We start from the raw sequence: 56,146 nt of genomic DNA, 5'->3' as shown, positions 1-56,146 counted from the left end.
ACCAGCGGACCGTACTGGAAGACGTAGGCTCCCGCGTCGTCCTGTGTGTACTCGCCGATCAAGTCGCCGACCGTGGTGTCGCCGTCACCGGCGACGGTGAGCAGGTCCGGGAACGCCGCCTCCACCAGCGACGTTTTGCCCGTGCCCGGAGGGCCGTAGAGCAGCACCGGCACGTCGGCGTCGCGCAAGCGATTCAACGCCTCGACGTCGGGCAGATCGGCCAGCTCCCGGGGGTGGTAGAGCTGGCCCCCCGCGCGGCGGATCGGGCCGGTCTGCCTGGGCGTGGATGCTGCGGGAAAGGTCGTGCGGGCCTTGGCCGCCTGGGCGCGGGGAGAGTGGGTGCCCGGTGGGCTGATCACAGCGGTCTGCGCGGCTGCGGCGGTTTTCGCGTTCGCGCGGAACTCCGGTTGTCCACTTCCGCCTTGGTCGGCCTCACCGCGTCGCACCAGGGTGAGGGCGGCGTTGCGGACGGCGCCGTGGGAGTGGCCCAGCTGCCTGGCCATGTCCCCGATGGTGAGCGTGTCCGCCGGCCGGTCGGCCAGCAGCCGGGCCACCTTGGCCCGTAGTTCGCCGCCCTTGGTGCGCGCTGGACTGGTAGGCGTTCCGGGTGTGGTCAAAACGAGGCGGCCCCTTCAACAGGTGCGGGTGCGGGTTGGGTTGGCGATGCGCTGGAGAGGCTGGCCGCTCTCGAAGCGGATCACGGACTGTGCCGACATCGGCGACCGGGCCAACCGGGGCGTACCGTCGGCGCTCACCGGCCGACCGAGGGCTCGGTCCAGGTGCAGGGGATGGCCGGCGACGAGCAGCTCGCCGGCTGCCGAGCAGGCCCGTGCGTCCGCTCCGTACCGGGTTCCGTCGCTCGGCAGGCGCAGCCTGGCGTCTCTTCGAAGCCGGACTGGAGCAGGATCCGCCGGGCGGCGGCGTTGTAGCCGGTGGTGGTGATCTCGCCGGTGATGGCATGCCGGATCGGCATGAACGGCTCTGCTGGTGCTTCGGGCAAGGCGGATCTCCTATCGGTGGTGGCGGGAAAGTGGTGGGGTGTTGGGCGAAGGCGAGGCGGGCCCGGAGCTTCCAGCACATCAACGGCGCGTGGCTGGACCACGAACGATGGGCAATGACTGCCGACATGCTCCAGGGCGGGCCTCACCGCCCCGCAGCTACCTGACTCGCCTTTCCGCACGTTCTGATAGCCGGATGCACCAACAGGGTGGCGCCGTCGTCGAGGTGGCGGGCCACGGGCCGGCCGACGATGGCCACGGCGCGCAGGATGCCGGTCTCGTCGGCGGCGCCGACGGCGAAGATCTGCCCTGCAGGCGCTGGGTGGTGGCGGTGCCAGGTGCGCACGAAGTCCTTCGCCTGGCGTGAGCGGACCGGCACCAGGTGCAGCGAAGTGGCGCTCACACGGCCTTCCCGAAGTCGGACTGCTTCGGTGCGTGCTTCGCGACGGCGCGGGCAGTGATCGCCGCGGACGCGCGGGCGGACGCCGCGGACAGTTCCTCCGCCCCGGGCTCCCGGTACCACGGCCGTAGGTCGAGCATGGCGGCGCGCATGCCGGTGGCGAAGCAGAGCGCGGTCCCCTTGGGCAGGGCGCGGATCGCGTCGGCGGGCAGGATCCGCTCCTGCCGCATGCTGACCGAGGTCGACTTCCCTGACTCCGAGTGCGAGGTGGACGTGGTCTCCACGTCGTGGTCGCCGATCAAGCGGCTGAGCTTGTCCGCGAAGTCGGGGTCGTCGATGCCGGAACCGATGACCTTGACGGTCGAGGCGGACCACATGGCGTCCATGCCCGCGTCCCCCCAGACCTTTTGGCCCTGGCGGTAGGACTGCAGGATCGTGATCGGGATGATCCCGCGGCTGCCGAGGTGGGAGTACAAGTCCGGCAGGTCGCTGATCTTGCACACGTTGGCGGCCTCGTCGAGGATCGCCAGCATCGGAGGGTCGAGGCGTCCGCCTGCGCGCTCGGCTTGCGCGGTCGCGGCCCGCATCACCGAGTCCGCGCACGCGGCGATCAGCGCCGATGCTCCGCCTCCGCCGTCTTTGCTGAGCAGGAACAGCGTGTCGGTGGACGTGACGAACTGCTCCGGCCGGAATTCCGGGACGTCCTTCTGCGGTGTCACCCAGGCGGCGATTTCCGCGTTCAGGAGCGAGGAGGCGTACTGCCGGGCGGTCTCGTAGATGCCGTCTCGGGTTTCGGGCGGCCCTTCGACGGTGCCCTTGAGCTGAGCGGCGACGGCGGTGAACCCGTGGTCGCGCAGGATGTCCAGCGGCGTGCGGTCGGCGGGGAAGGCGAGCCACTGCATGATGTCGGTGATCGGCCGCTTGTCGAGCGCTGCGGCGAGGAGCAGCTGGGAGAGGATGTTGCTGCCGGCCTTGGACCAGAAGTCGCCCTGCTGGGAGGCGTCCACCGAGGCGGCGAGGAAGTGTCCGGCGAGCCGGTTCGCCCCGTCCAGGGTGGTTGCACTGGCGAGGGGGTTCCACCACATCTCGCGGGCGGCGTGCGCGATCTGTTGTGGATCCATGGTCCACACCGTCCCCGCCCGGGCCCTCGCCTCGTAGGCGGTGGTGAAGGCGTCGCCGGCGGCCTTGTTCGACGTCAGCAGGACCGGGCCGGGTGCGCCAAGCATGGACGGGATGGCGAGCGAGGTGGTCTTGCCGGACCGGGGCGCCATGATCGCGACAGCGACGTCCTCGAACCCCATCCTGACCTCGTGCCGGCTGCCTTGCAGGTTGCCGAGAAGGATGCCGGTGTCCTTCGCGTCGATGTGCTTGCTGTCCTTCAGGCTGGGGCGCAGGGAGCGGGCTTTGTCGGTGATCGCCTTGGCCATCAGCGGCTCGATGTCCCGGGCCTTGGCCATGTCGGTGAACTTCGTCCGGCCGCCGCTTCGGTTCTTGTGCCGGGCCCACAGGATGCCCGCCCCCACCCCGAAGGCCAGGAGCAGGAGAACGGGGACGATGCGGGCACCGATCAGCAGGGACGTTTCGCCTGCGTGGGGCCAGACCTGCTCGGGATGGAGCAGGGCCTCGGTCGGTTGGTACGGGGCCCAACTGGTGCCGGTGAGGTAGGCGGTGATGTTGCCGGACAGCCAGGCCAGGTGGGACAGGGGGACGACGACGGCGAGCACGCCGAGGAGAAGGCGCAGGACGAGGTCGTATCCGTCGGTGTTGCTGCTGGAGGAGGAAGGGGGCAAGGGCTACGTGCTTCCGGGCGGGGAGGTGAGGGTCAGCGGCTGCGGGTGTTCCTGGCCGACTGCTGCCGCGAGGGGATCGAGACCCTCGGCGCGGTCACGCGCCGGGCAGCGAGGGTTTGGACGCGTTCTTCCAGCGCCCCGGCGACGTACACGGTGCGCACATCCGTGGTCTGGCGGGTGACGACGCTGGGGGCGAGGCTCGGCAGACTGCGCCCGCGGTCGATGCGGAGCACGGGCTTCGGATCGGCGAGCGCACTGGTGAACGCGGCGACGACGTGAGGCGGGGTGTGCTCGCCGAAGCGGGCCTGCCACACCTTCTGATGCATGCCGAGGGTGACGGTGACGAACCAGGCTTCCGGATCAGCCGGCGTTCCCAGGCGCTCGATGTACGCCGTCTTGTCGGGGGAAACGAGGCTGTTGTCGCCGTACGGTGACCAACCGGTCTGTCGGGGTGCTCCGTACGGGTCGGAAGGCGCGTCAGCGGCTGGGGCCGGGTCGGTGACGGTGTCGGTGACGGCGGCGATGAGTTCGACGGGGGGCGGGCGCCGAAGCTGGCGTACCAGGCGGGCCGGTCCGGCTCGGCTGCGTGGTGAAGGGTCCACCACTGTCCGTCGGGGTCGGGCTCCAGGCGAAGGATGGCCTTCTGGTCGGGGCTGGAAAGCAGGACGCGCGGCATCAGGAGGTCGTTGCCGTGGCTCCAGCCGCAGGCGCGGTGGAGGGGGACGGTGATCCAGGCGGGGTCACCGCCGCCGGCGAGGTGGCGCGGGGTGATGAAGTCGACCTCGACGGTCTCGGGAGTCGCGGGCATGTTCACTTCCGTGCCGCGATTCGCCGGACGGCCGAAGGGGCCGGTATAGAGGCCAGAGGCGAATGGGCCTTGCGGGCAGCGGTGTTGATCTCCCGGAGCGCTTTGCCATGGGTGGCCCAGTCGTCGAGGTAGCTCCACGACTCGGCGTGATGCTCGGCGAGGGCGTCGTCGAATTCGGCGGTGCCGGGCTTGGCGGTGGCGGGGAGCGCGTCGCGGGTGACCAGCCATTGCTCGTGCAGTTCGTCGAGCCGGTCGAGGGCGTCGCGCAGGACGCCCAACTGGTAGACCCAGCGGCTCTGCACCGTGTTCTCGGGCAGCTGGGCCAGCTGTGTCTCGGCGGTCGCCAGCAGGTGACGGGCGCCGTAGCGGAGCGGCTCGAACGCCTCGGAGGTGTCGGCGTCGCGCTGGCTTGCGCGCATGCCGTAGGCGTGGTCGTCGTAAGGCCAGCCATCGAGGTCGGTGTGCTCGTCGGAGTAAGCGTCCCAGGCGTCGAGGATCTTCTTGCTGTCACGCACGTAGTGGTCGAGATGGCGCAGGAAGTCGCGGTGTGCGTGGTGGTCTCGGGAGATGGGGAGGGGTCCTGTCGGTTCAGCGGCGAGCGGCCGGCTGCGCGCTGCCGGCGTGCACCAGGGTCGTGGCGGGTTTCATCTGCTGGCGGCGGGCGGAGCGTGCCTGCGTGCGGAGCGACTTGAGGCGCGTGGCGTGGGCGTCGACCACCTGCTGTGGTCGCAGCGGGCTGGGCTCCTGTACGGCGCTGTAGTGGCCGGTGCGGTCGTACATGCCGCGCTGGAGCGGGCTGCGGTCGGCCAGTGCGGTGAGAAACGCACTGGCCAGGTGGTGGGGGTGTGCTCGTCGAGGTAGGCGTGCCAGATGCGCGGGCCGGGAAACTCTCCGTGGCCGGGCTCGCGGGTCTCGATGTGCCAGGACGACCGGTCATGGAATTCACTCAGCGGGCGCAGTTCGATGTGGCACATGGAGTCCGGCGAGCGTGCGGTGCCGCCTGAGCCGTGGTGCCATCCCGCCGAGGTCACCGGCTGCCACGGGTCCGGCTGCTGTGGCAGCGGGGCGATGAGGGCGTCGGTGAACGCGGCGAGGACCTCGGCGGGCACGAGTTCGCCGAACTCGGCGTACCAGCCGGGCTCGGTGCCGGCGGGCTCCGCCCGTAGCCGCCACCACGCCGAGGTGCGGGACTGCGGGTCGAACTGGAGACGGTAGCGAAGGTCAGGGCTGCGCAGGACGATCTCGGCGCTCAGGGGATCGGAGACGGCGCTCCATCCAGCGGCGGCCAGGCCGTGGGTGACGTGGCGGGCGTCTCCGGGACCGGCGAGGTGGCGGGGGCTGGTGTCGAACGGGATCTGCCCCCCGTGCTTGTCGGCGAAGGAGGCGAGCTGCCGTTCGCTCAGCGGCACCAGCAGCACCCCGGCTCGCTCGTGGCGGCGCTGCCGTACAGGTGGCGCAGGTCGTCCACGACGTAGTGGAGGGTGTGCTGGTCGGTCTGTTCCCACGCGGACGTGCGCAACTCGGCGATCAGGAGGTCAACTTGCGCGCTGCGGGGGGTGTCCGGGTGTTCCTGTACTGCGCGGGCGAGGGCGCGCAGCGTGTCGGCGAGTTGGACGGGCAGGCCCGTGTACTCGTCGAGGAGAGGCTCGACGAGGGCGAGGGCCTCCGCGGGCTCAGGGTTCTCGCGCAGGTAGTCGGTGAGGTCCGCCAGCGTTTCGGTCAGGGTGCGGATGGTGTCCGGGGTGAGTGCGGGCATCGGGCTCCTTGCAAGGGGGCGGGGGTCAGCGGCGGGTCCGGGCACGGCCGGTCTCGGTGTAGGGACGGGGGCTGGTGCGCGGCCGGGTGCTTCGGGCGCTGTTGCGGGCCCAGGTGGCGGCGCGGGCGGCCGTGATGCGGGCCTGCTGCCACGCACTGAGCTGGGAGGGTTTGACGGAGACCGACCAGGTAGGGATCTGCGCGCTGTGCGGCACGCGTCCGCGCGGGCGCATCACGGGGTCGGGGCTGGCGAGTTCGGTCGAGAAGGCTTGCACCAGGTACATAGGGGTGTTCGGCGTGAAGTTGGCTGTCCAGCCATTGCCCTGCTTGTCCTGCGCTCCGGTCCACCACATCGCCGAGCCGTCGGCGCCCTGGTGGTACTGCATCCACGCGGTGCCGTCGGGGCTGGTCGCCATGTAGTGCTCGCCCTCGAAACGCGTGTGCCAATTCTGCTCCTGCAACGGCGCCCAGACGTTGGGGGCGTGTGCGGAGCGGGGCCGGGTGAGAGCGTCGGTCAGACCGGCGACGATCTCCACAGGGGTCTGCCGGCCCAGGTGCGCCGACCACTCGCCGTTGGCACCGTCTGCCTGGCCGTGGATGGTCCACCCGCCGGGAAGGAGGTAAGGGTCGTAGGAGACGCGGATGGTGCGGTCCGGACTCTCCATGAACAGAGGGCCGCCCGACTTGGACTTGTCCCGCCAGCCCGAGGCGCGCAGGAACTCCGAGACGTGCCGAACATCGCCGCCACCAGCCAGGCCACGGGGCTGGACGAGGTAGTGCTGCTCGGCCTGCTCGGCCTGCTCGGCCTGCTCGCCCGGTCCCCAGCCCTGCCACTGCCTCTTCTTCACCGGTGCCGCCGGACGACGAGCGGTGCGGGTGCCGGGGGCTTTGCCGCCGCAGTGGTGGGCTGGGTGCCGACGTGCTGCAAGGTGTCCTTGTGCTCGTCCAGGTCGAGGGCGACGTCGTGCAGTTCGTTCGACGCGCGGCCCAGGGCGAGCCACACCTCCGCGGGGAGCGCGCCTCGCTCCGCCTGGTCCTTTGCGAACAGGCTTCCGGTGGAGACGAGGTGGGTGACGCCGCCGAGGACTCCGGTGTCCGGGTCGAGAACGCGGGCAATGACCTGAGCGGCCTGGGGCGGGGGAAGCTGCGAGAGGTGGTCGGCGAGCTGGCCGAGCTGGCGGGTGATCTCGTCGGCCAGTCTCACGGGGTAGGGGACGGGGTGGGACATGCTCCTCCGGGGCGGATGATCAGTGGTGGTGGCGGTGGCCGACGCGCTGCGTCTCGGCGAGGACGCCCTCCGGGCGGGCGCCGGCCAGCGGGGTGGCGCGGTCGGGGCCGGTGGGAATGCAGGCGCGCAGGTAGCGACGGAACAGGGCCGTGGCGAGCCGGGGTTTGAGCCGGTTGCTGATCGGTGGGGGTGTGCGGGTTACTACTGGGTTCTCCGGGAATCGGGCGGTGCGGTGGCCGGGCGGCCCCGGCGTCATGCCGGGGCCGCCCGGGCGTATTACGGAGTACGGCGGGCCGGTGCGTGGCGCGGGGGGCAGCCGACCGGTGCCCGTTGCAGCGCGGCAGGGCGGGCCGTACGGGTGCGGATGTCGTGCACGGCCTGCCGATAGGTGGCTTCGTCGAAGACACCAGGCGCGCAGTTGACCTCATACCCGGCCAGAAGCAGGGCAGGGATGGCGCGGGTCACCAGGCGCTTCTGCTCGTCGGCATCGAGGTGTTCGGGCATGATGTGCCAGATGTAGAGCGGGGCGTCCGTGGGGTATGCGTGGCGCTCCAGGCCGAGACTTTCCAGCAGTTCGTGGAGCTTGGCTGGGGCGCCGGTCGGGGTGTCGGCGTGGATGGTGGTCGTCAGAGCCTTGATGTAGATCTCGACGTCCGTGCCGTACTCGTCGGCCAGGTTGGCCATGCAGTTCTCTCCGGGGTTAACGGCGGCGGGATACCGAGGACTGGGCGCGGCTCGGCGGCGGTGCGGCGGCCGGCCACCGCGCCGACCGTGCGGCGTGATTGCGGGCGCGGAGGATCACGTGGGCGGCCTCGCTCATGGATCTCGCAGTGTCCTCGAGCCGCGCGATCGGCTCGAGTTCCTCGCCGGGTGCGGACCCTTGGAGGTCACCGGCGGAGATCCAGGCGCGGACGACCATTTCCCTGGTGAGGGTCAGCAGCCCATGGACGGGGGCAGCGACCTCGGTCAGGACCTCTGCCTATCGCTGGTCTCGGCGGCAGCGACTCGCTCGGCGAGCCGGGCCAGGTAGCGCAGGGCCGCGTCGCGTTCGCCGTCTGGTGTGGCCAGCATGTTCAGGGAGGGTGCGAGGTGGACGCTGTGACCGGCGGCGAGCAGGGCGTATGAAGCGGTGGTTGCCTTCAGGCGCTGCTGCTCGACGGGCAGGCCATGTGGAAGCCGGTGGTAGTCCCCGCGAAGTCCGGCAGCGGAGAGGAAGCCCCCGGTCCGCTGGACGATGTCCGCCGCCTTCTCGGTGCCGCCGATGGCGACGACCAGGTCGGTGCGGGGGGTCCTTGGTGATGGTGACGTACTCCAGCACCCAGAAGTCGGGCTCCGGCTGCTTCATCGACCTCTGATGGCCGGCGTACGGCTGCCAGCCGGTACCGGCGGCATGGACGCTGGGGCGGCGGTGGGCGTGGTCCGGCACGCGGGGTGCTGGAGGGCGGTGCCGATGCCGAGTGCCTCGAGTTGCGGGCCGAGCTCGCGCAGGGCGCGGGCCTGGGCTTGGGTGTCGTCTCCGTTGAGGCGGTAGATGCCGCTCTGCGGGTCCTGGACGAAGCCATGGGCCATGAGGATGGTGCCGGCACGGTCGTCGGCAGGGGCAGCGGCGACACTGCCGTCCTGCTGCCAGGTAAGGACGACCCGGTCCGGCTGGGAGGGCTGGATGCCGCCCAGGGCGTTGTGGCGGACCTGGGCGAGGGCGCTGTCGTAGCGAGCGAGCAAGTCGCCGACGACCTGCTCGGCGCTCAGGAACGGGTCGTTGGCCAGGGCGATGCCGTTGGGCTCGGGGACGGCGCGGTACGCCTCGTCGGGCAGGGCGCGGGGGGCGACGGCGGCGATGAGGAATCCCTCGCGTTCGTCATGCCGGTCAAGGACGACGAGCTGGGCTCCGTCCGCGCGGTTCAGGACGGCGGCCTGCTGCAGCGGGTGCTCGGCGAAGGATGCGGCTACCAGGTCCAGGTCCCATATACGGTCGGCAAGTTCGGCGAGGTCGTCCTTAGCGTCCGGCGGGAGGTGGGAGCTGGTCCAGGTGTCAGGGAGTTCGCCGGCGAGAACGTCGGCGTACGAGGCGAGGCGCTCGGAGGTGTCGTGGTCGTGCATGGTGTCCTTGGGCGAGGTGGGAGTCAGCGGCGCAGTCCGGCGGCCAACGGGGGCGGCGGGGCAGGGAGCGTGCGTGGCGGGGGCGGGCAGGCGCACACGGCGGAGCGCTCTTGCTCGGTCGACGGAACTTCCCCGGTACAGGTGCTGCGGCCGGAATGCGGGTCGCGGCGGATGGCCAGGAAGCGGTCGGTACGGGGCAAGAAGACGTTTCGCCTACGGTGATCGGTGAGCGGTGTGCCGGATGGGGGCCGGGACGGCGACGGCAGGAGGCTGAACCAGGTGGGCCGCGGTGCTGTCCAGGTCCTGCTGGATGGCATGGAGGCGGCGGGCGATCAGCTCCAGGCGGGGTGCCGTATCGCTGCTGGCCGCTCCTGGCTGGCGGGCGATCCGGTGCGCTGTGTGCTCGACGAGTCCGCGCACCGTGGCCAGCGGGCCTGCCTGTTCGTCAGCGAGCTGTGTGAGGACGCTCGCGAGCTGGGCCGATGCCGTGGGCGCGGAGCGAATGGTAGGCCGCGGAGCGGGGCCGGAGCGAACGGGGATCAGGTGGAGGTCCTGCTCGATGCGACGCGCCTCGTTCGCAAGGCGCCGCAGTTTGTCGGTGGGAGGGGCGTGCCACGCCCCGTCGAGATGGATCAGGTTGGCGATCAGGTCGAGACGCCCGGGCTGGGCATGGACGGCGATCCACCGGCAGCCGTGATCTTTACCGGGAATCTCGATGCCGGCGGCCCGCGCAAGCCGGTGAGCGACTTCGGCCCACTCGCGTCCTGTCAGTTCCCGGTCGTCCGGGTGAAGGCGGACGTCGAGGTGGAGGATCGCCCGCCGGTCGTCTTCTGGGCTGGCGGCGAGCGGGTGCTCCAGGTAGGGGTCTTCGAGGTGCTCGGCCCACTGGACGGCTGTCCAGGTCTTCTGCTCGTCGGCCAAGGTGAAGTAATCCAGGCCCGGCCAGTGGGCGACGACCGCGTACTCCGTCAGGCCCTCGTTCGGTGAGACCGGCCGGCCGAGCGCCTCTGCGAGCGGGTCGTGGGGCCGGTGGGTCCGCTCGTGCAGGCGGGGGATCACCGGCCGCTCCGGATGTCGGCAATGTGCACGAGCTGGCCCAGGGCGGTGGTGGTGTACCAGCCGCAGTCGATCAGCTCGTCGCGGCCTGCGAACCGTGCAAGGAGGGCGTCCTCCATGGCCTGCAGGTAGATCAGGCAGTCCGGGCAGCGGCGCGAGAGGTGCACGAGGTAGCGGGGGTGGCCGGTGACGTAGGACTGAGTGCCGCCGGTCGCATCACGCAGCCGCCACCCGTCCTCGTCGGTCGGCGTGTGCCAGGACGGGGCCACGACGCGCATCGCATCGCCCCACAGTTCCCCGCCGGCCACCCCTTTCAAGACGACGACGGTGTCGCCGGCCTGGAAGTGGGCGTGGGTGATATCCCGGTCGGGAGTGAGCGGGTCGGGCGTCGGCGCGAAGGCCGAAGTGGGCGGGGGCTGGGACATGCGGTTCCTTCCACGCAGTCGGTGGCGGGGTGGAGGAACAATGGTCCGGAGGAACGCCGGTTTGGCTAACCGGCGTTTCCCGGCTATGTTCCCCCGCCGTCAGCGGAACGGGTTCTCCGTCCCGCGGTCTGCCTCGGTGGCTGCGTCGAGGAGTTCGAGCAGGTCAGTGCCTTCGGCATCGCGCTGGTCGATCCACCATCCGGCACGGGTGATGGAGCGGGCCTTCTCCTCCAGCGCCGCCCAGTCCGTCTCGTCCCAACTCCCTTCTATGACCAGCGCGGTGTGTGCGGCAGTCATCAGCTGGTGTCGGGAGCGCTCGCCCCAGTCCAGGGCCTTCTCCGGGCCCTCCAACTGCGGCATGTCGAACTGCTTCGCCCAGGCGACAGCCGCCTCCTGCTCCTCGGCGCGCTTCGCCGCGAGCCACTCCTGCTTGGACACGGTGTCGGTGTCGCGCGCCGCCTTCCAGCAGTCGGTGCAGTCCTTCGACGCGAGCCATCGGGCGAAACCGGCTCGCTTGTCGGCAGGACGATTGGACAGGTCATGATCCACACGGTGGGAGCAGGCGTGCTCCACGGTCCACTGCGTACGCACGGCCATAAACGGGTCTCCTCAAACGGGTTGGAAGTGGTGGAGTTGCGCCCTGATCAGGGCGTCTTGTGCCGGCCTCGGAGTGGGCGGCGGTGTCGGCCGCACGGCAGCTGTCCGGCGGGGCCGAGACGTCGGCGCGCGGCGAGAAGGACGACGAGAAGGCCGCTGTAGCGGCGGGGAGCACAGCGCTGGCGAGCGACTGCTCGGCAAGGCGGTACCGGCGGACTGTCCGACGCCGACCGACAGGATCAGCCACGGGTATGCCTCGCTGGACCGGCCCGCCGGGGCAAGAGTGTCCGTGGTCACGCAGGCGCAGGCGACCACGACGGTCAGGAACGCACCGCGCACGGCGACCGCGACGGTGGCCGCGATGGGCCCCGGCAGAGCCACAAGCGGGAGCCACCCGGCGAGGAACGCGGCATCGGGGCAAGGCGCCGGGGGCGGTGTTCAGCGGTGGCGGGCGGTTGTGCTGGCACGGGGCGTGGTATCCACGGCGGGGCCCGGTGGGGCGCGCAGCGCGGGGGTGCGGTGTGGAGGCAGGACGGCGACGGTCGCGCCGAGGCCCTCGGCAGCTTCTTCGACTTCGCGGGTGAGGAACTCGATCTGCCGGCCCAGCGCTGAAAGGCGGGCGGCGATCTGGCGGCCCTGCACGGTCTCCAGGGCGCTGGCGAACTGGCTGCTTGTTTCCAGGAGTTCCTGGAGGCGGATCATCGGGCCGGCGTCGTAGCCGCGTTGGACGGCGCCGAGTAGGGCATCGGAGGCGTCTCCTGCGGTCTGGCCTTCGACGACGTCGCGGATGAGTTCCTGCAGGGACACCTCCGGGGCCGGTGCCGGGCGGTTGAACCGGGAGACGTCCGCGCGCAGCACGCCGGGCGGGACCGGGGCGGGCAGTACCTTCCCTGCCTCGTATTCGTGCGCGTAGTGCCCGATCACCTGCCAGCCCGGTGCGTCCGGGTCGCCTCGCAGCGCGACCAGCGTCGAGTCGTCGTCCTCGATCAGGTGGGCGAGGGTGATCGGCTGCCCGTCGGCGGCGTACCACGACTCGGTCAGTTCCAGCTCGCCTCGCCTCTGCGCTGCCTGGGCCATCTCGGTCCACATCCGCTGTTCCTCGTCGACCAGCGGAGCCTTGTGGTGCTGGCCATCGCTCTGGTCGGCGAGGTTGCTGGCGATGGAGCTGTGGTCCGCCCAGGCGGCGAGGTGGGGCCACAGGGCCGAGTGCTGAGTGCGTTCGGCCGGGGAGCCGGGGGCGGCCGGCCGGTCGAGGGCCCGGCGGATCTCGGCGGCGGAGGAGGCCAGGCCGTCCAGCACGGTCCGCCACCCGGCCAGGTGCCGGGCGGGTGGCAGCTCGTCGAGTACAAGGCGGGCGGCATCGAGCAGAGCCTCGGCGTGTGGGGAGAGGTGGGTGGTGTACGCCTCCACCGCCGCCTTGTCGCGGTGCCCTCGTGCGGCTGCCGCGGCGTCCGGATGGACGGTGCGGCCGAAGCGGTTGCGTGTGATGTCGAGCGCGGCCTCGGTCTCACGGGCGATGACCGCCATCCGTAGCCGGAAGTCACGGGCCGCATTGGCGAGTTCCGGTGTCGTCAAGGGGCCGTCGGCGACCGGATTACTCGCGGGCGTCATCGGGACCGCACGCCGCCCGGAGCCGCCAGGTGGACGGTCGGTGCGGAGGTGGGCTTCGGCGGGATCGGCCGGGCCGACGGCGGGGAGGTGGTGGGCGGTGTGGAGCGCTGTGTCGTTCGCCCGGCGGCGGCTTGGGCGAGACGGCTGCGGCGCTCCTGGAGCCCGTTGGGTCGGACAGGGCGCGGCGGGCCCGCGGAGATAGATGGGTCGAGGCAAATGTCGGCCTGCATGGTGTAGCCCTGGCGGCGGAGATCGTGGACGGCCTGGCGGGTGCGGCGGGGGCCGTCGCGCTCGGGCTCGCTGAGCCGGTACAAGCCGGGTTCATCGGGGACGGGCTCGAACTGCTCGCGCACCAGGTACCAGTGGGCGAGGTGCGCGGGCACCGAGGAGGTGAAGGAGGCAACGAAGCCATGGGTGGCGTGGTCGCCGAAGGCGAAGTGGGTGCCGGGTTGCAAGGGGGCGGGATTCTCCTCGCGTTGTCGGAGTGGAACTGTCAGCGACTGCGTTGCGTGGGCCGGGCCGTGGTGAGGGGGCGGGCTGGCGCGGCGACGGGAAGAGCCGGGCGGCGGTGAGGTGTGCTCACGCGGGCCTGACGCAAGAACGTCTCGCCGTCGGTGAGCCAGGTCTCGATGGCCGGCCACGCGCGTGCACGGCGCTCCTGCGGCGGCACAGAACCGCCGTGGACCACCTCGTCGAGCAGGGCCTCGGCATCAGCCACGGCGTCGGCCAGGCGGGACAGCACCGTGGCGTCGTCGGGCCATGGGCTGCTGGCAGGACGGCACCGGTCGATCAGCGTCGGGGCGTGGTCGACGACGACGAGGAAACGGCGCCAGGCATGGTCGAGGAATTCCTCGGTCACGGAGCCGAGAGCGGCGGCGCTCAGAGGGGTGGCGTCGCTGTAGCGGCCGGAGGCGACCTTGGCCTGCCAGGTGTCGCGCTCGGAGCGGATGTCCCCGAGTACGGCGGCGATGGCCGCGGTCCGGCGGGCGTGGACGGCCTGCTCGTAGGAGGGCAGATACCGGTCGGCGACGGCCTGGGCCGCGCGGCCGGCGAACGGCGGCAGGACGATGCTGTGCGGGGCGTGCGGATCGCCGTACCCCTCTTCGAGGCACTCTGGAGCGAAGGCGCCGACCAGGTAGTCGAGTTGGCGGCCGGGGCGCTCGATGAACAGCAGCGTGGTGCCGTGCACTGTGTCGGTGAGCGTGGCGGCGTAGGGGATGCGTTCGCTCTGGAGGGCGCGGCCGAGTTCGCCGCTGTCCCAGATCCAGGGCACGAGGTCTTCCTGCCAGGCGGGGTGCGAGTAGATCTCGACTGAGGCATGCCACTGCCCCGGCAGTTGGCGGGCGAGGTCGCGGGCGGCATCGCCGATGAAGCGCCGGCTGCTCGTGTGCACGCTGGTGCGGTGCCGTTTTGCGCATGTGACCAGATCGACCACGGTGGTCCCGGTGCCATCTGCCGGCAGGTGGTAGACGCCCTCGTCGTCTCGCCGGAAGCCGCTCTCCGTGAGGGCGGTGTGTGCCCACGGGTACTGCTCGCCCGAGGCGATGGCGACGATGCCAGACTCCCGGCTGTGCGACAGGATGATCTGTGCTTCAGCCATGGACGAGGTCCTCACGGCGGGGCAGGGCGGCGCGCAGGCTGCGGCCGTAGTCCCAGGCGTGCTCGCGGGCTGCCGTGTCCAGCTGGTCGTATCCGACCTGGGCCGTCATCTGCCCGCCCCATTTGCGATATCTGTACACGGGGACCGGCAGCAGGATTCCGGGCCCAAGAGCAGTGACGCCGAGGGCCGCGCAGTAGTCCTCGCCCTGGACGAGGCGGCCCATTGGAGCGGCGCGCACGAGGTCGGTGCGGGCGAGGATCGTTGTCGGCCCGATGGGGATGGTGTCCGCCGGCGACTTCCAGTACGTCCACACGTCGCCGGCCTCGTGCCGACCGGGCGGCGTGGGGCAGCGCCACAGGGTAGTCGAGCCGTCGGGGTGCCGGTCCTCGCTCCATCCCGCACACCAGCCGACCCCGGTCGATTCCAGGGTCTTCAGCCGTACGGACATGGCGTCGTCGGTGAACTCATCATCGTCATCAGCCCAGTTGGTGTACCGGGTGCGGACATGGGTGAGGGCCAGGTTCCGGGCGCAGGCGGCGCCGACCGGGCGGGGCAGAGCAAGCGTGCGGATGCGGGGGTCCTGCGCGAGCGGGGCGGGCAGTCGGTCGGGCGAGGCACCGTCCAGGGCGATCACGGCCTCCCACGGCACGGACTGCCGGGTAAGACTGGCGTGCATGGCGGTCAGATACTCCAGCCGGTCTTCGCGCAGGCGGCTGGCGATGACGACGGTGATCAGCGGCGTGGTGTGCGGGGACAGGGAGGGCTCCGGGAAGACGAGGAGAACTAGCGGCGGGCGGCGGGGCGCGGGGTGCCGACCTTCGCCGGGGCTGCGGCGGGGGCGCTCGGGGGCGGCGTGCTGCGCGATAGTCGGATAGTTGGCGCGGGGTCGAGGGAGGACCAGGCCGCCGGGTGGTCGTTGAAAACGGTGAGCGGGTCGGTGTCCCAGTCCACGACCGGGCCGATGTCCTCGTTCAGGAGGCTGATCACCTCGACGCCATGGTTGTGCAGGACGTACCCCCACTGCATGTCCTGCACGTCGGCGGTATAGGCGGTGACCGACATCCGCACCGGCGGGAAGCCGTCCGGGGTGATCAGGTGGTCGAGGGTGCGGCTGGGCCACTGCTCGCCGCCGGTCAGCGCGGCCACAAGCGTGGGCGGGGCGCCGTCGAGGAGATCGGTGCCCAGCTCGCCCCAGCCGACGGCGACGTCGTCGATGAGGTGCCGGCACATGGCCTCGACGTTGCGTCCGAACTTGTACTGGTAGGCGGCCAGGAGCAGCGGGAGGTGGTGGCTGGGTAGGCCGTCGAGCTGGACGTGGATGCCGCTGTATCCCGTGCCGGTGGTGGGGCGGGCGATGAAGGAACGTGTGGACAGGGAGTTCTCCGGATCGAGCAAGAGGGGCCGTGCGTTGGGCGGCCGTCAAGGTGGGGTGCGACGCGTCAGGGGCGGTGCGTCTACGCGCGGTTCGACCAGGAGTCGACCGGGGGGCCGGAGGCGTTGACGCGGGCGCAGGTGTAGCCGATCAGTCGGGACGGTTCGGCCTTCGCTGGGACGGTGGCGGCGTCGTTGCACACGAACGTGTACGTGATGGAGGTGCGGGGCACGTCGTGGAGCCAGGCCCGGTCGTCCTTGCCGGGGTTGATCTGGAGGCCGGAGTGCGCGACGGCGTCGGTCTGGGTGTGCGTGTGGGAGAAGAGGATCAGCGCGCCGCCGTCGGTGGTCTTGAGGGCGTAGGCGTCCGTGTGGCGGTTCGCGGCGCCGGCGAAGACGGTGATGCCCTGGTTCCCGTAGCGGGTGCCGGCCTTGTGGTGGACCTCGATCTGGCGCTTGCTCGCCTTGGTCGGCGCGAAGACCTTCGTCCCGGTGTGCGCGCCTCCGGTGGCGAAGTTGTCAAGCACGGCTGTGCGCAGCAGGTCGGTGCCCGCTGCCAGCTGCTTGTTGCCGTCGGCGGCGACGGCCGTCGCGTACCCGTCCCGGTCGAGGGCGATGTCGGGCAGTTTCTGGCTGTCGAGGTCGACGACGGAGACCATCTCCCAACGCTTGTGCTGGGGCCGTTCGACGAACACTGCAAGACGCGAGGGAGCCTTGCCCTTCTGGTCCGAGAGCGCGGCGGCGAACCAGCGGTCCTGCCCGACTCTCAGGCGCGGGATGTACAGCTCGGCGCTCGCCAAGTCGTAGGACCACGGCTTGTACGGCTTGTGATCTGCCGCGGGAAGCCCCTCGGTCTCTCTGTAATCCGATATGGACATCGCGTACAGCGGGCCGTCCTCGACCGTGTCGAGCAGGTGGCGGTTCCGGTCGGTGTTGGCCTCGTTGTTGATTTTCGAGTAGTGGGCGATCTGGGCGAGGGCCTCCTTCTTCGTCAGCGCCGGCTCGGCGGTCGGCGCGGGGGAGGCGTTGCGAGGGGCCGTTGCTGTGATGTGGGCGTCGGGACTACCGGAGGTGGCGCAGGCGGACGCGGTCAGCGCGACGGATACAGCGGTGACCAGGAGGGCGGAACGGCGGGCTGAGGTGTGCAGGGGAATCAGGGAGCTCCGGGAAAGTAGCGGATTAGCGGATACGGGATGCCGCGGGCGGGGACGGCGCGGTCACGGCGGGTGCCGGGCGGGTATCGGCGGCGGCACGCAGTTGCTTCGCGGCGCGGGCGAGGCAGGTGCGGCTCTCACCGAGCCGGTCCACGAGACCCTGGTGCGCGGAGGCGATCGCCCGGGTGCGGGTGGGACCAGGCGCTTGGCGGGTGAGGTCGGCGTGAAGGCCGAGGTGGTGGACGGCGGCGCCGAGGGCGGCGAGCGCGGCACCGGTGGGCTCGGCCGCTTGGACGAGCGCGAGCGTGGTGCGGCGGTGGGTGGCCGTGATGCGGGTCGGGTAGCGGGCGGTGGCCCGGTGGCGGAAGGCACTCTCGCCGACGAGGTAGGTCAGCAGCTGGGCCAGGTGGCGGACCTCGTCGTCCAGGATCTCGCTCAGGGCCGGGTCCGGTGGGATCTGGTCGGGGAGCGGGAGGTGGTCGGCCACGGTATTGAGCCGGTCGGCCATGTCGTGCAGCAGCATCCGCTGGTCAGGATCGGACAGCGGGAACTCCAGGATGGGTGGGGGCGTCTACCGCCGTGCTGAGGACGGCGTGCCTGCCGTCGGCTGCGTGCCCAGCGCCGCTGTGGGCGGGCGAGTCGGTGGGCGGGCGGAAGCGGGGGCGGCGTGGCGGAAGTTGACGCCGATGCCCTGGGCGGTGAGCAGCCGGACGGCGGTCTGGATCAGCAGGGCGCGGTCGGTGGTGCTGTAGGAGGCGGGCAGCACGAATGCCGACTCGTGCGGGCTGTATTGGAAGTAGCAGCCGTAGAGCACCGTGCGGGCGTCTTCGGGCACCGACAGCTCGGCGTAGGACGGCGCGGCTGGCACCCGGCCGGTGTCGTCCAGCAGGTGCCACTGCTCGGCGGCGTCGAGGAGTTTGGCCGTCATGACGTCGAGCGCGTCGATGAGGTGGAGTGTGTGGTTACGGGGGATCAGTTCGCGTTGGGCATCGGGATTCATGAGCCTCCTGCGTTTATATGCATTCGAGCGTCGGTGTCGAAGAGTGCAAGCTCGTACGCGTGCAGGAGGTGTTGCACGATGAAAGATCGTCCGGCGACTTTCCATAGGCCACGCCCTCGGTTGAGGTGGGCGATGGCGTCCATTTCGACGGAGGATAGGCCGAGAAGAGAGGCCGCGGCATGGAGTTGGTCGGTCTCCTGGCGGTAGATGATGCGGGTGCTGCAGTCGGCGAGGAGGCCCTCGGCCAAGGCCCGGCCCTGTGATCCTGCGTCGCCGGCGGTGAGCAGGTCGGACAGCCGGTGGATGACCATGAGGTTGGCGATGCCGAGGCCGCGTGAGAGCTTCCACTGGGCCTGCATGCGCTGCAGCAGGCCGACGTGCCGCATCAACCGCCACGCCTCGTCGTAGACGATCCAGCGCCGGCCGCCGGACGGGTCGGAGAGGGCGGATTCCATCCAGGCACTCGCGCAGGTCATCGCCAGGACGAGTGCGGTGTCGTCGCCGGATCCGCCGAGCCGGGAGAGGTCGATGGTGAGCATCGGTGCGTGCGGGTCGAAGGCGACTGTGGAAGGGGCGTCGAACATGCCGGCCAGGTCACCGTGGACGAGGCGGCGCATGGCGTGGGCTAGGTCGCGTGCGGCGTCGCCGAGTTGGCCCGACATCATCCCGGCGGCCTCGTCGAGCGCGCGGGGGTTGTTGAGGGCGGCGGCGACATCGCCGAGCAGCGGGGTGCGGCCGGTGGCGGCGGCGCGGGTGACGACGGCGTCGAGGGCGACGTCCAGGGCGGTGTGCTCCATGGGCATCAGGTCCCGGCCCAGGACCGTCCGTGCCAGGGAACCGAGCAGGAGCAGGCGCCGCTTGCGGATCTCGCCGACCCAGTCGGCCTCCGCTATGCCCTGCGGGCGCGGGGCCGCGTCCAGGGGGTTCAACCTGCCGGGCAGGCCGGGGCCGAGAGCGACGGACCGGCCGCCGAGGGCTTGCGCCACCGGCGTCCACTCGCCTTTCGGGTCACACGGGACGTAGACGCGGTATCCGAAGGCCACCGAGCGCAGCGCGAAGCTCTTGGCGAGCGCGCTCTTGCCCTGGCCGATCACCCCGGCGAGCAGGAGGTTCGGGTTGGTGAATCCCTCGACCTTGCCGTACAGCGCAAACGGATCGAAGACGAAGGATGCTTCCGCGTGGACGTCGCGCCCGATGTAGATGCCCTCCGCGCCGAGTCCGCCTTCGGCCAGGAAGGGATATGCGCCGGCGGCCACGGCCGTCGTCATGCGGTGGGCGGGCAGCTTCAGCCGGCTCCCCCGCGCGGAGGCGGGTCCGGGACGTCCGCTCGCCGGGTAGAGCGCGGTGGGCATCTCGTGGGCGGCGGACGTGCTCGCGGTCTGGTGGACGCTGGCTTCGGCGCGAGCCTTTGCGGTGGCCGCGGCGAGCTGGCGACGGGCGGCCTTGCGGCTGGCACGGTCGGTGCCGTGGGGGGTGAACAGGGGGCTGGCGGACGCGCGACGGGCGCGACGGGCGGGCCGGTGGTTCATCGAGGGCCTTCGATTCTGCGGGTGGTGCTCATCGCACGCAGGCCGTGGTGTGCGGGCGAAGGTCGGTGGGGGTGGTCTTGCGGCGGATGACGTGTCCGGCGGCGAGGTGGCGCTGGCAGATCGTCAGTACGGGCGGCCCCTCGGGTAGCTGTTCTGGATGGCAGGCGCTCGCCTCGGCGTCTGCCACGGTGGTGCTGGGCAGCAGGTGGAAGGCGGCGTGGACCTCGCTGGTGGCCTGCCAGAGGCGGGTGTGCGCGCTGGCCAAGTGACGGCCGGCGGCGGGGTGCGGCGGACGGGTGGTTACGGCGAGGCGGTCCAGGAGCTGGTGCAGGGCGGTGAGGTGGGCGTGCAGTACGTCAAGGTGCAGGCGGTCCGCCGGCAGGGGCGGGGCGGCGTCCGACGAGGCAAGGGCCCGGGTGTGGTGGCGGACGCCGGCGCTCGCGGCGCGGAGGTATGGGTGCGCGTTGTCCGGAGGTGTGCGGGAGGTCAAAGGTGGTGGTCCTTCCTGCCGGGAGGCAGGGCGGCGACGGGTGGTCCGTCGCGAGTGATCGAAGTGCAGCGGGCCAGGGTGCTGGTGGCAACGGTGCAGGGACGAGCCCGACTCACAGGGCGGTCCGAGCGAGCGGGAGCGCGGCGAGGGTGAAGGCGTCCGGCTGCTGGTAGTTGAGCCGTCGCAGATCGACGCCCGAGGTGACGGCGTGGGTCTCGATCTGTGCGCAGGCGGCGTCCAGGAGCGCGTCGGTCTCGGCAGTGACTGTGACCAGGCCGGTCAGAGCCACGTCGGCATGCCCGGCGATGAGCTGGCGCTCACGCTGCTTGACGTCGGCGTACTCGACGGAGTCTTCCTCGCTGTCGACCTGTCCCCGGCGGGCCCTCTCGTTGGCATCGGCGATGATCGCCGCCTTCTTCCGCTGGACGTCCCGCAGCGCGGACTCGAGCCCTTGCGGCACGTATATGAGGGAGAGGCTGCGCCGCACGCCGGCCGTGAACATGATCCCGTGCAGGAACCCGGCTCCCATTTCGGTGCGCGGCCAGTTCTCCACCCAGTACGTCGCGTGCCGCGCGCTGTCAGTGGCGAGGCGGTCGTACTCCTCGAACTGGACGACAGGCCCGGCGGCGGCAGGATCGGCCTCGGCGCGGCCGGTCTCTGACCACTGCTGGAGTGCACCGAGCGCCCCCGGGTCGTAGGCGGTGCGGATCACGGCGGCGATCTCCCGCGCGGTCAGCCACCCGGTGACCTGAAGCCCGGCGTTGCGGGCGGCCTGGGCGATGGACGCAGTGGTCTGCTCCATCACGGTGAACGCCCCTGGCAGCCCGCCGCCGGCCTGGCTGATCAGGCGCCGGGCGGCCTTGAGGTCGAGGGAGATGGCGAGGTAGGTCTCGTGCGGGGCGGCTGCGGGGCCGGCCGAGGCGACCAGTTCGGAGTAGATCTGTCCGGCGACGGGGGCCTGGGGCTGCCCGTTGTGGGTCCAGTGGCGGTGGAGGGTGTCGCCGCTGTCGGGGACGGTGCGCTCCAGCACCTGCACGGTGGCGACGTGACCTGTGCGGGCGATGCCTGCGAGTGCGCGCCCCCAGCTGGTGACGTTGTGGTTCTGGGTGGCGGGGTCGAGGAGGGCGAAGGCGTGGCTGGTGACGCGGGCGATGGCGGTCAGGGTCTGCTGGTGCGGGTCGTGGATGGCAGCCGCGCCGTTGGCGGAGTCGCCGGGGGTGACGACCTTGAGGGAGGCGGCGGTGCCGGGCAGATGGAGGATGCCGTCCTGCCGGGGCCGGGTAACGGGCCGGGCGAGCCAGAGGGTCTGGCCGGTGCGGCGGCGGTGTGCGTAGCGGGCGACGATCGGCGCCCAGTCGATCAGGGAGCGGCCGTGTCGGCGGATCGCGACGAGTGCACCGGATGCCGCCCACAGGGGGGCCAGGGCGACGGCGCCGAGCAGTCCGGTGGAGATCACCGTCATCAGCAGCAGGGCCAACGTGCATGAGACGAGGATGAGTTGGGGCAGGGAGAGGCCGAGGAGGATGCCGCGGCGGGACCGGTGCGGGAACTTCACCGTGACCGGGGCGACGGACAGATCAGTCAAAGGTCGGGTCCTGGAGGCGCGGGTGGAACCCGGGGGCGGGAGGTGGCGTGCACATCCCGCCCCCGGTAGTCGGGCAGGGGATCAGAGGCCGGTCGGAGGCGGCGGTGGTCCGCTCGCCCCGCTGGACGCAGCGTTCTGTGAACCGGAGGACGGTGGTGCGCCCTGCGGCGGCGGGGTCGTGGTCGGGGGGACGGACTGCCATCCGCCGCCCATGCCGGACGCGGCGTTCGCCCCGGCTCCGCCCGCCCCCGGGCTGCCTCCCATCTGGCCGCTGGTGTTGTCGGACACACTCGTCGGCGCGGGCTGTACTGCCTTTTCCAGGCCGGACTTGATGGCATCGCCACCGGGCGAGCCGCCCGTTCCGCCGCCTTGCGAACCTTCCTTGCCCCCTCCGCCTCCGCCGGTCGGGTTGGCGGCAATGTCGCCGGGGAAGCCGCCCCCGCCAGCGGCGTCAGGGCCTTGCGGTGTAGCGCCTGCTCCGGCGGCAGCGCCACCAGTTCCGGCGGTGGCCGCGGCTGCGGCGGCCTTGCGGGCGGCCTTCTCGGCGTGAGCCTTGGCGATCTGGGCTCCGGCTCCGCCTGCGCGGTGGATGGACTCGCCGTCGGTGCCGTCGGCCGCCCAGTGGACGAACTTGAAGACGGCGTACGGGCACAGCAGGACCAGAATCATGATCACGATGCCGGACATGACGTCGGCGAGGGCCGCGATGCCGTCCTTGGCCTCGGTCCTACCCATGGCGGCGATGCCGAGTACGAAGATCACCGTCATCAGCAGCTTGGAGACCACGAGGGTGGCGGTGGCCTCGATCCAGCCCTTGCGCCAGCGTCGGGCGACCTCCCAGCCGCCGCCGGCGGACGCGAAGACGGCCAGCGTGACCATGACGAGGATGCCGACCTTGCGGACCATCATCACGCACCAGTACAGGAAGGCGCCGATGGCGGCACCGAGGCCGACGACGACTGGGACGAGCCAGCCCAGCCCGGACAGGGACGGGATCTGGCCTACCTTCACGATGCGGCGCACGGCTGACTCGATGTTCAGGTGTGCGGTCTTGAACAAGCCGTCGGAGACGGCGTCGACCACCTCGACGGCGACCGTGGTCAGGGCGATGGCGCAGAAGGCGAACAGGACGCCGCTCATGGTGCCGGTGAACGCTTGTGTCAGTGCTTGTCCGTCGCGCCGGACGGCGGCCCGGACCAGCTGCGCGCAGAACGTGGCGACCAGCAGGACCAGGCCGAGTGGCAGCAGCATCTCGTAGTTGTCGACGAACCACGATGCGTTGAGATCCACCTTCGTGGTGGTGTCGACTGCTTCGGCAGCCAAGTCGGCTGCGGCGGCGGCCAGTTCACCGGCGGACTTCGCCAACCAGTCACCGATGGCCTTGCCGGGATCCGAAGCGAAATCCACCGCGTCGCCGACAGCGCACAGCTTGTCGGCCAGGGGGTAATCACAGAAACCCACGGGGAGTTGCCCCTCCTTTCTTGTCTCAGGCGCGGGTCACTGCGTGACACTCGGAGCGATGGCGCCCAGGGTGCAGTCGTGATTCGGGCGGCACTGCACGGCGAGGGTCACGGCGCGTTCCTCGGCCCCGCCGCCGCCCTTTTTCCAGCTGAGCGTCTGCTTGCCGTTGACGGTGACGACGTAGATGTACGCCTCGGTGATCGCGGACGGGTCGTCGGCCAGGGCCTGCTTGAACGCGGAGGGGTAGTGGCCCTCGGTGACGCCGGCGGTGGCGTGCTGGTCCTGGTCTGCCATCCGCGACCACAGCAGCGGATCGGGAACCTGGCTGGAGACCGAGGCCCAGTCGGCGTACTTGGTCTCGGTGGTCATCCAGGCGCGCATGCCGGCGAGCTGTTGGTCGCGGCTGGTGTCGCGGGTGTCGTAGGACCACAGCATCCGGGCAGCCGCCTTGGCGTAGGCGACCGGCTCGGCGATCTGCGGAGGCTTAGGCACGGAACCGGATCCGGAGGAAGGCTTCGGTGCGGCTGCGGAGGCGATCGGGCTGCCGGTCGGGGCGGGCGCAGTGGCGGCCGGGAGTTGGTGGCCGTTCCTGTCGCCGGTCAGCAGGGCGACGACCACGGCGATGGCGAGCAGGGCGGCGACGGCAGCGGCGACGATTGCGATGCGCCGGTTGGCTGACCAGCTCGTGCCGTACGAGGACAGCGAGAAGGCGGGGAATCGTTTCCGCATTAGTGGACCCTCAGAATGTTGGAGGTCCGGGAGGACCAGGTATGGCTGATCAGTGGATGCCGCTGATGGCTACGCAGGTGTGGCCGCCTGGTCTTCCGGGACGCTCCGACTGGTGATTGAGAACTGCGAAGATCGCTCTTGAGGGTCCTGTCGGCGGAGTGTTCCTCGGGCCGCGTGAATGCCGGGCACGAAGGAACGGAGCACCTCGAGTGACGGATCGCAGCGCGCGCATTTGGGTCGGGATCGACGCCGGCAAGGCTCACCACTGGGCTACGGCCATCGACGCCGACGGTCAGTTGGTGCTGTCCCGGAAGGTCGTCAACGACGAGACCGAGATCCTGGAACTGATCGCGGCGGTGTGCGAAGCGGCCGACGTGGTGTCGTGGGCGGTGGACATCTCCGGCCGGGCCTCGACGCTGCTCCTGGCCCTGCTGATCGGGCATGGCCAGAGCGTGGTCTACATCCCCGGACGCACCGTCCATCGGATGTCGGCGGCTTACCGGGGCGAGGGGAAGACCGACGCCAAGGACGCGCTGGTCATCGCCGATACCGCCCGGCTGCGACGGGACTTCGCCTCGCTCAGCCTCCCGGACGAGCAGGTGGCTGGGCTCCAGCTGCTGACTGCGCGCCGAGCTGATCTGATAGCCGACCGGGTGCGGCTGATCAACCGGATGCGGGACACCCTGGTGGGCATCAGCCCCGCCCTTGAGCGGGCCTTCGACTACTCCGCCTCCAAGGGCGCGGTCACCATGCTCACCGAATATCAGACGCCGGCCGCATTGCGCCGCATCGGCACCAAACTTGCCAGTTGGCTCAGGCGCCGGAGCGTCCGCAAGGCCGACGCTGTTGCCGACCGAGCTGTCGAGGCGGCTCGGTCCCAGGCCACCGTGCTGCCCGGTGAGGACCGGGCAGCACGGCTGGTGGGCGTCATCGCCCGCCAACTCCTGGAAGTGGACGAGCAGATCAAGGAGACCGAGCGGGAGATCCGCGAGGTCTTCCGCACGGACGAGCGTGCCGCGGTCATCGAATCGATGCCGGGCATGGGCCCGATCCTCGGTGCGGAGTTCGTGGCGATCGTCGGCGACCTGTCCGGGTACGCCGACGCTGGACGTCTGGCGTCGCACGCCGGGCTGGCGCCGGTTCCGCGCGACTCCGGCCGCCGGACCGGCAACTTCCAGAGGCCGAAGCGCTACAACCGGCGGCTGCGGCACATCTTCTACTTGTCCGCGCAGGCGGCGATGATGAGGCCCGGCCTGTCGCGTGAGTACTACCTCAGGAAACGAGCCGAGGGCCAGACGCACGTCCAGGCAGTGCTCGCGTTGGCCCGGCGCCGAGTCGGTGTGTTGTGGGCGATGTTGCGTGATGGGCGGCCGTATGACTCCGGTCCGCCGGTTGCGCAGGTGGCTTGACTTCTTCATTAAGACACCTGCGATCCCAGGCCGGAGAAGAAGGCCACGATTCCGTTCGCGGCGCCCAGGCCGAGGGCGGCGCCGGCGGCGACGACCGCGCCCTTCTTGCCGTTGGCTTCGGCCTGGTGGCCACCGGTGTGGTGTCCCCAGGCCCATACGCCGAGTGAGACGGCGAGGGCGCCGACGACGGCGATGATCCCGAACATGTTGATGCTGTTGACCACGTTCTTCAGCACGCTCAGGCCGGGCAGGCCACCGCCCCTGGGTGAGATTCCTGGGTCGTAGGCGAGCTCGATGACGCGGTCTGCGAGAGGGACGGACATAGGTGTGGCGGGGCTCCTTGCATACGCAGGCCAGGGGAGGGCCGGCGGGAAGGGGAAAGCGGAGAGGGAGGTGCGCGTGGGGCGCGGAAGTGGCCGCGGCGGCAGCCCCGCCCGGGGCGGCGTCAGAGGACCCGGCGGGCGGCGAGGATCGTCCAGTCCTTGATCGGGGTGATCCGGACCGGCTTGGTGGTGCGAGGCGCCTCGATCACGACGCCCTCGCCCATGTACATGCCGACGTGCTCGGGCCGGGCGGCAGTGCCGCGGCTGAAGACCAGATCACCGGGCTTGAGTTGGGCGGCCGAGACCGCCTTGCCCTCGCTGACCTGCGTGTACGTGGTGCGGGTGAGGGTGACGCCGGCATGGGCGTACGCCTGCTGCATCAGGCTGGAGCAGTCGCAGCGGCCCATGGGGTCAGGACCATGCGCGTTGGTGCAGGAGCCGCCCCACTGGTAGAGCGTGCCGAGTTGCTGCATCGCCCAGGTGATGGCCTTGCGCGCCTTCGGATCGGCGTCCTTGGGGATCTTGTAGCCCTTGGGGACGCTCCCCTCGGGGATGCGGCCGAAGCCGGAGCCGTCCTGATCCGGAGCGCAGCCGGTGGTGCCGGGCGACGGTTGCTTGCCCTGGTCTGCGTCTTTGCCATCCGTGTCGTTGGCGCCGCCTGGGAAGGTCTTGGCGATGGCGGCCTGCAATGCGGTGGCCAGGTTTTCCCACCGGGCGTACGCGTCCGGCAGCCCGGACTTCTGCACGGCTTGGGCGGCCTGGGTGACGGCCATCTGCTGCCAGCCGCTCACCTTGAGCAAGTGCTTGTAGAACTGCTCGGAGGCGTATACCGGATCGCGGATCTGCTGGGCGCTGCCCCAGCCCTGGGAAGGGCGCTGCTGGAACAAGCCGAGCGAGTCGCGGTCCCCGTAGTTCAGGTTGCGCAGCCGGCTCTCCTGCATCGCCGTGGCGAGCGCGATGATCTGTCCCTTCTTGGGGACGTCGAGCGAGAGGCCGGCGGCCACGATCGTCTGCGCATTGGGGACCTGCTCGGCCGGCAGGTCCAGGCCCTCGACGTGGACGTCCTTGCCGGACGCGCCGTCGAGGATCTTGGCGACCTGCTCGGCGACCTTGTTGGTATCGATGTCGGTCAGGCAGCTGCTGAAGGATCCGTTGCTCTGCACGGCGTCGGCGGAGGAGGCCAGCATCATGCCGGTGCCAGCGATCAGGATCGGGGAGAGGAAGACGACGCCGATACCGGCGGCGAGCCCCTTCAACCCGAGCGGACCGCTCGCCGGTCAGCGATGTCGGGCAGGGGTGGGTAACGAGACGTCATGAACGTGTCCTTCGGGGTGCGGTGTCCGGCGTGCCGCGTGCGCGAAGCGTGTTGGAAGGCCGCGGCGGCCGGGGTGGGCGATCGGGACGGTCCGACGCGGGCGAGTTGCCGCTCGCTCTGCGAGGCCGGGCCGTGAGCTAGGTGTGCCGGGGCAGGGGGTACCTCCGTGAGGCGTGGCGGGAGTAGCCAGCGGCGGTGTGCGCCGGGCGGTTCAAAAACAGTAGGCCCAGATCGGCGGTTGACCAAAAAGTCTGCGTGAGGTGCCGGAACCCGATACCCCAGCACAGCACTTCTTGGTCGTCGGCGGTTTCGCCTCTACAGTTTTTGGACTCCCTCTCGCTCTCCTCGGCCTGTGGCTCGGGGCTTCTGCATGCCCACTTCCGGCCCGCGAGGACTCTGCACGAGGCGCGTAGTTCCCTCCGCGATTCCGCACCCGAATAGGGGTTCTTCTTTGCCTTTCTCCCTGCACCAGGGCGACGCCCTCAGCGTTCTCGCTGGCCTCCCGGACGGTTGTGTCGACTCCGTCATCACCGACCCGCCGTACAACTCCGGTGGGCGGACCGCGAAGGAGCGCACCACCCGCTCCGCGAAGCAGAAGTACACGTCCGCCGACGCCCAGCACACTCTGCCGGACTTCACCGGCGAGAACATGGACCAAAGGTCGTACGGGTTCTGGCTGACGCAGATCATGACCGAAGCCCACCGCCTCACGAAGACCGGCGGCACTGCGCTGCTGTTCACCGACTGGCGCCAGCTCCCCGTCACCACGGACGCGATCCAGGCGGCCGGATGGCTGTGGCGCGGGGTGCTGGCCTGGCACAAGCCGCAGGCCAGGCCGCAGAAGGGCCGGTTCACCCAGAACTGTGAATTCATCGTCTGGGCGTCCAAGGGAGCGATCGACGCCTCCCGCAACCCTGTCTACCTGCCCGGCCTCTACAGCGCCTCGCAGCCCAGCGGCAAGGCGCGCCAGCACATCACTCAGAAGCCCGTCGAGGTGATGCGGGAGCTGGTCAAGATCAGCCCCGAGGGCGGTACCGTTCTCGACTTCTGCGCCGGCTCCGGCTCCACGGGCGTCGCGGCCCTGCTGGAAGGCCGCGACTTCATCGGCGTGGAGAAGACTGAGCACTACGCGTCAATCGCGGCCGACCGGCTCACTGAGACGATCCGCGAAACCCTCACCCAGGACGACGTGGTTCTCACCGTCTGATTCACTCTGCCGTATTTCGCTCCGAGGCCCCGCACACCCTCCCAGTTTCTCCGGAGCCCGCCGGGATGTTCGTGCAACTTTCCTGCGGGTCCGTGCGCCGTGGATTCCACCCACTTGCCATTTCGCGTCTCGTAGGAGGCCGTACTTTTCATGCCCGAATCCATAGACCCCGCAGACGGCGGGGAATTGGAGCCGGTTCGCGTCCCGGACCCGCAGTTGGAGGGGATCGAGGCGAGCGTCCGACGGCTCATGGAGCAGTCGGCGCAGCAGGCACAGCAGCTCGACCATCTCGCGTCCTCGCCGGCGCCGGGCGGATCGCCGTTCGCGGCCTTCGGCATGCCGGGGCTCGGTGGGCCAGCTCCCGCCGCGCCGCCAGAGCCCCGCCCGATCCTGGAGCTGGACGGAGAGGAGCGCGAGGACGAACTCGACGCGCTCAGCGACTGGGTCGACGACTTCTTCCTCCCGGTCTACGGGGCTGAGGTCACCACCGCGGCGCCCTGGTGCCTGCAGTGGCAGGAGCACGACGACGTCGTGGCCTGGCTCCACGCCTTGTGGCTCGCCTACCAGCAGCACAAGGACCCCGAAGCCGGATTGAGCGGTCTGTTCGTGTGGCACCGGGACTTCCTCACCCATGCCGTTGCGGCGATCCGCGCGCCTGGTGGCCCGCTGTCGGCGTGCATGACCTCTCCCGACCGGCCCGCGCACCGTCTTCTGCCCGGCCCGCCGCCCTCCGTGCGTACGGAGACGGCGTCCACGGCGGAAGCCGCCGACGCCGCCGAGCCGGACGAGCCGACGTCATGACCGCGGGAGTGGGACAGCCCGCCTTCGGACTGAGCTTCGACCCCCGCGCACTGACCGATCTCCTCCAGGCCCCCAGCGATATCCGCGACCTCACGCTCGCCTACCTGCAGGAAGTCGTGAACGCGCAGCGCTTCGGGCTACGCCTCGACGGCGACCTGGAGGGCTATCGAAAGCTGTTTGTGGACTCCCGGAAGGATTGGCGCGTCGTCTACGGCGTCCGTCCGGCACCCGCGGAGTCCGCGCACCCGAAGGACATCCACGTCGTTGCCATCCGGCCGCGTGCGGGCAACGACGTCTACGACGAGGTCGGCCGCCGCCTGGGGATGACCCGCCGACCGCTGAGCGCCCGCACCCACGCGGCCCGCTCCCGCTCCCCGCAGCTGACCACCCGCACGCCCGCGCCCCGGCCCGGTCCACCGCCCACCGCACTGCCGGGTCTGCCCCGTCCCGCACACAACCCCGCGCACCACCACACCCGCTGACGCACGGAGTGTCGCCCATGCCCACTGAACCCGCGCCGCTACCAGCCCGGCGTGCGGTGTCCCCGCTCGATCACCACCTCGAAGCCGTCACCGGCCACGACATCGACACCCTGTGGACCTACCGCGACCGCGGCGTCCTCGACGAGCCCCACGCCCACCTAGTAGACCGGCACCGCGAACTGGCCAAGACCCAGACCGCCGTCACCTTCTACCTCCGCCTCCTCAATCGCCTGTCCAGCGGCGAGTTCGACGTCGACGACGCCCTGTTCACGCGCATGAACCGCACCGTGGACCAACTGGAGGAGGCTGCGGGCGCTCGCGACGCCGCTGCGCGGCAGGTGCTCGCCGCCCTGAAGCCCATCGAGGCCGCCGCGACGGCCTCGACGCCCCGTGCGCCTCAGCTCTCGGCGGACGACCAAGCCGCGCTGCTCGCCATCGCTGGCGGCGCCAAGCTCTACGAACACCTGCTGACCGGACGGATGTCCGTGACCGCTGCCTCCGGGACCCGTATCCCTCACGCCAGGCTGCAGCGGCTGGAGGACGCCGGCCTGGGCCTTCGGGACACCGGCCACCCCGTGCACGCCAGCCAGCCGGTCGCCCTCACCGATGCCGGACGTGCCGCGCTGTTCGCCGCCCGGCGGACTCCCACGACCCGGGCACCCACGCTCCCGACTCGCCCCGGCACGCCGCCGTCCACCCCGGCACACCGGTGCTGAACTCCACCGAAAGGCCCTTGTTGTCCCCCACCGAACCGGCGCCGGCTCGGCAGTCCATCCCCCAAGTCGACTTCGAGTTGGACGACTTCGACGCCGACGAGGAGAAGTACCTCGACTTCTACCGCAAGGTCGCCGTCCACGAGGACATGCTCGTCCCCCTCGCCGAACATCACACCCCCAACGGCGCGCACAGCTACTACGTTCTGTTCGACCGCACCGCTACCTGGGGACACCCCGGCATGCCGCAGGTGCTCGCCGTACATCTGCAACGAGACCGCGAGAAGCGGACGTTCGCCTTCGAGCAGGCCCCCCTGCCGCTGCCCGCGATGGCGCAGTCCTGGCTCATCCACCGCGGCTGCCCGCGCGACGCCATCAGCCTCAACCCCGAGCTGGGCCTACCGCCGGCGGACGAGGCCACACGAGCGCTGGAGCGACGCCTCGCCGACGACGGCGACCACTACGCCATGGGCTACTCCTACACCTGCGACGACCCCGACGACATGGTGACCGTCGTGGCACTGCGCGCCCTGGACGAGCGAGCCCCTTCGCCGTTCCGCGTCATAGTCGAGGAGGTCGACACCGACGCCTGGACGCGCACGCTGCGGGAGGGCGGCTTCGCCACGGTCGAGGACGCCTTGCAGTGGTGCGACGACCGGATCGCCGGCGAGGCCGACCCTCTGCCACCGGTCCGCCCGGCAGCTGCAGCCAGCCACTCAGTCGGTGTGGCGAAGTCCTCGGTTCCGCGCCCGCCCGGCCGAGCTCGCTGAGCCCCGCCGCCGTCTACAGCGGCGCAACATAGCCGACGATCGCCGGTTAGCCAAACCGGCGTTTCTCCGGACTCTTATACAGCCGCCGAGACAACATCCGCGGCGCCTTCCCCGCAATCCCTATGCCTTCACGGAGGTTTCTTTCGCATGCGCTCCACCCGAATTGCCATATCCACAGCGATGCTCGGCGCACTCGCTCTGCCGATGCTGTCCACTGCGCCCGCGAGTGCGGCCCCCGCCGCCGCCACGATCGTTGCGCCCTGCCCGGACCTCCCGCCGCTCCCGTACACGGTCCACGCGTCGGCTGTGACCATCCGGTCCAAGGCCACCACGAAGTCCACCGCCGTCGGAGTGCTCTACAAGAGCCACAAGTTCACCGTGCACAAGAAGAGCGGCAACTGGCTCTACATCACGGACAAGACGACCGGCGTCAAGGGCTGGGTCTCCGGCACGTACGTCTACCGCGACGTCCGGATGTGCCTCGACTGACAGACCCCAACAAGTGGTCCGAAAGCGGCTGAGTCGCTGGGCACGACCACCCTCTCATCTTCCTCCAGGCATCGGCTTTCCAGAACAGGAGCTTCCCTTTTGTCCGACGGCATATTCGATGACGCTGAAGATGTCGTGGGCGTGCTCACCGAACGGATCGAAGCGCGCTTCGGTATGGACATGGACCAGTTGAAAGCCGCGGTCACCGCCGCGCCGCTGGCGAATCCTGACGCCACCGATGTCGTCAAGTGGCACGGCCTCCTCGTCGAGGCCCAGTCCGTGCTCGATCACGCGGAGGACGACCTCCTCGCTGCGCTGGAAACCCAGCCCAGCGAGGTCGACGACCCGACGATGGGTCTCGCCCACCGCGTGAACGTGGCCGTCACCGCCCGCGACGGCCGGGCCCTGGTCGTGCGGTGGCTCCTCGACCCGAACGCTCCGGGCAAGAAGGACCTCGCGTCGGAACGGCTCGCCCGCCTTCGCCCCCGAACCGGTCCGGTGGTGCAGACCGGCGCTCCTCACCGACCCGCGGGTACACCCGTGCCGGCGACGGCGTGGCGGGCGGGAAGGGCTGTTCGATGAGCCCGGTCAAGGCCAGCACCATGGACGCCGATCTGCAGAAGGTCTTCGGCGGCACGGTCCCCGATCTGCACGAGGCAGCTGTCGGCCACGATGCCTCTCCGGCCCTCGTCCGTGCCCTGGAACTGCGTTCGTTCCTGGCTCTGACGGAGGAGCAGGTTGCCCGCGTCCGCGATCGCGTGCACGCGGACATGGGCCCGGACCGCGACATGGGCGAGCTGTCGGCGGACAAACTCCGCTCCGACGCGCAGTGGCTCGAGGCCGCGCTCGACGCCCGCGACGGCTACCGCGCAGCTCTCGGTGAACTGCTACGCACCATGCCCCCGCCCGACCAGCAGGCCCGGCCCGTCCGCATGACGCAGCTCAAGGCCACCGCCACCCTGCCCCCGTCCGCCGCCCCGGCACCGCCGCGTGCCGGGGCGGCCCGGGCCCGCCGAACCTGAAAGCCCCGCTTGCCCCACCTCACGTCCACCGAGATTGCCGGACGGATCGAGGACCTGCACGGCGCACCGCTCGCCGACCTCACCGCCCACGCCGAGGGCCAGCCGCCCGGCATGCTCTCCGCCCTGCTCGGCATGCACGACGACCTCGCGTTCGCCGAGGGCAGCATCGACTTCCACCGCGACCACCTCGCCCGGCTCATCAACACCGAGCGGCACATCCGTCGGCATGAGGTCTCCCACCTGCTCGACGGTGCACGACGGCTCGCCGAAGCCGTCGCAGTCCGCGACACCCAGGCCAAGTCGGTCGCCGCCGTCCTGCAAAGCCTCGCCCGTGTCCCGGCCCCGGCGCCGTCCCCGCCGACACCGTCACCGCCGCTACCAGCTCCGCCCCTCGCGGCGCAGAGCACGGCGCTCAGCCGCTGACCCGCAAGCGATTTCCCCCTCACCCTCCCCGGAGTTCCTCTCTTGGCCATCACCGCTCTGCCACCTGACACCGACAGCGACATCGCCCGGGTCACCGAAGTCCTCGCCATGATCACCCCGCGCTGGAACGTGAGGATCCTGCTGGCGCTCTCCGGCCCGCCCCTGCGCTACAGCGAGTTGGCGGCCAAGGTGTCCTGGCTGCAGAACGGCCAGCTCCACCCCAAGCTCAAGTCGCTGTGCGACGCCGGGCTCGTCGAGCGCACCGAACACACCGCACGTCATGTGACCTACGGCCACACCGAGCGAGGTGCTGCCCTGCTGCCGGTTCTACCGCTGATCGTCACCTGGGCCGAGGAGCATCTGGAGACGGCGGACCGCCCGCTGCCCGCGATCGAGCAGATCGAGGACAGCCTCATCCTGCTCACCCGGCGGCACGCTGCTGCCCTCCTGTGGGTGCTGAAGTTGCGCAAGGAGGTCAGCGGCCGGGCGCTGGCCCGGATCGTGATGCCCAGCAGCGACTGGACCAACGTGTACCCGCCGCTTCGGCAGCTCGTGGCCGACGGCCTGGTCGACACCGAGGGAGTCGGCCGGCCGTTCCGGCTGTCCGCTGCGGGCGACGGCCTGGGCCCCGTTCTCGGCGCCCTGTCCGCGTGGTCCGCCGGGCAGCCCATCGACCAGGCGGCCCACCATCCGGTGTGGGGGCACCCGCTGGCGAAGACCGCGTCGAGGCCGTGGGTCAGCAGTCAGTCCCGGTCGGCGCCCGCGGCGATCCCCCCACCCCGGACAGGCGAATCCGCTCCGGCCTGGCAGAACCGCGATCTGTTCTCCCATGCCACGGCCGCCCGCCCGAAGGCGGCCGTCCCGGCGGGAGGCCCACGCCGATGACCACCCTCTTCACCACAGCCGCAGTGCGGAACGCAGTCGAGCTGCTGGCCTCTCGCTCCTTGATCCGCCTGGTCACCGAGATCGACGACAACGGGGCGATACCGCCGCGACGGCTGGCCGGTATCCTCCCCGACCTTTCCTCGCACCAACTGCGCCGGACTACCGAAGCGGCCCGCGCTCATGGACTCGTCCGGACCGCACCCGGCGCCGGACTGGAACTCACCGACGCCGGGTCGGAGTTGGCCGACCTGTACGACGCGGCTGCGCGCTGGGGTCGACGCAACGCCTACCCGGGACCGGTCTGCGAGTTCAGCAACCGTGTCCGCCACGTCCTCGACCTCCTGGCGCCCTCGCTCGCGGCCGAGCGCGCCGACGGCCTCCCGCGGCCGTCCGCCGCGCGGCTGCCCAGCACCGAGGCCGAGGCAGACCTTGCCCGTCCCCGCGCTCTCCTGATCCAGTGGCTGGCCGGCAACCCCCAGGTCACCCGGGTGTCCGAGCCCGAGCCGGTCGTGTGAGCGCAGCGGTTACACCCCGGCATGCACGCCGCACCGCCGGGCTGATGCGCGGCATCTACCTGCCGCGCACGGCGGACGCTCTCGCGTTCGCGATGTCTACCTACGGCATTCCGCTGCTGGTCCTGGCCACCACGCGCTCCGCCACGCTGACGGGCGCCGCGTTCGCCCTGGAGTGGATCCCGCGGCTGGCGGCGTTCGGGTGGGCCGGATCGGTCGTCGACCGGCGCGGGGCATCCGTGGTCTTCCACCTCGCCTCCCTGGGACGCGCCTTGGTTCTCGCCGTCGGCGCAGTCCTTCTCCATCTCCACCCGTCCGGCGCCGTGGCGAGCGTGACCGTGATGGTGCTCGCGGCGGCCACCGGCGTGCTCACCGAGTTCAGTTACATCGCGGTCGAGACCGCTGGCGCCGCCGCCGGCCGCCGGGCAGGTGCACGCGCTCACCGTGTCCAGGCCGTGCTACTCGGTATCGACCAGACCGCGACGCTGGCCGGCCCGGCGCTCGCCGGACTGCTCCTGCTCGCCGGGCCGCCGCCGATGCTCGCGGTGATCACCATGCTTTCGCTGCTCGCCGCGCTGCTCGCTCTGAGCACACCCCCCTCGCCCGTGGCTCCGGCCCGCGCTCCGAAGGGGCGGCCCGGCGCCGGTCTCCTCACTGGGTGGCGCACCATCCGCTCGCTGCCCGCGCTTGGCTGGCTCCTGGCCGGGCTGACCCTGTCCAACCTGGCCACCGGGCTCCTCCAAGCGGCCGGTCCGGTGATCGTCGTCGAGCGCTTCGGGCAGTCCACCACTGCCGTCGGCCTGGTCTGGTCCGCAGCCGCCGGCGCAACACTTCTCAGCGTCACGCTCTGCCGGTTCGCGCTGGACCGGCTGGGCCTGTGGCCGGTCGGCGCCACCTGCGCGGCCCTCGCCTCACTCGCCTGTCTCGCCGCTTCCCAGGCCCCCGAATACCTGTCCTACCTGGTCCTGGTCGCGGTGCTCATGGCGGCAGACGGCGGCATGACGGTGGTCCTGCGTACCCTGCGCTCCCGCCTGATCCCAGCGGAGACGTTCGGCAGCACCCTGTCGGCGACCATCCTCATCCTCCTGCTGCCCTTCCCCGTCGCCGGCGCACTCACCGCCCTCACCCCACCCGACGCACTGGGCCACGTCATCACCGCCTGCGCCGCACTACAAGCCCTCGGCCTCTTCTGCGCCTTCGCCCGCCTGCGCACCGATCCCGCCCTGCGTACCTGACCCCATCGCACCCGCCAGCCTGCGGAGACCTCATGCCTGCCGTCGTCCTTGGCCCGAACCGTGCGAGCGGTCGCACTATCACCGAGCAGTTGAACGCCTTCGACGCGCACAACCCGCACGTCTACCGTGCCCTGGACGCATGGCCGCCCGCCGCCTTGCTTCGCCGCCAACTCCCTTACGGAGTCGCCGGGCTGAACAACAACTTCACCGCCCTCTACGCCCGCCGCCTCATCGACGAGCACCCCCACTGGGCCGGCGTGTTCAAACTGCGCCGCCGCCGCGCCGCCTAATGGGCGCGCCTGACAATCCCCTCTCTCCCTCGCTTCCGCGCCCTCCCTCGGCTGGACGAAGGCGGCCGGTCGGGGCGCCGAGTAGGGCTTCGTCAGACACGTGCAGCCTCCCGGGCTGCGTGAGCAGCTTCGGCCCGAGGTCCCACCACGCCGCTGGCCGCGCGTCGGCTGCTCGCCGAGCAGCCGTCCTCCGACGCTGAGGTCCGCCGCCTTCCCACCCTCCGCCTTCCCACCCTCCGATCCCGAGGAGCTTGCTCTTGTCCGACCGCCCTGTCGTCCTAGTCGTTGCCGCAGCCGACATGGAGGCCGAGGCATACCGCGGGTACTGCCTTCAGTCCGTGGCCGCCGCTTATGACGTTGTCTTGATCACCGGCGAAGAGCCGTCGTGGGAGGTTCCGTATCTGCGGGACTGCATAGTCGTGTCCGATCCGACCGACCAGGCGGCGCTGTCCGCCGCCGGCCGGACCCTAGCCGAACGCTACGACCTGGCCGGGGTGTTCACATGGACCGAGTGGTACCTCGTGCCCGTGGCTCGCCTCGCCCGCCAGCTCGGCCTGCCCACCACTGCCCCGGAGGCCATGCAGGCGTGCCGCAACAAGGCCACATCCCGTGCGCTGTTCGCGCGGCACGGCGTGCCGTCGGCTGCTTCGGTGAGCGTGCGCACCCAGGCCGAGGCCGAGGCGGCGGCCCGGCAGATCGGCTACCCGCTCGTGCTGAAGCCCGCCGCGCACGCGGCCAGTATCGGAGTGATCCGCGCCGACACACCCGAACAGCTCACCGCAGCCTTCGCGTTCGCCGACCAGGCGGCCGGGCTCGGGCGAGAGTCCACCAGCGTGCTCGTGGAGGAGTACCTCGACGGGCCCGAGGTCTCGGTCGAGTGCGTGACCTACCGCGGCCGGACCACCGTGGTGGCGGTCACCCGCAAGACGGTCAGCGCTCCGCCTTTCTTCGAGGAACTGGCCCACTGCGTGGCCGCGGCCGACTCGCTGCTCGACGTGTTGACCCCAGTGGCACGGGCCGCGATCCGTGCTCTGGGGATCACCGACGGCGTCTGTCATGTCGAGATGCGGCTGGTCGACGGCCGGCCGCGGCTGGTCGAGGTCAACGGCCGGCTCGCCGGCGACATGATCGGCCACCTCGTCCGACTCGCCACGGGCATCGACCTGCCCCGCGCTGCCGCCGACATCGCCTGCGGCCGAGCCCCCGACCTCACCCCCACCCGGTCCTCGGCCGCGGCGATCCACATGCTCTACCCGGACACCTCCGGCACCCTGCTCCGTCTCGGCTTCGACGGCATCAGCCCGCGCTGGCTGGACCGCGTGCACTTCCAGCACCAGGTCGGCGACCAGCTGCTTCTCCCGGCCGACGGCGGCAACATGTGGACCGCGCGGATCGGCTACCTGATCACCACCGCGCCCACCGCGGACCTCGCGCAGGCCCGCGCCGACCAAGCTGCCCGCCGCATTCAGGTCCACGTCGAGCCCCGAGCGGCCGACGAGCCTGTTGCCGGTGGGCGCCCCGCATGAGCCTCACCGATGTTTCGCTCCGGCGTAGCCGTGTCCTGCTGACCGGCTACTTTCTCGGCCTGGGTGTAGTGATGGCTGTCTGGGGCGCCCGGATGCCAGCCGTGCAACACGCAGCCCACCTCACGACCGGCAGCCTGTCCCTCGTCCTGCTCGCCGCAGCTCTCGGCATGGTCGCCGGACTGCAAGCCGGTGGCCGGCTCGCCCGGCCCGAACGCCTCCCCACGCTCCTGATCGGTGGAGCTGTCGCACTGGCGGCAGCCCTCGCCCTGGTGGGGCAATGCCGGACTTTGGCCTCGCTGCTCGCAGCGGCGCTGGCCTTCGGCGCCGCGCACGGTGTCCTGGACGTCGCCGTCAACACCGGGGCGGTCCGCTGCCAGAACGCCTACGGCAAGCCCATCATGTCGTCCCTGCACGCCGCGTACTCGATCGGCGCGCTCGGCGGCGCCGCCCTGGCCGCCGCCACCGACGGCACAGCCCACAGTGCTCTGTTCCTGACGGTCGGCGCCGCACTGACGGCGAGCGTGTTCGTGACCGGGCCGCGCACCCTCACGCTGAGCGGCGCCGACCCCAAGACCTTCGACCCCCAGGAGGCCGATCGGGACCGGCCGCCGGGGAGGGGCTGGCTGCTGGGTGCGTTGTCGGCTGCCAGTCTGCTAGGGGAAGGAGCGGCAGCCGACTGGGCCGCCGTGCACGTGCACGGCCTGCACGCCGGTACGGCTGTCGCCGCGAGTTCCTTCGCCCTCTACAGCACCGGCATGGCGATCGGCCGGCTGACCGGCGACCGGCTCACGACCCGCTTCGGTGCCTCTGCCGTGGTCCGCGCCGGCGCGGTCCTCGCCGCTGCCGGACTGGCCACCGGCGTCCAGGCCGACAGCGTGCCTGCGGCGCTTGCCGGCTGGGCGGTCTTCGGGCTCGGCCTGTCCGGCACCATCCCCTCCCTGATCACCGCCGCCGGCAGCTGCGGGCCGAGAGCCGTCGCCACGGTATCCGTCACCGGCTACCTCGGCCTGCTCGCTGGCCCCGCCCTCATCGGCGCCCTCGCCAGCATCACCGCCCTGCCCACAACCCTGCTGCTGCCCGCCTTCCTCGCAGCCGCCGTCGCTGCCCTCGCTCGTCGCGCCCTGGAGAACACCACCCCTTGACCCGCCCCACCAGCCTTGATGCCGTCATCCTCGACTACAACGGCGTCATCGGACTGCAGCCCACCCGCGCCCACTGGCTTCGACTGGCCCGCACCGCCTCCTGGCCCGAAGACGATCTCGCAGGCTTCCAGCGAGCTTTCTGGAACGCCCGCGACCTCTATGACGCCGGCCAGCTCAGCGACCTTGCGTACTGGGCACACGTCCTTGGCGCCCACCCCGGCTCCCGCCTGCTGCGCGAACTCCTCGCCGCGGACACAGCCATGTGGACCGAGACCGACGAGAGAGTCCTGACCGTCCTACGCCGCGCCCACGCCACCGGACTGCCGATGCTGCTGCTGTCCAACGCACCCGCCCACCTCAGTAACGTGCTCGACACCCACGAATGGCGCCTCATGATGACCCAGGCGCTCTACTCAGCCCGACTTCAGGCGTGCAAGCCCGACCCGGCCGCCTACCACCACGCTCTGCAGGCCACCGGAGTTCGCGATCCACGACGCGTTCTGTTCGTGGACGACCGTGCCGACAACTGCCAGGCCGCTGCCCGCTTGGGCCTGCGGACGCTGCACTACACCGGCTCCAGCGATGCCCTTCAAGAAGCCCTGGTGCTCGCTGCCTGACCCACCTTCACCATTCAGGAACCTGTGACCTCTCACGACGACCTGCCCACGATTGACGGAGACGTCTTCGTCTCTCCGCGCCACCTCGCCTCGACCACCGGGATCGGCGACCCCGCCCTCGCCCCGCTCATCGACCTCGGCTGGGACCTTAACAACGACGACCTAGGCAACGCCTACGTCAACGCCCCCGACCGCAAGGTCCGCCTGGGCTACCTTCCCGAGGGCGAGGATGACGGGCTCTGGCGCATCAACGCCTACCGGGATCCGTTCGGACCACCGACTTGGGGCGTCTGTTTCAACGACCGCGTCCCCACCGAGTTCGTCCAGGCGTTCACCACGGTCCTCGCCACGGCGTATAGGCAGGGGCCAGACACTTACCTGGCGCGGCCGGTCTCCGGAACGGACGAGCACGATCCCTTCCTCGCCGTCGTGCCCCTGCTGAAACAGGGTTGGGAGATCGACCGCCCGCGCTGGGGCGTCTTCGCCATCCAGGCCCCGGACGGACTCGCCGGCCTCGAGTTCACCACCGGCGACCTCGACCCGGAAGCCGAACTGACGACGCGGGACGCCCGCTGGCAGCTGTGGGCGGGCAAGTCCATCGGTCGGCCCGTCTGGTACGCCACGGCCAGCACCGACACCCCCGTCGCCCTGCTCACCGCCGTCACCGAGTGCGTCGCCGATCCGGCTCTGCTGCCCCGGTGGCGCGAGGCGACCTTTAGCTACATCAAGGGCATGGCCCAGCTCACCCCGATCCTGCCGCCGGCATCGCTGGCCCCCACCCCGCTCGACGTGCACCGGGCCGCCGCATCCCGCCGCCTGGCCGCGCTCCCCGCGGCCAGCGTCCCGCGCTGGAGCACCACCAGCCGACCGGCCCTGCCCGGTCCACGCCGATAGACCCTGCCCGACCCCTACCGGAGACCCTCTTGTCCCTGCAGGCCCCGGAGTTCTTCGCCGAGCTATGCCTTCCCTTCCACGACAGCACCGTCGTGGGCAACACCTACTTCGCCGCCCCTGTCCCCGGCGTACCGCTGCGGCTGCGGATCGATTTCACCCGCACCATCCACGCGGACACCTACGGCGGCCTGCGCCTGGCAGTCGTCCACCCGGACCGCGGCGAGATCGACGCAGTCGCCCTCAGCTTCCTTGACCACGGCACCTTCCATCGCCGCGACGAAGCGGACAACACCGGGCCGAACACCAAGCAGTACGGCACCTTCGACACGTACCACAGCCCCGGGCGGCCACCGTGGGAGGGAGCCGTCACCACCGGGTTGCGCGACGCCGTGGAGCAGTACACCGCCGTCTGGTTCCCCGGTGCCTGGGCCGCGTCCGCGTCGAGCCGCACCGCTGGCCGGTCCGCGCACACGGCACCCGCCGCGCCGGTCACCCGCAGCGGCACCCGTGCCCGCTGAGTCGCGCCTACACCGCGAGCCGCGGCGTTCCGCACTCTTCCAGCAGGAGCCCTGCCCGTGATGACCCACCCCTTTGAGGACCTCGACGCGGCCCAGACCGTACAAGTCCTTCCTCGCCACCTCGCTGGGCCCGGCACCGTCGACCCGCGTACTGCTTGGGCCTTCCCCTACGACGAGGGCTGGCTGTTCGCCCGGACCGACGAAGGCACGGCCGCCGCGTTCAGCCCGTGCCTGCGGCTGCAGACCACCTATGACCCCCAACCCGACAAGCCCGGCAAGGGCACGTGGACCGTCAGCGCGCACCGGGCCCCGTTCACCCCGCCGGCCTGGCGGATCACCTTCGACGCCACCACTCCCGTCGAACTGCTGCATGACGTCCACATCGAGCTGCTCGACCTCTACCTCGAAGACCGGCACAGCGACCACGATCGGCTGTTCCAGGACGAGACGGCGCCGCACGAGGCGTACGTGCCGCTGCTCACCCGCGGGTGGAGCCACGACGTCAAGACCGACGGCACACAGACGTTCCTCACCCCGGAAGGACTCGGCGGCCTACGCCACCGCTACGCCATCAGCGGCTCCAGCGGGCCAGCCTGGCGGGCCTGGGGCGGGTACCCCAGCGAGCCGCACTGGAGGGCGCACTTCTCGTTCGGCACGCCCACCACGCTCGTCGCGGCCTTCACCGCCTCGCTCATCTCCACCGAGCCACTGCACCGCACCGTCCAGGACGTCCCTGTCCACACCCGCGCAGCCCTCTACGTCGCCACCACGACCACCAAGCAGCCGAACGGCAACACACCTGTCGCCTCGCCACCTCCCGCCCCGGTCTCTGGCCGAACCCGCTGACCTTCCCCGCCCCCTGACCAAGGAGTCCTCCTCCTCGTGCACGCACGATTCGTCCAATCCGCCGCCGTCGCCGTCGCGGTGACCGGCACCCTCACCTGGGCGCCGGCCGCGAGCGCTCAGCCCTCCGAACCGACCCCCTCGGCCTCCGCCGAGACGCCGGCCGCAGACGCGGGCAGCGTCGAGATCACCACCAGGGACACGGCCGGGGACACGCTTCCCGGCGCCACGTTCCTCCTGCTCGACGCCGTCGGCGAAGAAGCCGGACGCGGCAAGACCGACGCACACGGGAAACTGACCTTCTCCGACCTTGCGCCGGGCGTCTACCGCCTCAAAGAATTCTCCACCGGCAGCAGCCTTCACGACACCGCCGATGACCAGGACGTGATCGTCACTCCGGGCACCGCCACCCGGCTCACGATCGTCGACCCGTTCAAGGCCGCCTCGGTCCTGCTGAAGGGTAAGGACGACAAGACCGGCAAGCTGCTGGCCGGATCCACGGTCAACATTGGCAGCGGCGACAAGACCATCCTGACGCTGACCACTGGCGCAGACGGAACGGCCAGCGGCAAGCTGCCCATCAACTCCCGTACCGGCACGGGCTTCTGGGTCAAGCAGGTGAAGGCTCCTGCCGGCTACAACATCTACAAGCCCTCGAAGGCGTTCAAGGCCAAGCCGGGCGATCCCGTGACCGTGACCGTCACCAACGCCAAAACCGCCACTACCTCGCCGTCCACGGAGAAGCCGACAGACAAGCCCACCGAGAAGCCGAGCCACAAGCCCTCCCCGGACAAGCCCGGCAAGGATGAGGACACCCCGGCGCCGTCTGCCTCGGGTACTCCGACATCCAACGAGACGGCGTCGAGCACCGCGGCGCCTGCTCCCGCCAGCTCGCTCGCGCACACCGGCGCCGACGCCACCCCGTGGCTGATCGGCGGCGCCGGAGTCCTGATCGTCGCTGGCGGAGGCGCCCTCTTCGCGGCCCGTCGCCGACGTACGGACAACTCCACCGACGACGGCTCCTCCGCGAGCTGACCTCATCCGGGGGCTTTGTCATGGGCGCGTGTCCGGTGTGAGTAGAGGCGGGGCACCCCTAATGCGCGCGTGACCCCTGCGTTGCGCGAGGCCGAACCGTGAAGGCTCGTACGGACCGGGATACCGACGACCGCAAGCACCTTGATCGAGTGATTCCGTAACACGTACGCTGACGGCCGTTACTGTGTGTGGCGCAGAGTGAACAGCCCGCTGAACGCGGTTCGCTCGAGTTGCCTGCGGGATACGGGGGTGCAGGTTGGACAACTCCATGCCGGTGGCAGCTGGTGTTCCGCCCATCCATTTCGGAGTGCACGAACTGCGGACCGGAAGCGCGGACGGGGCACGGGCCGACTTCGAGAAGATGCTCGCGCAGCTCGCGAGTGCGACCAATCCGAACGTCCGGATGATCGCCGCGAATCCGGGCGACTGGGGAATCGACGCTTTCGCCGGTGACCTCGGGGGCGCCATCACGGTCTGGCAGTCCAAGTACTTCATGCCGAAGACCACAATCAGCCAGTCGCAGCAGATTCGCGAGTCCCTCGCGAACGGGCTGAAAGCCGCGGCGGCCAATGGTCACACCATCGTGCTCTGGATCCTGTGCATCCCCTCCAGCATGGACGGGCCGGCAGCCCAATGGTGGGACGGCTGGAAGAAGCGGCAGGAGAAGGCGCATGGCCTTGTCATCGAGCTGTGGGACGAGACCAAGCTCGTGAAGAAGCTGCTGAGCCCCGAAGGTGACCAGGTACGCCGCGCCTATTACGAACCCTTCACGGCGCCCGCCGCCCCCGCCCAGGAGCAGATACGCGTCGTGCTGGACGTGGAGGAGGACAAGGCGGCGGCGCTCGACTCGGCTCTGTTCGTGCGCCAGATGATCGAGGCCGGCCACGTCGAACTGGACTCGGCGAAACGGCAGTTCTTCAACGCTGACCTAGTGGCGCGCGAAGTCGCGCACAAGGGCGTGCCTGCTGAGGTTGCCGCGCTGAGCTCTGCTGACGCCACCCTTCACGGGGTGTGGGAGATGCAGTTCAACGAGTGTTCGGCCGAGGGCACCCTCGCTGCTCTGCACGGCCGGGTATGGCGCGAGGTGCGCGGCGAGCACGACAAACTGCCCAAGGTGCTGCGTCTGGAGGTGACGCACAGCTGGGGTCTGGTCCACCGGCTGGTCGACAACCGTCGGGCAGGGTGGGTCACGCACTGGCGGCAGATCGCGAGCGGTCATGCCGACGACTGAGGTTTCGCGTCCGTCCGTACCGCTCGACCACTGATGAGGAGCATGCCGTGCAAGCAGACCGGCCGGTTGTGATGCCCGAGGACGAGGTACCTTTCCGTCTCGCTCAACTGCTGCTGCTCCTTGACGCCGTCGCCAAGCAGGACGCAAACGGGGCGACCCTGGAACGCATCGGGTACTACGACTTCCTGTCCGCGAACCCCTTCCTCGTAGTTCCCTCCGAGGGCCGGGACGCGAGTCTTCTCCGGCTGGCCGGATTCGACCCGCAGGTCCTTGCCTACGCGTCCTCTTCACAGCGATTCACGAGCCGGCGAGAACGGATCCAGCACGACTTGGCGCTCCTGGTGGCCTATGGGTGCTGCCAGGTCCGAAATCGCAACGGCTCCCTCACCTACTTGATCACAGAGGCCGGTCAGCACCTCGGCGGGCAGTTCACCGCCACCTACGCCACCTCCTTTGCTACCGCCGCCGACATCGTCGTCCGCCAGCTCCGCAAACTCAGCGACAAAAGGCTGCGCGAGCAGACCGCGCGGTGGCTCAGGCCGGACGGACCCGACGGACCCGCGGCTGCCCTCATGAGCGTCCTGGGGCCAGGCCCGTTGCTGGAAATGTCCTGGGAGGGATGATCACCATGGAGCCGCTTCCCGGCATCCGGATCCGCCGTCTGCGCCTGGTCGGCATGGAGCGGTCCTACGACGTCGATTTCACCGCCGAACAACGGGTACGGAACCTCTCCGTCATCGCCGGGGCATTCAGCTCCGGCAAAACAGCGGTCCTGGAATTCATCGCATACGGGCTCGGCGCGAAGCGGCACCCCCGCCACCAGGAGGTGCTGCGAAGGGTCCGTTCATGCCTCCTGGAGGTCGAGCTCTCCGGCGAGCCGCACGTGATCGAGCGGTCGGTCGGAGAGCCTTCGAAGATCGCCTTCGTACGCCGCGGAACGCTCGACAGCAGGCCCACCTCCAGGGCAGAGAGCAGGCCCATCGACCCGCCCGGGGCACCGGAGAGCCTGTCCTCCCTCCTCCTGAGTCACTGCAAGCTCGAAGGCGTCCAGCTACGCGAAGCGCCCACCAACAGCGAATCCCGCACGGACCCGCTCAGCTTCCGCGACTTGATGTGGCTCGCCTTCCTGCCCAACGAACGTGTCGCGGACAAGAACTTCCTGTTCGAGAACGACTACATGCGCAAGCACAAACTGCGGCAGGTCGTCGACGTCGCCTTCGGGGTCCACGACTACCGCGCTGTCGAACTTGGCCAGCGCATCCAGGAACTCGGCGGCCGGCTCAACCGAGCCAAAGCCGAACTCGCAGCAGCCCGTACCTTCGTCGTGGAGCAGGCTCCCACCGCACTGGACGGTGAACCCACACCTGCCGTCCACGAACAGGAGCTGGCTGACATCACGAGCCAGCTCACGGAGTTGGACCGCCGGGCGCAGGCGGGAACGGAGTTCGCGGCCCAGCTGCGCCGCCAGCACAAAGAGGCGGCCCAGACTTCTCACCGGGCGGCAGCGGTCCTGCGGGACTGCGAAACACAGCTCCAACGCCTGATGCCTCTTCGCGCGCAGTACGCCGACGATCTCCTAAAGCTCGGCATGCTCGGCGAGGCACAGCAGATCTTCGACCCCCTGAGCGTCACGACCTGTCCCGCCTGCCTGAACCGGCTATCGGCTCCCCCCACCGCCGACAACGGACGCTGCAGCCTCTGCCGCCACGAAGTGACAGCAGCGGAAGGGACGTTGGTCCTGGGCGCTGCCGACACCGGCAGCCAGGCTGGGGACACCCGGGTGGACGTCGCAGCCGAGACCCGGTCCACCAAGGCCCGCCTCAAGGAGATCACCACCTACATCGATGAGCTCGGCGCCTCGCTCGCCGCACTCAAACTCCGGGCGGAAGAGGCGGCCGTCCGGGAAGAGGAAGCCGCCGCCGCGCTGGACGCCGCGACGTCGCCCTCCGTCTCACCGTTCCTCGCCGCCCGCGACGACCTCCACCGAAGGCGCGAACAGGTCCTGCGCCAACTCGAACAGGCCGAGAGCGCGGTCAAACTCCGCGAAGGACTTGCCAAACGGGCCGACGCCGTGGAACGCCACGAAGCCCAGATCGCCCGTCTCCGCGAGGAACTCGCACGACTCGGAGACGCCTCCCATGACCGCGATCGGGTCATCGCCAAGATCAGCGGCCGATACGGCGAGCTCCTCCGAGCCTGGCGCTACCCCAAGGTCAGTACGCCCTTCATCAAGACCGACCTCACCCCCTTCGTACGCGGTGAGCCGTACCAGGAAGCCTCCTCCGGCGCCCGCACCCTGCTCACCCTGGCCTGGCAGTTGGCCGTCTTCGAAATCGCCGTCGAAGCAGGGGCCGCACACCCGGGATTCCTCATGATCGACAGCCCCCAGAAAAACCTCGGCCACGGCGGCACCCTCGATGCCGTGATCGCGGACGCCGTCGCCATCGACGACTTCTACCACCACCTCTCTCTCTGGCTCGCAGAGCGAGGTAGCCGAGCGCAGCTCATCGTCGCCGACAACAGCCCGCCACCGCTGGTGGAAAGCAGCGTGGTGGTGCGCTACAGCCGCAACGAGGACCGTCCGCCGTACGGTCTGATCGAGGACGAAACCAGTGCGGACGAAGAGGCAGAAGCCGACGCGTGAAACGCCCTTCGGCCTTTCCTCGGTGGCAGGCTGACCCCAAAAGGCGCAGCGTCGCGGACAACTCACTCAGCAGTTGAAGCGCGGGCTCGACTCTGGCGTCAGCCCGACAGCCGCGTGTCGGTCAGCATCAGTGGCTGTCAAGGCTCGGACGGATGGGCGGACCATCGCGCGGCAGAGGGCGGCGGAGGCGAGAAGTGATGTCAGCTCCCAGATACGACACCACTCGTTGACATCCAACCTAGTCGCCCAGGCCAACAGGTTGCACACGACTAACTCTGCTGTCAAAGGACAGTTCGCCGGGGGCAGACAGGAAAGATCGCGGAAAGACTGGCCAACGTGCGTGAGGACATGTCAACGTAGACGACCTTGCAAGAAACCCCAGGTCAGAGAGGTGATTGCCCGTGACCGTAGCGCCCGTTGGCCGCGGTTTCTCCACCACCATCGAAGCCCTGCGGCTGCGCGAGTGGCAGCTCGGTCCCGGTCAGCCCACGCTGGTCATGGACCAGTTCTCCGCAGAGGACTTCCATCTGATCGTGGATGACCGCGCGGACGTGCACGTCAGCTCTAAAGACGGCCGGTTCTACCTCGGCTGGTTCCCGCTCGGCCGCCCCGGCACGGACGGCGAGGGATGGAAGATCGCTGTCACCGGCACGGCCAAGGTGCGCGGCTACCACCTGTCGTTCGACACCGAGACGCCGGCCGACATCGTCGCCGCCGCCGTGGCGCGCGTCCTGGAGACTTCACGTCTCCTATGACAGCGCGGACACCGACAGATAGCCGGAGCCCTGCGAGCGGTCGGCAGTCTGCAGGCCGCCGACCCGTTTCCACTGCTCCCCGTTTCCCGTACCCCAGGAGGCTTTTAGTGACGTCCCCAGAGATGACCGTCGGCGACCTCATCGACCTGCTGTCCGGCTGCGACCGGAGTGCTCCGGTCCGCCAGGCCATGAACCCCTTCTTCCCGATGGCGCACCGCTTGGCGCAGGTCGTGCAGTGGGTGGACGAGAGCGGCACGACCGTCGTCTACCTCGCCGAAGGGCGTGACGAGGACGCACAGCTCGGCCACCTGCCGTCCGAGGTCGCCATCGAGCTGACGTGGCAGGGCCCCGTCCAGGCACCCCCGCGCCGCCCCCGCCGCCGTGCTGGCGGCAACTAGACCTGCACCGAGCCCTTGGAGGCGCCCCTGTACCCCGACTTCCCGCTCGACCCGACCACCCCGCACGGCGGCCAGCCCGCGTTTTGGGTCGGCCCCCGGCAGCTGGCCGGTGATGATGGGCGCCTCTACGACGCCGTCGCCGACACGCTCGCCGGCCTGGGCTGGACGAGCCTGACAATCGTCCGCGGACGGCACGAGCCGGACGAGGCGCCGGAGGACCGCCAGGTCCTGCGCAGCACCGTCCTGCACATCAGCCCCGACGCCCTGCGCTGGGCCCAGTGGAGCCTGGCGGACGAACCGTTCCACCTGGGAGAGCTTCCGGTCGCCTGGCAGATCTCCGCACGCGCCGAGGCGAGCAGTCCGCTCGCGCACTGGTCCGCCTACTTCACCCGCGACGTCCCCGGCGAGGCGGTGGCCGACTTCCTCGTCGCGCTCGACGCCCGCGATCAGCCTGTCGTGCCGCTTGCCGGACCCGAGCTGGTCCTCGACGCTGTCGCCGCACACGGATGGTTCCGCGACATCGATCAGCCCCGGGCGGCAGCGACGGACCCGACGTTCACCTCGCACATCAGCCTCGGCGAGGTGCCGCCCCTCATCCAGGACGCCGACCCCCGGGTCCTGGCCGCCGAGGCTGACGCGGAGGGACCGGCAGGATGGCAGGCGTGGGCCGAGCCGGTGCTCGGCGCACCGTGCCTGTGGGCGGCCTCCTTCGCCGCCAGCGTCCCGCACGACCTCGTGGCAGCCTTCGCCGCGTCCCTCAGTTCGACCGCACCGGTCTTGCGCAGGGTGCTGCCCGAGGCCACCCAGGAGCGACTGCTGCGGGCGCCGGCCTAGCGATCGAAGGCGCCCTTCAACCCAACAGAAGAAGCCCGGTCCTCCATGGAAGATCGGGCTTCTGGCATTCCCTCCGTGACTCGGGCGATTCATCGAATCGGAGGCGGGTGGTGACCCTGGGGACAGGCGCAAGCTGTCGTGCCTGCCCGGCTCCACGGCGGCAAAGTGGGGTGAAGTGGGGGGCGGGTGGTTGTAGCGGTGCAGGTTCCGCACGTGGTATTTCCAGAGCCTCGAATGGGGCAAGGTGGCCACGTTTTGGCGTATCGGTGCCGCTCAACATGTGGTATTCGACGGCTCGTTGAAGTGGGGCAAGATGGCCAAGGTATGGCGTAGCGGTGCCACATTCTCGTGCGGCTGAATGGCTATATGCCTCGATCCGAAGATAACCAGCAGCCAGTCCTTGAAGTCCGTTGCGGTGGCGTGCACGTCGTCGTTCAACGCATCTCGCCCTGGCTGGTGGCGGCCGTCGTCACAGCCTTCGTCACGACGACGGGGAGCGGGCTCGCAGCCTGGATCACGTCCCGTTGAGAACCTGCCGAACCGTGTAGTGGGCGAGCCACACAGCGCTGCTGCCCCCGACCGTCCTTGGTCGGGGGCAGCAGCGCGTCGAAGGCCGGTTAGCTGACTGCTGTGGCCTTGGCGAGGGCTTTGTCGAGGTGGCGGTCGACGAGGGCCGGGGAGCCGGAGACGATCAGCAGCAGGCTGCCGTCGCGGATCGCGGTTTGCTTGACCACGGTGCTCCGTCCTCCGGCGGAGAACGTCAGGAGCTGGCTCCACTGCTCGTCACCGAGGCCGTGGGGCGCAGGCAGCTTCTGCGAGGCCATGTCGGTCGGGGTGCCGCCGGCGACGACCTGGTAGGTCGGGCAGCCGGTCATGGCGTCGAAGATCCGGCCGATGCCGTCGGACAGCTTCTTCGCGCTGTCGCTGTACAGCTCCTCGGAGATCTCCGAGGAGCTGCCGCCGTAGGTGAAGGCTGCCTTCGCCCGGTGGGGGAAGGTGAGCGTGCCGCCGGTCGCCGCGTCGCCGCCCAGCTCGCTCAGGGCAGGGCAGCCGATGACGGTGACGTCATCGTGCTGGGCGGGACGCTCCGGCTTGCGCAGGTAGCCGCTGCCGAGGTCGCTCTGGTCGAGCAGGCGTGACTCCAGCGCGGCCGACCCGAGCGCGGTCGGCTTCCGGACCGCGTCGGCGGGTTTCCCGGTCCGGGCGGAGGAGGTGGTCTGGTGCTTGGCCCCGGTGGTGTCGGTCGAGCAGGCGGGCAGGGCGAGGAGGGCGGCGGTGATGCCGAGGGCGGTGGTGGCGACGCGAACGCGCATGGCGGAACTGACCCCTTGATGCTAGGCGACGGGTGGTCAGTGCGGGCCCGCGGGCCCGGTGGGGTCGTAGGAGTGGTGGTCAGTGCCCGAGGTGGCGCAGGCAGTCCTCGAACGTGGCGTGCGTCGCGTCCGCCGGTCCGCTGTTGCGGTTGTACCAGGCGGTGGTGAGGCGGGTCTCCTGCTGCTGGTGGCCGGCCCTGCACCGCAGCCAGATCTGGTCGCGGGTGGAGAGGATGAGCCAGTCCCGGTACGCGCCGCACTCGGCGCAGGCGGCCATCTCGCCGTCGAGGACGAGGGGCTGCTTCCACGGCATCATCTTGCCGTCGAGCTGGTCGTGGCTCGGCACGCGAAGCTCCGGCGGAAGGAAGTCGTCCACCACGCCGGTCGGCTCGGCGGGCTCCGGTTCGGCCGCTGGCACTCCAAAGCCCGGCGGGACCTGGCCCTGCAGCCGGGCGGCCAGCTCGGCGAATTGCCTCTGAGCTTCGCTCGGTCCCTTCGCCCGGCGGCGTATCCGGTGAAACACCCTGGCGTCCTCCTCTACCTCGTCACCTCGTCCTGCTCGTTTCATGATCGTGCCTTACGCCCCCGGGCGTTTCAATTCACAAAGTCCACAGTCGCCTTCGGCCTGGTCACCAGGGTTGTTCCTGCTTCTCGGTTGCAGGGATGACGTGTTGGACATGCAGCCCGTCTCCGTGCGGCGGGGTGACGTTTGCGGGGTGTGCCCGAACGACACGTCGTCTCTTGCGACCGCTCAACTTCGCGACGCCTACTGGCTCCACTCGCTGCACCGGCGCCATGCCCTTCCGTTCTGCGTGTGTACCAGCGCCAACGCCCCGCATCGCGGACCTGGGCGCCGCCGAGGTCCGGTGTGGCGTACGGCGATGCTGCGGATTGTGAGCGGAGCGGTGGCGCTGTCCCTTCTTTTTTCTCGGCGGTGCGCTGAGACCGCGCGCCGACACCGGCGGGCTCACCGAGTCTTACGCGATATCTCCTCCCCGCTGCGTCGCCTGCTGGGTGCGGAGGGCCTGGACGTCGTCCTGCGCGTTGCGGACCGGCCCCCTGCGGTGTTGGTCTTGGGCAGGCCGGAAGCGTCGGCGGGCAGGTCGGCCGTGCGCCGCATCCGCCACACGAGCACGTCGCTGACAGAGTCCGCGGTGTCGAGTTCGCGGCGTTGTGCGGCGTCGGACAGAAGGGCGGCCGGGTCGTGGCCGGCGGCTTCGGCTTCCGCGATGGTCGCGGCCAGGGCGTACCAGCCGGGCTCGGCCAGGATCTGCTCGGCCAGCTCCGGCAGCGCCTCGCGCAGCAGCACAGTCTGCCGCTGGAGCATCGGCCGGGTCAGACGCCGTCCTCGCTGGTAGAGCACGCCGAGAGGCTCGGCGGAGGCGGCCTGGTAGGCGGAGCGCAGGTGCTCGGCGGCCCGGGCGGCGGCTTCGGCCTGCTGGGCGTGGCCCTTCCTCGCGTGCCAGTGCGCGGCGGCGGTGATGAGGAAGAACAGCATGTCGATCGCCATCGCGGTGGTGGCGCCGTCCTCACCGCGGCCGAGGGCGGTGCCGCCTTGGACCAGTTCGCGGGCGGCCTGCCGCAGTGCACGGTCATGTCCGCGTACGGCGCGTACGTGGGAGCGGGAGGCCCGCTCGAACGCTGTTGCAGCGTCTCGCAGTTCGCGGCGGGTGTGTGCGGCGGAGGTCTTCGCGAGCGCATCCAGGACCTCGCCGGCGGCGGCGATGTGGGCGGCGGCGACCGCGTCGTCGCCGTGCTCGACGATGAGCACGGCCTGCCACGCGGCCGATGCCGCCCTGCGGCGGGCGGAGGCCGGGGTGCCGGGCCCCGTCCGGACCGTGTCCTCCCGCCGTGGCGTCGGACCGGTCCCGGTGTCGCCGGACCAGCGCTCCCGGATGCGGGGCAGCGACAGATCGGGGGCCAGGCGCGCGCCGGGGTAGAAGACCGGCTCGCCGTCCTTGTTCAGGTCGTCGGGCAGAGCGACCTTGTATCCGAGGAGGTCTCCGGAGGGCGCGGCGCGCTTACGGATCAGGAGGCCGGCGGCGGCGAGCCGGTCGAAGAACTCCTCGTCACTCCTCGCACCGGACACCGCGCGCCGTACCGTCTCGCGCAGCTCCTCGCGGGCGGTGCGCTCGCGACCCTGGCGTTCGGCCTTGTGCCGTTCGGCACTGGTGGGCCGCTGTGCGGCGGTGCCGTCGCCGGGGGCGACCTGCCGGAGCCCGAGTTCCTTCTCGATGAGACGGGCTTCGGCCTGCGCCCGTTTGCCGGATCGGTGGTGGTCGGGGCGCCGGCCGTCTTCGCGCACGAGGGTGGCAACGATGTGGATGTGGTCGTCAGCGTGCCGCACGGCGGCCCAGCGGCAGCCCGCGCCGTCGCGCGGGTCGATCCCCGTAGCGGCGACGATGCGACGCGCGATGTCCGCCCACTGGTCGTCGGTCAGGATCGGGTCGTCGGGCGCAGCACGCACCGAGCAGTGCCACACGTGCTTGTCGGGGCGTTGATCCGCGGCAAGGAGATGGAGGGGCTGGTCGAGCAGGTGCCCGAGATCCTCCTTGGTAGCTGTCGCATCGCGTCCGGGGTCAGGCGACATGCCGTCGAAGGAGGCGACGAGATGTGGATCGACGTGTTCCTCGTGGGTTCCCTTGCCGTAGAGGTAGTACAGCAGGCCCAGGGTGTGGCTGCCCTGCTTGTGGATCTGTGGAATCAAGGCGCCTCGTCTGCCTGCCGGTTGGCTACCTTGTCGGCAGCAATCCTCACCGCGTCGGCCGCTCGGTGGACGTCGGCCACCACCTGGGTCAGCTGGGGAACGTCACCGCCGGAGTTGAGGATCTTGGCGGCTTGATTGAGGTTGCTGCCGGCCCAGCCGAGCTGCCGCCTCATCGCGAACAGTTCGGTGAGCACATCGCGTTCGGTGGCGATGGCGGCGGCGGTACGGGACCGGTCGCGGGCCATGGCTAGCCCGGCGTAGGCGAGGAACCCCGCCACGCTCATACCGGCGGCGTCTGCTCCGGCCTGGATGAGAGAGAGCTCGGACGGGTTGAGGCGGACGCTGTGCGCGCGACGCTGCTTCTTGTCGCGCGGACGCGCTCGCCCCTTCGGCCGCCCTTTGGGGGCGGCTTTTGGCTGCGATCCGCCCTCGGTCGCAGCCTTCCCGACTGGCGCCCCCTGGTGCCAGTCGGGCCCCGCTACCCCAGGGGCGGGGACGGGTTCGGACACTGCCCCCTCGGGGGAGTGTCCGAACCTCCATCTTGCTGTGCGACGTGAGGCCGCATTTTCAGAAGTGAGGTGGTTCTCGTGGAGAGGTTCTGACAAAGGAATTTCCTCCGAATCAGTGTCTGGATTCGTCCCCGCGCTCACATGCGTCGCCGGTGACGGTGGGGTGTGAAGCTGAGCGTTCACGCCCAAGGGCTTCTCGGCCATCGAGGGCCACAGGCAAGGGGAAGGCTGGACGGGCGAACGAGAGTGAACTCCTGGCTGATGCCTCGGGATATGGGAGCCCCGGGATGGTTTGTTTCGCGGGGTAGGGCCCGGTGCTGCAAGGCACAGGCGGCTTCCGGTGCAAGCAACACCGGAAGTAGGGCACCGCTGGCCACGGGGTATAGGGAGCGCCCACCCCAGCCGCAGCTTCGGAATGCGGAACATGGAAACCCTGTCGGGGTCCGGGATCCGGTAAGCCGACCGCAAGGGAGGCCCAACTCCCCAGCAGGAACAGGATGGTCCAAGAAGCGAAGGCCGGTTGGTCGAAAGGCCAGGGGAAACCGGGCAGCGGTACTCTCCGCCCGCTGCCCGCCATAACCCGCCGGATACGGGCCCTTGGTGGCCCGGCCTGAAAGGGCGCCCACGTGGACCAGGTGAGCCTTTGAAGCTCCAACGCGAAGAAACCGGAACCAAGGGACAAGTTAGATACCGGAGGCGCACATGAGTACCACAGTGGCAGCGCGTACTGCCCGCGCGCCCGAGGTGAACGGACCTGAGGACGCTTCGCCCACGCAAGCCTGGTACAGCATTGACTGGCCGGAGTGTGAGCGGAATGTACGGCGGCTGAGGCAGCGGATCTTCAAGGCGTCGCGGGAAGGGGACCTGAAAAAGGTCCGGAACTTGCAGAAGCTCATGCTGCGAAGCCGCAGCAACACGCTGGTGAGCGTGCGGCGGGTGACGCAGCAGAGCAGTGGTCGCAAGACCGCTGGCATCGACGGGGAACGCGCCCTCACTCCGGCGGCGCGGGCCAAACTGGCAGCTCACAGCCACCGGTTGGCCACTCCGTGGAAGGTCCAGCCGGTCAGGCGCGTGTACATCCCCAAGGCGAACGGCAAGCAGCGCCCGCTCGGTATCCCGGTCATCCGTGACCGGGTGCTCCAGGCTCGCGTGAAGAACGCGCTGGAACCCGAGTGGGAGGCCCGGTTCGAGGCGAGATCGTACGGATTCCGCCCCGGACGTGGCTGCCAGGACGCGATCTCGGCCATCCGGGCCTCCACGCGGGGCCCGAGGGCGAAGCGCCGCTGGGCGCTGGACGCGGACCTGGAAGGGGCCTTCGACCGCATCAGTCACGACCACCTGATGGCCGCGATCGGGCAGTTTCCCGCCAGGAACCTGCTGCGGGCGTGGTTGCGGGCCGGCGTGATGGAGAACGGCCGCTGGGCGCCGACCGAGGAGGGGACTCCCCAGGGCGGTGTCGTCAGCCCTTTGCTGCTGAACATCGCCTTGCACGGGATGGAAGAGGCCGCAGGATTCCGTTATGAGCAGCACAAAGGGCGGGAGACTCATACCGCCCCAGGAGTACCCGTGTTGGTCCGTTACGCCGACGACTTCGTGGTGTTGTGCCACAGCAAGGAGGAGGCATATCGGGTCAAGGAGGATTTGATGGCCTGGCTTGCCCCCAGGGGGCTGCGCTTCAACGAGGCCAAGACCCAAGTGGTACACCTCGACGAGGGGTTCGACTTCCTGGGATTCACCGTGCAGCGGCACGGCGACATGCTGGTCATCAGGCCGAGCAAGGCAGCGTGCAACAAACTCCGGAAAAGGTTGCGGGCGGACATACGTGCCCTGCGGGGCGGTCCGGCCAAAGCCGTTGTCCGCACGTTCAACCCGGTGGTGAAGGGCTGGAGTGCGTACTACCGGGGTGTGGCGTCGCATCGGGTGTTCTGCTCGATGGACTTCTACATGTTCACGCTGCTCTACAAGTGGGCGAAATACAGTCACCAGTCCCGTTCGGGGCTGTGGATCAAACGCCACTGTTTCGGCCGGTTCAACAAGTCCAGGCGCGACAACTGGGTGTTCGGTGACCATGCGAGTGGGGCCTATCTCCAGAAGTTTGCCTGGACCCGCTATACCCGCCATGTCCCGGTGAAGGGGGCGGCGTCTCCGGACGACCCGGCCCTGAAGGGCTATTGGCGGGCGCGTCGCCGCATCAAAGCGCCACCGCCGATGGGAAAGACCAGTCTCATGCTGGCGGCGCGACAGCGGGGCACGTGTCCCCTCTGCCGTGAAGCTCTGATCGAAGGAGCCGAATACGAACCGGACAACGTCCGAGAATGGATTGCCTGGTTCTCGGCGTCGAGGAAGCTGCTCAACAAGCACCACCTCGTTTACCGCAGAGACGGCGGTACAGACGCACGAGCCAACCTCCGCCTCGTGCATGCCGATTGCCATCGTCAGCATCATGCAAACGACGGAAATCGGACCGTAAGTTCCTGTCCCACGAAGCCCAAGTGGCTTGCTTGAGCCGGATGCGGTGAAAGCCGCACGTCCGGTTCTGAGGGGGCCGGGACGCAGCGATGCGTCCCGGCTACCCGACCGCCCCGAGACCGAGTTGGGGTCGCGAGCAGGTTGCGGGGTGGTGCCGTTCTGGGTGGAGTTCGTCATCGGATTTCGGGCCTCACGGTGCGGGTGTGGTGCTGGATGGTCGCCGCCAGCGCGACGATGTCGGTCGGCCCTCCGAGGATGCGGACGGGTCCGTCGGGCCTGTCCTGGATGTGCCACTGGTCGGTCGGCACGAGGACGGCGGCGTGCAGGAGCCGCCGGTGGACCAGGACGTCCGCCCAGGCGCTGGCCTCGGCGGCGGTGGGCTCGGAAGAGCGATGGGGACGCGGAACCACTGCGTGTCTCCTGGAGCGGGGCGGCGGCCCGGCACAGAGCCAGGCCACCGGTTGCGGATAGGGGTGCTGAGCTGGGGCTTTGCTGGTTCAGCCGCACTCGGAGCAGCGCCCGACGTGACTGTTGAGCGCACGGGCCATCCGCTGCTTCGTCGAGGCAGCCTGCGTTGCGCTGGACTTCGCCGAGGGCCTGCCCTCGTGCCGCTTGGAGTGTGCGAGCATGAAGCCGATCTCCCGCTCGTACTCCGCACGAACGGTGTCGAACTGGTGGCAGGTCTTCATCGGACGGTGCTCCGCGTCTTGGTGGTGTCGTCGCTCCGCAGCTCCTGGAGGACGAGGCTCAGCCGGTCGTTCCGGCCGCCCTTCAGGCCCTCGCGGCGGAGGATCTCCCGCAGCTGGACCCGGGTGACGGCCTCGTTGCCATCCCGTTCGAGCAGGGCGGGGACGTGGGGGCGGACCTGCTGGACGAGCTGTTCCACCGACTGCTCCAGCTCGCGAGGCGGGCGCTGTGTCTGCGGAGTGCGGGACCGGCCGCGCTTCCCCTTGCTCTTCGTCCTGGTCTTCGTGGTCGTCTTCCGCCGGAGGGGGACCTTGTGTCCCCGGTCCCCGGTGGGTTCGGTCCCCGTGTCGGTGTCGGTCGGTCCCCGGTCCCCGGTGGGTTCGGTCCCCGTGTCGGTGTCGGTCGGTCCCCGGTCCCCGGTGGGTTCGGTCCCCGTGTCGGTGTCGGTCGGTCCCCGTACG

The 56,146-nt window shown here is 70.1% G+C and carries 63 protein-coding genes and 3 pseudogenes (1 of these 66 only partly in view); 28 read left to right on the top strand and 38 right to left on the bottom strand.

Features of this window, described 5'->3' with window-relative positions; translation table 11 throughout:
• The 29 genes and pseudogenes from ABT254_RS39055 to ABT254_RS38915 form a co-directional block, all read right to left on the bottom strand.
• Positions 1–554: the 5' portion of an AAA family ATPase gene (locus tag ABT254_RS39055; RefSeq protein WP_351481540.1), read on the bottom strand. The gene continues 589 nt to the left of window position 1, outside the view; the window shows 554 of its 1,143 coding nt (coding positions 1–554); its start codon is at positions 552–554; the stop codon falls past the left edge of the window.
• Positions 555–751: 197 nt separating this feature from the next.
• Positions 752–973 (bottom strand): hypothetical protein, encoded by a 222-nt coding sequence (locus ABT254_RS39050; RefSeq protein WP_351481537.1) that lies wholly within the window; start codon positions 971–973, stop codon positions 752–754.
• Positions 974–1,143: 170 nt separating this feature from the next.
• Positions 1,144–1,401 (bottom strand): XF1762 family protein, encoded by a 258-nt coding sequence (locus ABT254_RS39045; RefSeq protein ID WP_351481398.1) that lies wholly within the window; start codon positions 1,399–1,401, stop codon positions 1,144–1,146.
• Positions 1,398–3,188 carry a type IV secretory system conjugative DNA transfer family protein gene (locus ABT254_RS39040; protein WP_351481395.1) on the bottom strand — a complete coding sequence of 597 codons (1,791 nt, stop codon included), beginning with the start codon at positions 3,186–3,188 and terminating at the stop codon, positions 1,398–1,400. Before ABT254_RS39040 ends, ABT254_RS39045 begins: the two co-directional genes overlap by 4 nt.
• Before the next feature lie 32 nt (positions 3,189–3,220).
• On the bottom strand, positions 3,221–3,790 hold the full coding sequence (locus tag ABT254_RS39035; RefSeq protein WP_351481392.1) for an SPDY domain-containing protein: 570 nt from the start codon (positions 3,788–3,790) through the stop codon (positions 3,221–3,223).
• Positions 3,778–3,864: pseudogene (locus ABT254_RS39030) on the bottom strand (SPDY domain-containing protein); the annotation flags it as partial. The pseudogene ABT254_RS39030 and the gene ABT254_RS39035, both read right to left, overlap by 13 nt.
• Before the next feature lie 134 nt (positions 3,865–3,998).
• A complete protein-coding gene (locus tag ABT254_RS39025) occupies positions 3,999–4,511 on the bottom strand; it encodes a hypothetical protein (protein ID WP_351481389.1) in 513 nt (170 codons plus the stop codon).
• A gap of 73 nt (positions 4,512–4,584) precedes the next feature.
• Positions 4,585–5,405, bottom strand: a pseudogene (locus ABT254_RS39020) (SPDY domain-containing protein).
• Positions 5,396–5,752, bottom strand: a complete 357-nt coding sequence (locus tag ABT254_RS39015) for a hypothetical protein (protein WP_351481388.1) — start codon at positions 5,750–5,752, stop codon at positions 5,396–5,398. The pseudogene ABT254_RS39020 and the gene ABT254_RS39015 overlap by 10 nt, the downstream one beginning before the upstream one ends.
• A gap of 25 nt (positions 5,753–5,777) precedes the next feature.
• The gene (locus ABT254_RS39010; RefSeq protein WP_351481386.1) at positions 5,778–6,599 is read right to left on the bottom strand and encodes an SPDY domain-containing protein; all 822 of its coding nucleotides are present in this window, start codon (positions 6,597–6,599) and stop codon (positions 5,778–5,780) included.
• Positions 6,596–6,979 carry a hypothetical protein gene (locus ABT254_RS39005; RefSeq protein WP_285512885.1) on the bottom strand — a complete coding sequence of 128 codons (384 nt, stop codon included), beginning with the start codon at positions 6,977–6,979 and terminating at the stop codon, positions 6,596–6,598. The genes ABT254_RS39010 and ABT254_RS39005 overlap by 4 nt, the downstream gene beginning before the upstream one ends.
• Before the next feature lie 276 nt (positions 6,980–7,255).
• Positions 7,256–7,663, bottom strand: coding sequence for a hypothetical protein (locus ABT254_RS39000; RefSeq protein WP_351481383.1), 408 nt, complete (start codon positions 7,661–7,663; stop codon positions 7,256–7,258).
• Positions 7,664–8,320: 657 nt separating this feature from the next.
• Positions 8,321–9,079 carry a hypothetical protein gene (locus tag ABT254_RS38995; protein WP_351481381.1) on the bottom strand — a complete coding sequence of 253 codons (759 nt, stop codon included), beginning with the start codon at positions 9,077–9,079 and terminating at the stop codon, positions 8,321–8,323.
• A gap of 213 nt (positions 9,080–9,292) precedes the next feature.
• Positions 9,293–10,138, bottom strand: a complete 846-nt coding sequence (locus ABT254_RS38990) for a relaxase/mobilization nuclease (RefSeq protein WP_351481379.1) — start codon at positions 10,136–10,138, stop codon at positions 9,293–9,295.
• The gene (locus ABT254_RS38985; protein WP_351481376.1) at positions 10,135–10,560 is read right to left on the bottom strand and encodes a hypothetical protein; all 426 of its coding nucleotides are present in this window, start codon (positions 10,558–10,560) and stop codon (positions 10,135–10,137) included. The genes ABT254_RS38990 and ABT254_RS38985 overlap by 4 nt, the downstream gene beginning before the upstream one ends.
• Before the next feature lie 99 nt (positions 10,561–10,659).
• A complete protein-coding gene (locus ABT254_RS38980; protein ID WP_351481373.1) occupies positions 10,660–11,157 on the bottom strand; it encodes a hypothetical protein in 498 nt (165 codons plus the stop codon).
• Between the two features lie 438 nt (positions 11,158–11,595).
• Positions 11,596–12,768: a hypothetical protein gene (locus ABT254_RS38975; RefSeq protein ID WP_351481371.1), complete on the bottom strand. Its 1,173-nt coding sequence runs from the start codon at positions 12,766–12,768 to the stop codon at positions 11,596–11,598.
• A complete protein-coding gene (locus ABT254_RS38970) occupies positions 12,765–13,223 on the bottom strand; it encodes a hypothetical protein (protein WP_351481369.1) in 459 nt (152 codons plus the stop codon). The genes ABT254_RS38975 and ABT254_RS38970 overlap by 4 nt, the downstream gene beginning before the upstream one ends.
• Positions 13,224–13,261: 38 nt before the next feature.
• Positions 13,262–14,368, bottom strand: a complete 1,107-nt coding sequence (locus ABT254_RS38965) for a hypothetical protein (protein ID WP_351481366.1) — start codon at positions 14,366–14,368, stop codon at positions 13,262–13,264.
• Positions 14,361–15,104, bottom strand: coding sequence for a glycosyltransferase family 2 protein (locus tag ABT254_RS38960; protein WP_351481534.1), 744 nt, complete (start codon positions 15,102–15,104; stop codon positions 14,361–14,363). Before ABT254_RS38960 ends, ABT254_RS38965 begins: the two co-directional genes overlap by 8 nt.
• 47 nt (positions 15,105–15,151) lie before the next feature.
• Entirely contained in the window at positions 15,152–15,724 is a 573-nt protein-coding gene (locus ABT254_RS38955) for a hypothetical protein (RefSeq protein WP_351481532.1), read from the bottom strand.
• Positions 15,725–15,822: 98 nt separating this feature from the next.
• The gene (locus tag ABT254_RS38950; protein WP_502972130.1) at positions 15,823–16,734 is read right to left on the bottom strand and encodes a DUF8094 domain-containing protein; all 912 of its coding nucleotides are present in this window, start codon (positions 16,732–16,734) and stop codon (positions 15,823–15,825) included.
• A gap of 184 nt (positions 16,735–16,918) precedes the next feature.
• Positions 16,919–17,416: a hypothetical protein gene (locus ABT254_RS38945; protein WP_351481360.1), complete on the bottom strand. Its 498-nt coding sequence runs from the start codon at positions 17,414–17,416 to the stop codon at positions 16,919–16,921.
• A gap of 48 nt (positions 17,417–17,464) precedes the next feature.
• Entirely contained in the window at positions 17,465–17,893 is a 429-nt protein-coding gene (locus tag ABT254_RS38940; RefSeq protein ID WP_351481357.1) for a hypothetical protein, read from the bottom strand.
• Positions 17,890–19,422 (bottom strand): VirB4 family type IV secretion system protein, encoded by a 1,533-nt coding sequence (locus ABT254_RS38935; RefSeq protein ID WP_351481354.1) that lies wholly within the window; start codon positions 19,420–19,422, stop codon positions 17,890–17,892. The genes ABT254_RS38940 and ABT254_RS38935 overlap by 4 nt, the downstream gene beginning before the upstream one ends.
• 28 nt (positions 19,423–19,450) lie before the next feature.
• Positions 19,451–19,912, bottom strand: a complete 462-nt coding sequence (locus tag ABT254_RS38930) for a DUF6238 family protein (protein ID WP_351481351.1) — start codon at positions 19,910–19,912, stop codon at positions 19,451–19,453.
• A gap of 112 nt (positions 19,913–20,024) precedes the next feature.
• The gene (locus tag ABT254_RS38925; protein ID WP_351481348.1) at positions 20,025–21,497 is read right to left on the bottom strand and encodes an SCO6880 family protein; all 1,473 of its coding nucleotides are present in this window, start codon (positions 21,495–21,497) and stop codon (positions 20,025–20,027) included.
• Positions 21,498–21,578: 81 nt separating this feature from the next.
• The gene (locus tag ABT254_RS38920) at positions 21,579–22,958 is read right to left on the bottom strand and encodes an SCO6881 family protein (RefSeq protein WP_351481345.1); all 1,380 of its coding nucleotides are present in this window, start codon (positions 22,956–22,958) and stop codon (positions 21,579–21,581) included.
• 36 nt (positions 22,959–22,994) lie between these two features.
• Positions 22,995–23,687: a hypothetical protein gene (locus tag ABT254_RS38915; protein ID WP_351481342.1), complete on the bottom strand. Its 693-nt coding sequence runs from the start codon at positions 23,685–23,687 to the stop codon at positions 22,995–22,997.
• A gap of 209 nt (positions 23,688–23,896) precedes the next feature.
• Here ABT254_RS38915 and ABT254_RS38910 point away from each other — a divergent pair, with 209 nt between their 5' ends.
• Complete coding sequence (locus tag ABT254_RS38910; RefSeq protein ID WP_351481339.1) at positions 23,897–25,096, top strand: IS110 family RNA-guided transposase; 1,200 nt, start codon at positions 23,897–23,899, stop codon at positions 25,094–25,096.
• 8 nt (positions 25,097–25,104) lie between these two features.
• Here ABT254_RS38910 and ABT254_RS38905 read toward each other — a convergent pair whose 3' ends face one another.
• Positions 25,105–25,419, bottom strand: a complete 315-nt coding sequence (locus ABT254_RS38905; protein ID WP_351481336.1) for a DUF6112 family protein — start codon at positions 25,417–25,419, stop codon at positions 25,105–25,107.
• 122 nt (positions 25,420–25,541) lie between these two features.
• Positions 25,542–26,675, bottom strand: a complete 1,134-nt coding sequence (locus ABT254_RS38900) for a C40 family peptidase (RefSeq protein WP_351481333.1) — start codon at positions 26,673–26,675, stop codon at positions 25,542–25,544.
• Between the two features lie 510 nt (positions 26,676–27,185).
• Between ABT254_RS38900 and ABT254_RS38895 the strand changes: the two genes are divergently transcribed.
• The 26 genes from ABT254_RS38895 to ABT254_RS38770 all read left to right on the top strand — a co-directional run bounded on the left by ABT254_RS38895 (position 27,186) and on the right by ABT254_RS38770 (position 48,000).
• Complete coding sequence (locus ABT254_RS38895; RefSeq protein ID WP_351481330.1) at positions 27,186–27,941, top strand: DNA-methyltransferase; 756 nt, start codon at positions 27,186–27,188, stop codon at positions 27,939–27,941.
• Positions 27,942–28,190: 249 nt separating this feature from the next.
• The gene (locus ABT254_RS38890; RefSeq protein WP_285513053.1) at positions 28,191–28,742 is read left to right on the top strand and encodes a DUF4913 domain-containing protein; all 552 of its coding nucleotides are present in this window, start codon (positions 28,191–28,193) and stop codon (positions 28,740–28,742) included.
• Entirely contained in the window at positions 28,739–29,224 is a 486-nt protein-coding gene (locus ABT254_RS38885; RefSeq protein ID WP_351481327.1) for a hypothetical protein, read from the top strand. The genes ABT254_RS38890 and ABT254_RS38885 overlap by 4 nt, the downstream gene beginning before the upstream one ends.
• A 17-nt stretch (positions 29,225–29,241) precedes the next feature.
• Positions 29,242–29,940 (top strand): hypothetical protein, encoded by a 699-nt coding sequence (locus ABT254_RS38880; protein ID WP_351481324.1) that lies wholly within the window; start codon positions 29,242–29,244, stop codon positions 29,938–29,940.
• 17 nt (positions 29,941–29,957) lie between these two features.
• Complete coding sequence (locus ABT254_RS38875; RefSeq protein ID WP_351481321.1) at positions 29,958–30,707, top strand: hypothetical protein; 750 nt, start codon at positions 29,958–29,960, stop codon at positions 30,705–30,707.
• Between the two features lie 180 nt (positions 30,708–30,887).
• Positions 30,888–31,196: an SH3 domain-containing protein gene (locus ABT254_RS38870; RefSeq protein ID WP_351481528.1), complete on the top strand. Its 309-nt coding sequence runs from the start codon at positions 30,888–30,890 to the stop codon at positions 31,194–31,196.
• 99 nt (positions 31,197–31,295) lie between these two features.
• Positions 31,296–31,778 (top strand): hypothetical protein, encoded by a 483-nt coding sequence (locus tag ABT254_RS38865; protein ID WP_351481318.1) that lies wholly within the window; start codon positions 31,296–31,298, stop codon positions 31,776–31,778.
• Positions 31,775–32,218: a hypothetical protein gene (locus tag ABT254_RS38860; protein ID WP_351481315.1), complete on the top strand. Its 444-nt coding sequence runs from the start codon at positions 31,775–31,777 to the stop codon at positions 32,216–32,218. The genes ABT254_RS38865 and ABT254_RS38860 overlap by 4 nt, the downstream gene beginning before the upstream one ends.
• 9 nt (positions 32,219–32,227) lie before the next feature.
• Entirely contained in the window at positions 32,228–32,641 is a 414-nt protein-coding gene (locus ABT254_RS38855) for a hypothetical protein (RefSeq protein ID WP_351481313.1), read from the top strand.
• A gap of 42 nt (positions 32,642–32,683) precedes the next feature.
• Positions 32,684–33,526 carry a winged helix-turn-helix transcriptional regulator gene (locus ABT254_RS38850; protein WP_351481310.1) on the top strand — a complete coding sequence of 281 codons (843 nt, stop codon included), beginning with the start codon at positions 32,684–32,686 and terminating at the stop codon, positions 33,524–33,526.
• Positions 33,523–34,041: a regulator gene (locus ABT254_RS38845; RefSeq protein WP_351481307.1), complete on the top strand. Its 519-nt coding sequence runs from the start codon at positions 33,523–33,525 to the stop codon at positions 34,039–34,041. Before ABT254_RS38850 ends, ABT254_RS38845 begins: the two co-directional genes overlap by 4 nt.
• Positions 34,038–35,273 (top strand): MFS transporter, encoded by a 1,236-nt coding sequence (locus ABT254_RS38840; protein WP_351481305.1) that lies wholly within the window; start codon positions 34,038–34,040, stop codon positions 35,271–35,273. The genes ABT254_RS38845 and ABT254_RS38840 overlap by 4 nt, the downstream gene beginning before the upstream one ends.
• A 32-nt stretch (positions 35,274–35,305) precedes the next feature.
• A complete protein-coding gene (locus ABT254_RS38835) occupies positions 35,306–35,563 on the top strand; it encodes a hypothetical protein (protein ID WP_351481303.1) in 258 nt (85 codons plus the stop codon).
• Positions 35,564–35,862: 299 nt separating this feature from the next.
• On the top strand, positions 35,863–37,089 hold the full coding sequence (locus ABT254_RS38830) for an ATP-grasp domain-containing protein (protein WP_351481525.1): 1,227 nt from the start codon (positions 35,863–35,865) through the stop codon (positions 37,087–37,089).
• Complete coding sequence (locus ABT254_RS38825; protein WP_351481301.1) at positions 37,086–38,231, top strand: MFS transporter; 1,146 nt, start codon at positions 37,086–37,088, stop codon at positions 38,229–38,231. The genes ABT254_RS38830 and ABT254_RS38825 overlap by 4 nt, the downstream gene beginning before the upstream one ends.
• Positions 38,228–38,848 (top strand): HAD family hydrolase, encoded by a 621-nt coding sequence (locus ABT254_RS38820; RefSeq protein WP_351481298.1) that lies wholly within the window; start codon positions 38,228–38,230, stop codon positions 38,846–38,848. The genes ABT254_RS38825 and ABT254_RS38820 overlap by 4 nt, the downstream gene beginning before the upstream one ends.
• Before the next feature lie 24 nt (positions 38,849–38,872).
• Positions 38,873–39,742 carry an SPDY domain-containing protein gene (locus tag ABT254_RS38815; protein WP_351481295.1) on the top strand — a complete coding sequence of 290 codons (870 nt, stop codon included), beginning with the start codon at positions 38,873–38,875 and terminating at the stop codon, positions 39,740–39,742.
• 29 nt (positions 39,743–39,771) lie between these two features.
• The gene (locus ABT254_RS38810) at positions 39,772–40,260 is read left to right on the top strand and encodes a hypothetical protein (protein WP_351481293.1); all 489 of its coding nucleotides are present in this window, start codon (positions 39,772–39,774) and stop codon (positions 40,258–40,260) included.
• Positions 40,261–40,320: 60 nt separating this feature from the next.
• On the top strand, positions 40,321–41,106 hold the full coding sequence (locus tag ABT254_RS38805; protein WP_351481291.1) for an SPDY domain-containing protein: 786 nt from the start codon (positions 40,321–40,323) through the stop codon (positions 41,104–41,106).
• Between the two features lie 36 nt (positions 41,107–41,142).
• Entirely contained in the window at positions 41,143–42,138 is a 996-nt protein-coding gene (locus tag ABT254_RS38800) for a SpaA isopeptide-forming pilin-related protein (RefSeq protein WP_351481288.1), read from the top strand.
• Between the two features lie 256 nt (positions 42,139–42,394).
• A complete protein-coding gene (locus ABT254_RS38795) occupies positions 42,395–43,369 on the top strand; it encodes a serine/threonine protein kinase (RefSeq protein ID WP_351481286.1) in 975 nt (324 codons plus the stop codon).
• A 47-nt stretch (positions 43,370–43,416) separates the two neighbouring features.
• Positions 43,417–43,992, top strand: a complete 576-nt coding sequence (locus ABT254_RS38790) for an ABC-three component system middle component 2 (protein WP_351481283.1) — start codon at positions 43,417–43,419, stop codon at positions 43,990–43,992.
• Between the two features lie 5 nt (positions 43,993–43,997).
• On the top strand, positions 43,998–46,013 hold the full coding sequence (locus ABT254_RS38785; protein ID WP_351481280.1) for a coiled-coil domain-containing protein: 2,016 nt from the start codon (positions 43,998–44,000) through the stop codon (positions 46,011–46,013).
• A 401-nt stretch (positions 46,014–46,414) separates the two neighbouring features.
• Positions 46,415–46,768 carry an SPDY domain-containing protein gene (locus ABT254_RS38780; RefSeq protein WP_351481277.1) on the top strand — a complete coding sequence of 118 codons (354 nt, stop codon included), beginning with the start codon at positions 46,415–46,417 and terminating at the stop codon, positions 46,766–46,768.
• Between the two features lie 107 nt (positions 46,769–46,875).
• Positions 46,876–47,166 (top strand): hypothetical protein, encoded by a 291-nt coding sequence (locus ABT254_RS38775; protein ID WP_351481274.1) that lies wholly within the window; start codon positions 46,876–46,878, stop codon positions 47,164–47,166.
• A gap of 15 nt (positions 47,167–47,181) precedes the next feature.
• Positions 47,182–48,000: an SPDY domain-containing protein gene (locus tag ABT254_RS38770; protein ID WP_351481272.1), complete on the top strand. Its 819-nt coding sequence runs from the start codon at positions 47,182–47,184 to the stop codon at positions 47,998–48,000.
• Positions 48,001–48,617: 617 nt separating this feature from the next.
• Here ABT254_RS38770 and ABT254_RS38765 read toward each other — a convergent pair.
• The 4 genes from ABT254_RS38765 to ABT254_RS38750 all read right to left on the bottom strand — a co-directional run bounded on the left by ABT254_RS38765 (position 48,618) and on the right by ABT254_RS38750 (position 52,304).
• Positions 48,618–49,313, bottom strand: a complete 696-nt coding sequence (locus ABT254_RS38765; RefSeq protein WP_351481269.1) for a hypothetical protein — start codon at positions 49,311–49,313, stop codon at positions 48,618–48,620.
• 79 nt (positions 49,314–49,392) lie between these two features.
• Entirely contained in the window at positions 49,393–49,836 is a 444-nt protein-coding gene (locus ABT254_RS38760) for a hypothetical protein (RefSeq protein ID WP_351481266.1), read from the bottom strand.
• Positions 49,837–50,280: 444 nt separating this feature from the next.
• Positions 50,281–52,020 carry a relaxase/mobilization nuclease domain-containing protein gene (locus tag ABT254_RS38755; protein WP_351481264.1) on the bottom strand — a complete coding sequence of 580 codons (1,740 nt, stop codon included), beginning with the start codon at positions 52,018–52,020 and terminating at the stop codon, positions 50,281–50,283.
• Positions 52,017–52,304, bottom strand: a complete 288-nt coding sequence (locus tag ABT254_RS38750; RefSeq protein ID WP_351481262.1) for a mobilization protein — start codon at positions 52,302–52,304, stop codon at positions 52,017–52,019. The genes ABT254_RS38755 and ABT254_RS38750 overlap by 4 nt, the downstream gene beginning before the upstream one ends.
• A 927-nt stretch (positions 52,305–53,231) precedes the next feature.
• Between ABT254_RS38750 and ltrA the strand changes: the two genes are divergently transcribed.
• Complete coding sequence (ltrA, locus tag ABT254_RS38745) at positions 53,232–55,034, top strand: group II intron reverse transcriptase/maturase (RefSeq protein WP_351481260.1); 1,803 nt, start codon at positions 53,232–53,234, stop codon at positions 55,032–55,034.
• Positions 55,035–55,171: 137 nt separating this feature from the next.
• Here the strand turns inward: ltrA and ABT254_RS38740 are convergent, their stop codons facing one another.
• From ABT254_RS38740 to ABT254_RS38730, 3 genes and pseudogenes are all read right to left on the bottom strand, one after another.
• Entirely contained in the window at positions 55,172–55,408 is a 237-nt protein-coding gene (locus ABT254_RS38740; RefSeq protein WP_351481257.1) for a hypothetical protein, read from the bottom strand.
• An 87-nt stretch (positions 55,409–55,495) separates the two neighbouring features.
• Positions 55,496–55,687: a hypothetical protein gene (locus ABT254_RS38735; RefSeq protein WP_285512786.1), complete on the bottom strand. Its 192-nt coding sequence runs from the start codon at positions 55,685–55,687 to the stop codon at positions 55,496–55,498.
• Positions 55,684–56,146: pseudogene (locus ABT254_RS38730) on the bottom strand (hypothetical protein); the annotation flags it as partial. The pseudogene ABT254_RS38730 and the gene ABT254_RS38735, both read right to left, overlap by 4 nt.

Source organism: Streptomyces sp. NPDC001137, assembly GCF_040298885.1.
Taxonomy (GTDB): domain Bacteria; phylum Actinomycetota; class Actinomycetes; order Streptomycetales; family Streptomycetaceae; genus Streptomyces.
This window is presented reverse-complemented; position numbering and strand designations above follow the sequence as displayed.

Excerpts from the sequence above, each read along its gene's own strand:
- ltrA (WP_351481260.1), top strand. The coding sequence starts at position 53,232 with ATGAGTACCACAGTGGCAGCGCGTACTGCCCGCGCGCCCGAGGTGAAC.
- ABT254_RS38765 (WP_351481269.1), bottom strand. The coding sequence starts at position 49,313 with ATGCGCGTTCGCGTCGCCACCACCGCCCTCGGCATCACCGCCGCCCTC.
- ABT254_RS38980 (WP_351481373.1), bottom strand. The coding sequence starts at position 11,157 with ATGGCCGTGCGTACGCAGTGGACCGTGGAGCACGCCTGCTCCCACCGT.
- ABT254_RS38915 (WP_351481342.1), bottom strand. The coding sequence starts at position 23,687 with ATGCGGAAACGATTCCCCGCCTTCTCGCTGTCCTCGTACGGCACGAGC.
- ABT254_RS38975 (WP_351481371.1), bottom strand. The coding sequence starts at position 12,768 with ATGACGCCCGCGAGTAATCCGGTCGCCGACGGCCCCTTGACGACACCG.
- ABT254_RS38835 (WP_351481303.1), top strand. The coding sequence starts at position 35,306 with ATGCCTGCCGTCGTCCTTGGCCCGAACCGTGCGAGCGGTCGCACTATC.
- ABT254_RS39050 (WP_351481537.1), bottom strand. The coding sequence starts at position 973 with ATGCCGATCCGGCATGCCATCACCGGCGAGATCACCACCACCGGCTAC.
- ABT254_RS38985 (WP_351481376.1), bottom strand. The coding sequence starts at position 10,560 with ATGTCCCAGCCCCCGCCCACTTCGGCCTTCGCGCCGACGCCCGACCCG.
- ABT254_RS38735 (WP_285512786.1), bottom strand. The coding sequence starts at position 55,687 with ATGAAGACCTGCCACCAGTTCGACACCGTTCGTGCGGAGTACGAGCGG.
- ABT254_RS38825 (WP_351481301.1), top strand. The coding sequence starts at position 37,086 with ATGAGCCTCACCGATGTTTCGCTCCGGCGTAGCCGTGTCCTGCTGACC.
- ABT254_RS38965 (WP_351481366.1), bottom strand. The coding sequence starts at position 14,368 with ATGGCTGAAGCACAGATCATCCTGTCGCACAGCCGGGAGTCTGGCATC.
- ABT254_RS38750 (WP_351481262.1), bottom strand. The coding sequence starts at position 52,304 with ATGAGCGTGGCGGGGTTCCTCGCCTACGCCGGGCTAGCCATGGCCCGC.
- ABT254_RS38905 (WP_351481336.1), bottom strand. The coding sequence starts at position 25,419 with ATGTCCGTCCCTCTCGCAGACCGCGTCATCGAGCTCGCCTACGACCCA.
- ABT254_RS38890 (WP_285513053.1), top strand. The coding sequence starts at position 28,191 with ATGGAGCAGTCGGCGCAGCAGGCACAGCAGCTCGACCATCTCGCGTCC.
- ABT254_RS38880 (WP_351481324.1), top strand. The coding sequence starts at position 29,242 with ATGCCCACTGAACCCGCGCCGCTACCAGCCCGGCGTGCGGTGTCCCCG.
- ABT254_RS38945 (WP_351481360.1), bottom strand. The coding sequence starts at position 17,416 with ATGCTGCTGCACGACATGGCCGACCGGCTCAATACCGTGGCCGACCAC.
- ABT254_RS39015 (WP_351481388.1), bottom strand. The coding sequence starts at position 5,752 with ATGCCCGCACTCACCCCGGACACCATCCGCACCCTGACCGAAACGCTG.
- ABT254_RS38845 (WP_351481307.1), top strand. The coding sequence starts at position 33,523 with ATGACCACCCTCTTCACCACAGCCGCAGTGCGGAACGCAGTCGAGCTG.
- ABT254_RS38995 (WP_351481381.1), bottom strand. The coding sequence starts at position 9,079 with ATGCACGACCACGACACCTCCGAGCGCCTCGCCTCGTACGCCGACGTT.
- ABT254_RS38830 (WP_351481525.1), top strand. The coding sequence starts at position 35,863 with ATGGAGGCCGAGGCATACCGCGGGTACTGCCTTCAGTCCGTGGCCGCC.
- ABT254_RS38935 (WP_351481354.1), bottom strand. The coding sequence starts at position 19,422 with ATGAACCACCGGCCCGCCCGTCGCGCCCGTCGCGCGTCCGCCAGCCCC.
- ABT254_RS38805 (WP_351481291.1), top strand. The coding sequence starts at position 40,321 with ATGACCCACCCCTTTGAGGACCTCGACGCGGCCCAGACCGTACAAGTC.
- ABT254_RS38940 (WP_351481357.1), bottom strand. The coding sequence starts at position 17,893 with ATGAATCCCGATGCCCAACGCGAACTGATCCCCCGTAACCACACACTC.
- ABT254_RS39005 (WP_285512885.1), bottom strand. The coding sequence starts at position 6,979 with ATGTCCCACCCCGTCCCCTACCCCGTGAGACTGGCCGACGAGATCACC.
- ABT254_RS39000 (WP_351481383.1), bottom strand. The coding sequence starts at position 7,663 with ATGGCCAACCTGGCCGACGAGTACGGCACGGACGTCGAGATCTACATC.
- ABT254_RS38885 (WP_351481327.1), top strand. The coding sequence starts at position 28,739 with ATGACCGCGGGAGTGGGACAGCCCGCCTTCGGACTGAGCTTCGACCCC.
- ABT254_RS38860 (WP_351481315.1), top strand. The coding sequence starts at position 31,775 with ATGAGCCCGGTCAAGGCCAGCACCATGGACGCCGATCTGCAGAAGGTC.
- ABT254_RS38785 (WP_351481280.1), top strand. The coding sequence starts at position 43,998 with ATGGAGCCGCTTCCCGGCATCCGGATCCGCCGTCTGCGCCTGGTCGGC.
- ABT254_RS38870 (WP_351481528.1), top strand. The coding sequence starts at position 30,888 with ATGCTCGGCGCACTCGCTCTGCCGATGCTGTCCACTGCGCCCGCGAGT.